The 55,497-nt window shown below is 74.1% G+C and carries 51 protein-coding genes (2 of these 51 only partly in view); 17 read left to right on the top strand and 34 right to left on the bottom strand.

The features are described from left to right. Both AB0C17_RS13155 and AB0C17_RS13150 read left to right on the top strand, forming a co-directional pair. Positions 1-1,913 carry the 3' portion of an FtsK/SpoIIIE domain-containing protein gene (locus AB0C17_RS13155; protein WP_357478499.1) on the top strand. The gene continues 760 nt to the left of window position 1, outside the view, so the window shows 1,913 of its 2,673 coding nt (coding positions 761-2,673); its start codon lies beyond the left edge, outside the window; the stop codon is at positions 1,911-1,913. Next, the gene (locus AB0C17_RS13150; RefSeq protein ID WP_357478496.1) at positions 1,910-2,581 is read left to right on the top strand and encodes a hypothetical protein; all 672 of its coding nucleotides are present in this window, start codon (positions 1,910-1,912) and stop codon (positions 2,579-2,581) included. Before AB0C17_RS13155 ends, AB0C17_RS13150 begins: the two co-directional genes overlap by 4 nt. A gap of 86 nt (positions 2,582-2,667) precedes the next feature. Here the strand turns inward: AB0C17_RS13150 and AB0C17_RS13145 are convergent, their stop codons facing one another. Beyond that, positions 2,668-3,945: a cupin domain-containing protein gene (locus AB0C17_RS13145; protein ID WP_357478493.1), complete on the bottom strand. Its 1,278-nt coding sequence runs from the start codon at positions 3,943-3,945 to the stop codon at positions 2,668-2,670. A 3-nt stretch (positions 3,946-3,948) separates the two neighbouring features. Next, positions 3,949-4,251 carry a hypothetical protein gene (locus AB0C17_RS13140; RefSeq protein ID WP_026268594.1) on the bottom strand — a complete coding sequence of 101 codons (303 nt, stop codon included), beginning with the start codon at positions 4,249-4,251 and terminating at the stop codon, positions 3,949-3,951. 187 nt (positions 4,252-4,438) lie between these two features. On the opposite strand from AB0C17_RS13140, the gene AB0C17_RS13135 reads away from it, so the two are divergent. After that, complete coding sequence (locus AB0C17_RS13135; protein WP_357478490.1) at positions 4,439-5,182, top strand: PIG-L deacetylase family protein; 744 nt, start codon at positions 4,439-4,441, stop codon at positions 5,180-5,182. A gap of 104 nt (positions 5,183-5,286) precedes the next feature. On the opposite strand, the gene AB0C17_RS13130 is transcribed toward AB0C17_RS13135, so the two are convergent. The 10 genes from AB0C17_RS13130 to AB0C17_RS13085 form a co-directional block, all read right to left on the bottom strand. Next, positions 5,287-5,715 carry a DUF2267 domain-containing protein gene (locus AB0C17_RS13130; protein ID WP_357384206.1) on the bottom strand — a complete coding sequence of 143 codons (429 nt, stop codon included), beginning with the start codon at positions 5,713-5,715 and terminating at the stop codon, positions 5,287-5,289. A gap of 5 nt (positions 5,716-5,720) precedes the next feature. After that, positions 5,721-5,903 carry a hypothetical protein gene (locus AB0C17_RS13125; protein WP_357384204.1) on the bottom strand — a complete coding sequence of 61 codons (183 nt, stop codon included), beginning with the start codon at positions 5,901-5,903 and terminating at the stop codon, positions 5,721-5,723. 94 nt (positions 5,904-5,997) lie between these two features. Beyond that, positions 5,998-6,867 carry a DUF72 domain-containing protein gene (locus AB0C17_RS13120; protein ID WP_357384202.1) on the bottom strand — a complete coding sequence of 290 codons (870 nt, stop codon included), beginning with the start codon at positions 6,865-6,867 and terminating at the stop codon, positions 5,998-6,000. Between the two features lie 48 nt (positions 6,868-6,915). Then, positions 6,916-7,314: a TraR/DksA C4-type zinc finger protein gene (locus AB0C17_RS13115; RefSeq protein ID WP_269706492.1), complete on the bottom strand. Its 399-nt coding sequence runs from the start codon at positions 7,312-7,314 to the stop codon at positions 6,916-6,918. 182 nt (positions 7,315-7,496) lie between these two features. Beyond that, entirely contained in the window at positions 7,497-8,126 is a 630-nt protein-coding gene (locus AB0C17_RS13110; RefSeq protein ID WP_357478487.1) for a uridine kinase, read from the bottom strand. A gap of 98 nt (positions 8,127-8,224) precedes the next feature. Continuing rightward, entirely contained in the window at positions 8,225-8,833 is a 609-nt protein-coding gene (locus tag AB0C17_RS13105) for a winged helix-turn-helix domain-containing protein (protein ID WP_357384197.1), read from the bottom strand. Between the two features lie 292 nt (positions 8,834-9,125). Then, entirely contained in the window at positions 9,126-9,686 is a 561-nt protein-coding gene (locus AB0C17_RS13100) for a winged helix-turn-helix domain-containing protein (protein WP_357384195.1), read from the bottom strand. Positions 9,687-9,738: 52 nt separating this feature from the next. Next, on the bottom strand, positions 9,739-10,230 hold the full coding sequence (locus AB0C17_RS13095; RefSeq protein WP_357384193.1) for a rhodanese-like domain-containing protein: 492 nt from the start codon (positions 10,228-10,230) through the stop codon (positions 9,739-9,741). 34 nt (positions 10,231-10,264) lie between these two features. Beyond that, positions 10,265-10,717, bottom strand: coding sequence for a cysteine dioxygenase family protein (locus AB0C17_RS13090; protein ID WP_357384191.1), 453 nt, complete (start codon positions 10,715-10,717; stop codon positions 10,265-10,267). 104 nt (positions 10,718-10,821) lie between these two features. Then, positions 10,822-11,199: a hypothetical protein gene (locus tag AB0C17_RS13085; RefSeq protein ID WP_013476996.1), complete on the bottom strand. Its 378-nt coding sequence runs from the start codon at positions 11,197-11,199 to the stop codon at positions 10,822-10,824. A gap of 70 nt (positions 11,200-11,269) precedes the next feature. Between AB0C17_RS13085 and AB0C17_RS13080 the strand changes: the two genes are divergently transcribed. Beyond that, complete coding sequence (locus AB0C17_RS13080) at positions 11,270-11,662, top strand: ankyrin repeat domain-containing protein (RefSeq protein WP_357384188.1); 393 nt, start codon at positions 11,270-11,272, stop codon at positions 11,660-11,662. A gap of 23 nt (positions 11,663-11,685) precedes the next feature. Next, on the top strand, positions 11,686-12,651 hold the full coding sequence (locus AB0C17_RS13075) for a DUF3500 domain-containing protein (RefSeq protein WP_357478485.1): 966 nt from the start codon (positions 11,686-11,688) through the stop codon (positions 12,649-12,651). A gap of 73 nt (positions 12,652-12,724) precedes the next feature. On the opposite strand, the gene AB0C17_RS13070 is transcribed toward AB0C17_RS13075, so the two are convergent. The 5 genes from AB0C17_RS13070 to AB0C17_RS13050 all read right to left on the bottom strand — a co-directional run bounded on the left by AB0C17_RS13070 (position 12,725) and on the right by AB0C17_RS13050 (position 18,772). Continuing rightward, positions 12,725-13,228, bottom strand: a complete 504-nt coding sequence (locus AB0C17_RS13070; protein ID WP_357384184.1) for a DUF2231 domain-containing protein — start codon at positions 13,226-13,228, stop codon at positions 12,725-12,727. A gap of 76 nt (positions 13,229-13,304) precedes the next feature. Next, the gene (locus AB0C17_RS13065) at positions 13,305-14,045 is read right to left on the bottom strand and encodes a GAF and ANTAR domain-containing protein (RefSeq protein WP_357478482.1); all 741 of its coding nucleotides are present in this window, start codon (positions 14,043-14,045) and stop codon (positions 13,305-13,307) included. Positions 14,046-14,212: 167 nt separating this feature from the next. Beyond that, positions 14,213-16,507: an accessory Sec system translocase SecA2 gene (secA2, locus tag AB0C17_RS13060; protein WP_357478479.1), complete on the bottom strand. Its 2,295-nt coding sequence runs from the start codon at positions 16,505-16,507 to the stop codon at positions 14,213-14,215. Between the two features lie 161 nt (positions 16,508-16,668). Then, positions 16,669-17,757, bottom strand: coding sequence for a zinc-binding dehydrogenase (locus AB0C17_RS13055; RefSeq protein ID WP_357384177.1), 1,089 nt, complete (start codon positions 17,755-17,757; stop codon positions 16,669-16,671). Next, entirely contained in the window at positions 17,750-18,772 is a 1,023-nt protein-coding gene (locus tag AB0C17_RS13050; protein ID WP_357384175.1) for a Gfo/Idh/MocA family oxidoreductase, read from the bottom strand. The genes AB0C17_RS13055 and AB0C17_RS13050 overlap by 8 nt, the downstream gene beginning before the upstream one ends. 213 nt (positions 18,773-18,985) lie before the next feature. Here AB0C17_RS13050 and AB0C17_RS13045 point away from each other — a divergent pair, with 213 nt between their 5' ends. The 5 genes from AB0C17_RS13045 (at position 18,986) to ctaD (ending at position 24,729) form a co-directional block, all read left to right on the top strand. Next, entirely contained in the window at positions 18,986-19,999 is a 1,014-nt protein-coding gene (locus AB0C17_RS13045) for a glucosyl-3-phosphoglycerate synthase (protein ID WP_357384173.1), read from the top strand. Positions 20,000-20,027: 28 nt separating this feature from the next. Then, positions 20,028-21,182 carry a glycosyltransferase gene (locus AB0C17_RS13040; protein WP_357384171.1) on the top strand — a complete coding sequence of 385 codons (1,155 nt, stop codon included), beginning with the start codon at positions 20,028-20,030 and terminating at the stop codon, positions 21,180-21,182. Between the two features lie 115 nt (positions 21,183-21,297). Continuing rightward, positions 21,298-21,750, top strand: coding sequence for a DUF4383 domain-containing protein (locus AB0C17_RS13035; protein ID WP_357384289.1), 453 nt, complete (start codon positions 21,298-21,300; stop codon positions 21,748-21,750). Positions 21,751-21,905: 155 nt separating this feature from the next. Next, entirely contained in the window at positions 21,906-22,637 is a 732-nt protein-coding gene (locus AB0C17_RS13030; protein ID WP_357384169.1) for an ATP-binding protein, read from the top strand. An 88-nt stretch (positions 22,638-22,725) separates the two neighbouring features. After that, positions 22,726-24,729, top strand: coding sequence for a cytochrome c oxidase subunit I (gene ctaD, locus AB0C17_RS13025; RefSeq protein WP_357384167.1), 2,004 nt, complete (start codon positions 22,726-22,728; stop codon positions 24,727-24,729). 105 nt (positions 24,730-24,834) lie between these two features. Here the strand turns inward: ctaD and AB0C17_RS13020 are convergent, their stop codons facing one another. Together AB0C17_RS13020 and AB0C17_RS13015 are read right to left on the bottom strand one after the other, a co-directional pair. Beyond that, positions 24,835-25,968 carry a SigB/SigF/SigG family RNA polymerase sigma factor gene (locus tag AB0C17_RS13020; protein WP_357384165.1) on the bottom strand — a complete coding sequence of 378 codons (1,134 nt, stop codon included), beginning with the start codon at positions 25,966-25,968 and terminating at the stop codon, positions 24,835-24,837. A gap of 244 nt (positions 25,969-26,212) precedes the next feature. Further along, the gene (locus tag AB0C17_RS13015; RefSeq protein ID WP_357478476.1) at positions 26,213-27,622 is read right to left on the bottom strand and encodes a hypothetical protein; all 1,410 of its coding nucleotides are present in this window, start codon (positions 27,620-27,622) and stop codon (positions 26,213-26,215) included. A gap of 188 nt (positions 27,623-27,810) precedes the next feature. Here AB0C17_RS13015 and AB0C17_RS13010 point away from each other — a divergent pair, with 188 nt between their 5' ends. Further along, positions 27,811-28,035: a CDGSH iron-sulfur domain-containing protein gene (locus tag AB0C17_RS13010; protein ID WP_357473894.1), complete on the top strand. Its 225-nt coding sequence runs from the start codon at positions 27,811-27,813 to the stop codon at positions 28,033-28,035. Between the two features lie 84 nt (positions 28,036-28,119). Here AB0C17_RS13010 and AB0C17_RS13005 read toward each other — a convergent pair whose 3' ends face one another. From AB0C17_RS13005 to AB0C17_RS12995, 3 genes are read right to left on the bottom strand one after another with little or no spacing between them, the layout of a single operon-like run. Continuing rightward, positions 28,120-29,166 (bottom strand): iron-containing redox enzyme family protein, encoded by a 1,047-nt coding sequence (locus tag AB0C17_RS13005; protein ID WP_357384159.1) that lies wholly within the window; start codon positions 29,164-29,166, stop codon positions 28,120-28,122. Between the two features lie 51 nt (positions 29,167-29,217). After that, on the bottom strand, positions 29,218-30,966 hold the full coding sequence (locus tag AB0C17_RS13000; protein ID WP_357478473.1) for a thiamine pyrophosphate-binding protein: 1,749 nt from the start codon (positions 30,964-30,966) through the stop codon (positions 29,218-29,220). Beyond that, positions 30,959-32,083 (bottom strand): Vms1/Ankzf1 family peptidyl-tRNA hydrolase, encoded by a 1,125-nt coding sequence (locus AB0C17_RS12995; protein ID WP_357478470.1) that lies wholly within the window; start codon positions 32,081-32,083, stop codon positions 30,959-30,961. Before AB0C17_RS12995 ends, AB0C17_RS13000 begins: the two co-directional genes overlap by 8 nt. Before the next feature lie 142 nt (positions 32,084-32,225). Here AB0C17_RS12995 and AB0C17_RS12990 point away from each other — a divergent pair, with 142 nt between their 5' ends. Then, positions 32,226-32,774, top strand: a complete 549-nt coding sequence (locus tag AB0C17_RS12990) for a hypothetical protein (protein ID WP_357384287.1) — start codon at positions 32,226-32,228, stop codon at positions 32,772-32,774. Positions 32,775-32,871: 97 nt separating this feature from the next. Here AB0C17_RS12990 and AB0C17_RS12985 read toward each other — a convergent pair whose 3' ends face one another. Continuing rightward, on the bottom strand, positions 32,872-33,213 hold the full coding sequence (locus tag AB0C17_RS12985; RefSeq protein WP_357384153.1) for a DUF3817 domain-containing protein: 342 nt from the start codon (positions 33,211-33,213) through the stop codon (positions 32,872-32,874). Positions 33,214-33,398: 185 nt separating this feature from the next. Here AB0C17_RS12985 and AB0C17_RS12980 point away from each other — a divergent pair, with 185 nt between their 5' ends. Then, entirely contained in the window at positions 33,399-34,877 is a 1,479-nt protein-coding gene (locus AB0C17_RS12980) for a glutamate--cysteine ligase (protein ID WP_357384151.1), read from the top strand. A gap of 12 nt (positions 34,878-34,889) precedes the next feature. Here the strand turns inward: AB0C17_RS12980 and bla are convergent, their stop codons facing one another. The 4 genes from bla to AB0C17_RS12960 all read right to left on the bottom strand — a co-directional run bounded on the left by bla (position 34,890) and on the right by AB0C17_RS12960 (position 37,403). Next, entirely contained in the window at positions 34,890-35,810 is a 921-nt protein-coding gene (gene bla / locus AB0C17_RS12975) for a class A beta-lactamase (RefSeq protein ID WP_357473909.1), read from the bottom strand. Between the two features lie 76 nt (positions 35,811-35,886). Then, positions 35,887-36,444: a dihydrofolate reductase family protein gene (locus AB0C17_RS12970; protein ID WP_357384147.1), complete on the bottom strand. Its 558-nt coding sequence runs from the start codon at positions 36,442-36,444 to the stop codon at positions 35,887-35,889. A gap of 15 nt (positions 36,445-36,459) precedes the next feature. Further along, a complete protein-coding gene (locus tag AB0C17_RS12965) occupies positions 36,460-37,065 on the bottom strand; it encodes a DUF6518 family protein (RefSeq protein ID WP_357384145.1) in 606 nt (201 codons plus the stop codon). 47 nt (positions 37,066-37,112) lie between these two features. Beyond that, positions 37,113-37,403: a helix-turn-helix transcriptional regulator gene (locus AB0C17_RS12960; protein WP_357384143.1), complete on the bottom strand. Its 291-nt coding sequence runs from the start codon at positions 37,401-37,403 to the stop codon at positions 37,113-37,115. A 66-nt stretch (positions 37,404-37,469) separates the two neighbouring features. On the opposite strand from AB0C17_RS12960, the gene map reads away from it, so the two are divergent. Further along, on the top strand, positions 37,470-38,243 hold the full coding sequence (map, locus tag AB0C17_RS12955; protein ID WP_357473912.1) for a type I methionyl aminopeptidase: 774 nt from the start codon (positions 37,470-37,472) through the stop codon (positions 38,241-38,243). 138 nt (positions 38,244-38,381) lie between these two features. Here the strand turns inward: map and AB0C17_RS12950 are convergent, their stop codons facing one another. After that, positions 38,382-39,029, bottom strand: a complete 648-nt coding sequence (locus tag AB0C17_RS12950; protein ID WP_357384139.1) for a maleylpyruvate isomerase family mycothiol-dependent enzyme — start codon at positions 39,027-39,029, stop codon at positions 38,382-38,384. A gap of 147 nt (positions 39,030-39,176) precedes the next feature. On the opposite strand from AB0C17_RS12950, the gene AB0C17_RS12945 reads away from it, so the two are divergent. Continuing rightward, on the top strand, positions 39,177-39,797 hold the full coding sequence (locus AB0C17_RS12945) for a hemolysin (RefSeq protein WP_357384137.1): 621 nt from the start codon (positions 39,177-39,179) through the stop codon (positions 39,795-39,797). Positions 39,798-39,920: 123 nt separating this feature from the next. Beyond that, the gene (locus AB0C17_RS12940; RefSeq protein ID WP_357478466.1) at positions 39,921-42,746 is read left to right on the top strand and encodes a BTAD domain-containing putative transcriptional regulator; all 2,826 of its coding nucleotides are present in this window, start codon (positions 39,921-39,923) and stop codon (positions 42,744-42,746) included. Positions 42,747-42,750: 4 nt separating this feature from the next. Here AB0C17_RS12940 and treZ read toward each other — a convergent pair whose 3' ends face one another. Genes treZ through glgX form a run of 3 tightly spaced genes read right to left on the bottom strand, consistent with a single transcriptional unit; the run spans position 42,751 to position 48,905 of the window. Further along, a complete protein-coding gene (treZ, locus tag AB0C17_RS12935; protein WP_357384133.1) occupies positions 42,751-44,484 on the bottom strand; it encodes a malto-oligosyltrehalose trehalohydrolase in 1,734 nt (577 codons plus the stop codon). Beyond that, complete coding sequence (treY, locus tag AB0C17_RS12930) at positions 44,481-46,781, bottom strand: malto-oligosyltrehalose synthase (protein ID WP_357473918.1); 2,301 nt, start codon at positions 46,779-46,781, stop codon at positions 44,481-44,483. Before treY ends, treZ begins: the two co-directional genes overlap by 4 nt. A gap of 3 nt (positions 46,782-46,784) precedes the next feature. Continuing rightward, entirely contained in the window at positions 46,785-48,905 is a 2,121-nt protein-coding gene (gene glgX, locus AB0C17_RS12925; RefSeq protein WP_357384129.1) for a glycogen debranching protein GlgX, read from the bottom strand. A 315-nt stretch (positions 48,906-49,220) separates the two neighbouring features. On the opposite strand from glgX, the gene AB0C17_RS12920 reads away from it, so the two are divergent. Then, entirely contained in the window at positions 49,221-50,618 is a 1,398-nt protein-coding gene (locus AB0C17_RS12920) for a glycosyltransferase family 4 protein (protein WP_357473921.1), read from the top strand. A 175-nt stretch (positions 50,619-50,793) separates the two neighbouring features. Here the strand turns inward: AB0C17_RS12920 and AB0C17_RS12915 are convergent, their stop codons facing one another. From AB0C17_RS12915 to AB0C17_RS12905, 3 genes are all read right to left on the bottom strand, one after another. Further along, a complete protein-coding gene (locus AB0C17_RS12915) occupies positions 50,794-52,077 on the bottom strand; it encodes a citrate synthase (RefSeq protein WP_357384125.1) in 1,284 nt (427 codons plus the stop codon). A 176-nt stretch (positions 52,078-52,253) separates the two neighbouring features. Continuing rightward, positions 52,254-54,317, bottom strand: coding sequence for a sulfatase-like hydrolase/transferase (locus AB0C17_RS12910; protein ID WP_357478463.1), 2,064 nt, complete (start codon positions 54,315-54,317; stop codon positions 52,254-52,256). After that, positions 54,310-55,497, bottom strand: the 3' portion of a protein-coding gene (locus AB0C17_RS12905; RefSeq protein ID WP_357478460.1) for a methyltransferase domain-containing protein. 228 nt of this gene lie beyond the right edge of the window; only the last 1,188 of its 1,416 coding nucleotides appear in the window; the start codon falls outside the window, past its right edge; its stop codon occupies positions 54,310-54,312. Before AB0C17_RS12905 ends, AB0C17_RS12910 begins: the two co-directional genes overlap by 8 nt.

The following is a 55,497-nucleotide window of genomic DNA, read 5'->3' as shown; positions in this document are numbered from 1 at the left end:
TGTCCCGGCACGAGCGCGGCCAGCTCGACCGGGTGGTACGCACCGGCGCGGCGTGCGGCGTGCACCTGGTGGTCCGCGGCATCGAACTGCCCGGCGACCCGACGGTCACCCGGATCACGGTGGAGCCGGACGACGCCCGTATCGGCGGGCTGCCGGTGGTGCTCGACGCGCCGCCGCCGCCCGCCCTGGTCACCGAGACGTGCCGCACCGTGGCGTCCCGGGTGGCCGCCGGCCCGCCGCCGACACCGTTCACCGACCTGCTCCCGCCGCCGGAGGAGTACTGGCGGGAGGACTCGGCGCACGGGCTCACCGCGCCGGTCGGCGAGGGCCCGCACGGGCGGCAGGTGCTGCTCACCCTCGGCGACTACCCGCCGCACGCGTTGATCGGCGGCCCGTCGGGCACCGGCAAGACCAACCTGATCTTCGCCTGGATCGGCGCGCTCGCCGCCCGCTACTCCCCCGCCGAGCTGGAGTTCTATCTGCTGGACTTCAAGGAGGGCGTGTCTTTCGCCCGGTTCGCGCAGGGCCGGCGGGATCCGAGCTGGCTGCCGCACATGCGGCTGGTCGGCATCAACGTCAACACCGACCGGGAGTTCGGCCTGGCGCTGCTGCGCTTCCTCGCCGAGGAGCTGCGCCGCCGCGCCGACGCGGCGAAGAAGCACGAGGTCACCAAGCTGGCCGAGTTGCGCGCGGTGGACCCGGACGGGCACTGGCCGCGCATCGTGGCGGTGGTCGACGAGTTCCAGGCGCTGCTGGCCGGCCGGGACGTGGTCGCCCGGGAGGCCGCCGACCTGCTGGAGGACCTGGCCCGGCGAGGCCGGTCGCAGGGCATCCACCTGGTGCTCGCGTCGCAGGACGTGCGCGGCATCGAGGCGCTGTGGGGACGGCCCGCGCTCGTCGCCCAGTTCACGCTGCGGATCGCGCTGCCCAAGGCGCTGCGCATCCTGGCCGAGCGCAACGACGCCGCGCAGTCGCTGCCCCGCCACCACGCGGTGATCAACGCCGAGTCGGGCCTGGCCGAGGGGAACGAGGTGGCCCGGATCCCGTCGGCCAGCGACTGGGAGACGTGGAGCGAGCTTCAGCACCGGCTGTGGCGGATGCGCCCGCAGGACGCGGCGCCGGCCCGGCTGTTCGACGGCGACGCGATCCCGAAGCTCGCCGACGCGCCGGACTTCCGCGCGCTGACCGCGCCGGAGCAGGGCGTGCCGCGCAGCCCGGTGGCGCTGCTCGGCGAGATCATCGACGTGCAGTCCCGCTCGGCGGCGCTGCGCCTGCCTCGCGCGCCGGGCCGCAACCTGGCCGTGCTGGGCACCCGGGTGGACGAGGCGTGCGCGGTGCTCGACGCCGCCGCCCGCTCACTGGCCCGGCAATACCGGCCCGGCACCGCCCGGTTCTCCATCGCCTGCCTGGACCCGGACGCCGACCCGGCCGCCCGTGCCCTGTACGAGGACCTGGAAGGCGACGCCTCCTGGTACGACGAGGAGACCGTGCCGGAGCTGATGGCCGAGGTGGGCGACGGACTGGGCGCGCCGGGTGCGGCGCGTACCCCGCACTTCCTGCTGCTGTACGCGGTGGACGCGGCGGCCGCGGCGCTGGCCGGCAAGGCCGGTACGCGCACCGGGCTGGAGCAGCTGCGCCGGATCCTGCACGACGGGCCGGAACGGCGTACGCACGTGCTGGCGTGGTGGCGTGGCGTGGCCCGGATGCGCGTCGACCTGGGCGGCGCGGGCGCGCGCACGGACCAGATCGGCGCCTGGGTGGCGCTGGACGTGCAGGGCGGCGAGCTGGGCTCCTCGCTCTATCCGGGCAGCGGCGGCCCGGACTGGTATCCCCGGCCGTGGCGCGGTCTCTACTTCGACCGGGCGGTGCACCGCACCGGACAGGTGATCATCCCTTATGGTCCCTCCCGATGAACGAACCGGTTGCCAGTGAGACGTACAGCGCGCAGATCCGCCGGCTCGCCGAGCTGACCGCCCGGGTGACCGCACAGCGGGCCGAGGCGCACACCTGGTTCGCCCAGCAGGTGGCCGCCGCCGACCTGGCGGTGGCGCGGGCCGACGAGCAGGTCCGGCAGGCCGAGGAGGAGGTGGCCGAGGCGGCCCGGCTGGTGGAGCGCGTCGACGGCGAGGTCGCTCACCTGTGGACGCAGCTGCGGGCCCGGCTCGGCGTGAGCGCCCGGCGGCTGGGTGACCCGCCCGGCCCGGTCCGCGGCGCCGCCGGTGATCCGGTGCCGCTGCTGCGCGCGGTCCGGGAGTTGCTGGAGCGCACCGGGGCGCCGGGCGAACTGCCCGGCTCGGTGAACCCGCTGCTGATCGCGTGCGGGATCGGCGGCGCGCTGGTGGCGTACGCGCTGGGGGTGGGTGCGCGGGCGCTGGGCGCCGGGTCCAGCGGCGACCTGGCGGTGGGCCTGCCGGTGCTGGCGCTGGTGGTGACGCTGCTCGGCCCGGTGATCGGGCTGGCGCCGGCCCGGCTGCTGGCCGACCGGCGGCACGCGGTGCTGACCCCGCGCCCGATGATCCTGGTGGCCGCCTCGGGTCTGGTGACGACCCTGCTCCTGCTGACGGCGACATACGCCCGCTGACCCCCGGCCGGCTCCGCCGCGTCGATCATGAGGTTGGCGGCGCGACACGCCCGTCGCGCCGCCGGTCAACCTCATGATCGCGCCCGTCAGGCGGGGACCAGGACCGCTTCCTTGAGCAGGCGGCGGGCCAGCACCAGGCGATCGGCGTCGTCGTCCAGGCCGGGCAGGTCGCCGACCCGCGTCACCTCGCCGGTGAGCAGCGCGCGCAGCGCCGCCTCGCAGGTGCCGGGCAGGGTGAGCGTCCGGTCCGGCACCCGCAGCGTGATCCGGCCGTCGGCGGCCGGGGCGAGCTGCCAGCGCAGGCCGCCGCGCGCCGTGACCTCGCTGTCCGGCGTCAGCCGGGCCAGCGCCCGCGCCTGCGCCAGCGGCCGGATCGGCGCCGGTCGGGACGCCGGCCAGACCCGGGCCCGCAGCCGGCCGGCCACCGCCGCCGGGTCGGCCCGCAGCAGCCAGTCGCGCAGCGCCTCGACGGTCTCGGTCAGCTCCGGCTCGACCGCGTCCGGGTCGGCCAGGTCGAGCCCGAACGGCAGGCTCGCGCGCAGCCGCGCGTCCTCGGCGGCGAGCGCGAGCAGTTCCTCGACCACCGCGTACCGGGTCAGCGCCCTGATGCCCACTGTCAGGTGCAGCGAGCTGGACTCCTGCGCCTGGGCGCTGTGCAGCCAGCCGCGCGGCAGGTAGAGCGCGTCGCCCGGCTCGAGCACCACGTCCAGCTCGGGGCGTCCTTCGGCGGTGGCGGAGACCTCGTCGGCCCGGCCGCCCCAGGGCTGACGCTCCAGCGGGTCGGCCAGCACCGGGGGGTGGATCCGCCAGTGCTTGCGCCCGTCCACCTGGAGCACGAACACGTCGTGGGTGTCGTAGTGGGTGGCGAAGCCCTGACTGCCGGCCGGGGTCAGGTAGGCGTTCACCTGCAACGGCTGGGCCAGCGCGGTGCCCAGGTCGCGGGTGAAGTCGACGATCGCCGGCCAGGTGCGGTGCAGGCCCTGCAGCACCAGCGTCGCGCCGTCGGCGTACAGCGCCAGCACCTTCTCGTCGAGGACCTGGTCGCCGATCTCGGCGCCCGCGCCACCGCCGCCGGTGAACCGCGCCGCCGGCACGAGCTGGCCGTCCTTGGCGACCCGCAGGAACGGGGTACGCAGGCCGCGGCGGCTGAGCAGCTCGTCGGCGTCGGCGGGGCTGAGCAGGTCGGCGAAGCCGTGCGGGTTGGGCAGGTCGGCGGCGCGGGACAGCAGCGGGCTGCGCCCCCAGTGGTCGGCGGCGAACTTCGCCGGATCCACCGCCACGCACCGGGCCAGCGCCTCGGACGCGGAGAACGCAACCGCCGGGCGGCCGTGGCCACCCGGCGGGTCGGCGTGCGTGGTGCTCATGTGTCAGGCGCTGCCGTCGGCGCCGCCGTCGTGCTGACCGGGGGTCGCTCCACCGTCGGCCGGGCCCTCGGCGCTGCCGTCCGCGCCACCGTCGTGCTGACCCGGCGTCGCGCCACCGTCAGCGGGGCCCTCGGCGCCACCGTCCGCGCCACCGTCGTGCTGACCCGGCGTCGCGCCACCGTCAGCGGGGCCCTCCGCGCCGCCGTCCGCGCCACCGTCGTGCTGACCCGGGGTCGCACCGCCGTCGGCCGGGCCCTCCAGGCCGCTGCCGCCGCTGCTCTGGATGTCGTCGTCGTTCAATGCCATGGGTGCTCCCTCGGTGTGCCGCCCCGCGTCGTGCCGGGGTCCGTGTGCAGCGGGTGGTACCCCACGCCCGATCTTCTCTAACCACACCGTAGACGCCCGGACGCCGTCGTACGGACGGTTCGCGGGGCAAGCGGCCGGGAGGGCCGGATGCCAGGATGGCGGGAGGACGACAGGCGAGGAGACGCACGTGACGCAGCCGGAACCGCTCACCCCGCTGACCGAGGACTGGCAGCGGGCGCTGGCAGTGGTGGCCCACCCCGACGACCTGGAGTTCGGCGCCGCAGCCGCTGTGGCGCGCTGGACCGGGCAGGGCAAGGAGGTCGTGTACTGCCTGCTCACCAGCGGTGAGGCGGGCATCGACGGGATGACGCCGGAGCGCGCCCGGGTGGTGCGCGAGGAGGAGCAGCGCGCCTCCGCCGCGGTGGTCGGGGTGCCCGTCGTCGAGTTCCTCGGCCTGCCCGACGGGCTGCTGGAGTACGGCGTGCCGCTGCGCCGGGCCATCGCCGCCGTGGTGCGCCGGCACCGGCCGGACGTGGTGCTGACGAACAACTTCCGGGAGACCTGGGACGGGGCGTACGCGCTGAACCAGGCCGACCACATCGCCTGCGGCCGGGCCACGCTGGACGCGGTCCGCGACGCCGGCAACCGGTGGATCTTCCCGGAGCAGCTCACCGACGGCGTCCAGCCGTGGTCGCGGGTCCGCGAGGTGTGGGCGGCCGGGTCGCCGGTGGCCCGGCACGGGGTGGACGTGACCGACACGTTCGACAAGGGTGTCGCCTCGCTGCGGGCGCACGGGGCGTACCTGAGCGGGCTCGGCGACGGCGGCTTCGACGCCGAGGAGTTCCTGGAGGGCATGGCCCGGCCGGCCGGCAGCCGGCTCGGCGCGCGGTTCGGCGCCACGTTCGAGGTCTTCCCGATCAACCTCCAGTAGAGCGCGGTGATCGTCGACGCTGTCGCATTCGCCGGGCTGCCGGTCTCGCGCACGCCGGCGGCCCGCCCCGCCGAGGGGGCGGGACGGGCCGGTCCGGGTGCCGGTCAGGGAATGAGCTGACGCAGGTCCTGCGGCAGGGTGGCCTTCACGTCCTGCCACTCCCCCTGCGTGACGTGCCGGCGCAACGTGTCCAGCACGACCTGCGCCACCCGCTGCGCGCCGCCCTCGACGTCGTACGGGAAGCCCTGGCGCACCTCGTACAGGAAGTCGTCGCGGTTGAGCTTGATCGGCACGTTCTCCGGCTGCCAGCCGTCGAAGTAGATCCCGCGCACCAGCACCGGCAACTGCTGGGCGAACTCGGCGCTCTCCCGCACCGGCAGCCGGTCGCGCAGCAGGTGCAGCACGGTACGCAACGCGGCGTAGGACTGGTTGCGCCGTTCCTTCGGCCAGCCGTACGCGGACTCGATCTCCTTGAGGATCACGTTCGTCTTGTCCAGCGAGGACTCGAACGCGGACAACAACTGCTCGGCCATCGGGCTCACCCCCGTGCGTCGGTCTCCCAGCGTCGGTCGTCGGCGCGGCGCGGCGGGCCGCTGGGGCCCCGCCACAGCCGGGTCGGACTGAACCGGCCGGGCCGCTCGCCCCGCCGGGGTGCCTCGGAGCCGCCGATCACGTGCAGTACGCCACCGCGGCGCCGGTCCGCCACCACCCGTACCGTCATGACCCACCTCCTCGTCGCGGCGCCTTTGGCGGCGCCACTGTCCATGCTGCGGCGGGGGCGGGTGAGCGGGCCTCACCCGGATCGGGTGAGACGCTCAGGCGTCCAGCAGGCCGGCGAGCGTGGCGGCGTTGCGCTGCGCGTAGTCCCGGTAGCAGTTGTTCATCAGGACGTGCGTCTGCTCGGCGTCACCGGCCAGCTCGCGCAGTTTCGGCGCCCAGTCGCGCAGTTCCCGCTTCGAGTAGTCGTAGCCGAACTTCTCGTGGATGTCCTTGCTGGTCCACTTGTCGCTGTGGCCGTGGAAGCGGACCACCGCGAGGTCGGCGGTGGCCGCGAGCACCGGCGGGACGGACGACTTGTGTCCCTGCGGCATGTCCACGCAGACGAACGGCAGGTCGTGCTCGCGCAGGAAACCGAGCGTCTCCTCGGCGTTGTCGCCGTCGAACCAGGAGGCGTGGCGGAACTCGAAGACCGGGCGCAGCGGCGCGCACCGCCGGGCCACCTCCAGCAGGTACTGCTTGTTGTCCCGCTTGATGGTGAACCAGGGCGGGAACTGGAACAGCAGCGCGCCCAGCTTGCCCGCGTCGACCAGCGGGTCGAGGGCGGACAGGAACCGGGTCCAGACCTCCTCGTACGCCTGCGCGGGCAGGTCGCCGGGGTAGACGTTGCGCTTGCCGGTCTCCGGGCGCAGGTCCTTGTAGAGCGCGGAGACGCGGGTGGGGTGGCCGGTCAGCAGGCTGAACGCCTTGACGTTGAAGGTGAACCCGGCCGGTGTGCGTTCGGCCCACAGCCGGGCGGTCCGCTCGGCGGGCGGCGAGTAGTAGGTGGCGTCCACCTCGACCAGCGGGAACTGCCGGGCGTAGTAGGCCAGTCGTTTCTCCGGCGTGTCGGCGCTCGCCGGGTACCAGCCGGAGTCGAGCAGTGTCCGGTCGGTCCACGAGGCGGTGCCCACCCTGATCTCACCCATGGCAGGAGCTCACCGCCCAGCAGGACCGACCGGCAACCGGAACGGCGTTCAGGCCGCCCGCCGCTCCCGGGTCTGCTTGCAGGCCACGCAGGAGGTGGCGGACGGGAAGATCTCCAGCCGTTCCACCGGGATCGGGGCGGTGCAGCCCTCGCAGAAGCCGTAGGTGCCCTCGTCCAGGCGGGTCAGCGCGTGCTCGAACTGGGCCCGCCGGTCCAGGATGGTGCGCAGCAGCGACTGCGCGGTGTCCCGCTCGGCGGTCTTGGTGCCGCTGTCGGCCTGGTCGTCGCCGGCGGTGTCGCCGACCTCCACCAGCCGCAGCACCTGGCTCTGCGCCATGGTGTGCTCGTACTCGGCGGTCAGCTCGTCGTACCGCGACCGCAGGGACTGCCGGATCTGGTCGACCTCCGCCTGGGAGCGGCCGGTGGCTGTCGTGTCGTGGACGAGCATCGCTGCCTGCCTTTCCTACGTCCTCATACCGGACCGGGGCGGCCAGCGCCCCGGATCCGGTCCGACTGTGGATGCGCGGGCGACGAGATCACCCGTGCTCTGTGAGCCGGGCGATTACCCGTCCCCTCAGCGCACCAAACCGCCTGTTTCCTGAGTGTTTCCCGTGAGTCGGTAGGGGCTGGTCAGGCGGGTTCGACCAGGGCCGGGCGGCGCGGGTCGTCGGCCCGGACCACCACGTCGGCGAAGGACGCCGGGTCGACCTCGCCGGCGTAGCGGGCGAACGCGGGCAGGGTCCAGCGCAGCGCGGCGTCGGTACGCCGTTCCAGCGCCGCCGGGGAGAGCACGAGGTGGACGGTGAGGTCGAACGGCAGCGTGCCGCCGAGCAGCAGCGCGCCGCTGACCAGGACCACCCCGCCGGGCGGCAGTTCGACGTACGCGGCCCGGCTGGCCCGGTCGGCGGCGGTGTCCCACAGCGACGGCAGCAGCCGGCCCGAGCCGTCCGGGCCGGCCGGGTCGAGCACCTCGCGGCGCAGTCCCGGTTCGTCGAGCCAGCTCTCGTAGTACGCGTCCGGGTTGGTGCGGCCGTGTTCCAGGCGTACCGAGGCCGGGCGCAGGAAGTCGCCGGCGCGGACGTGCAGCACCGGCCGGCCGGCGGCGCGCAGCGGGTCGACGAGCGCCCTGGCGAGCGCGTCCGGGCCGGCGGCGGGCGGGCCGTCCACGGCGACCCGCAGCCGGCCGGGCGTCCCGGTGCGGGCGAGACGCTCGGCCAGCTCGCTGACGAGCCGGTCGGGGCTGATCGGGCGGACGCGCATCGGACCATCGTGCCGCGCGGGCGGGCGGGTCACCACATGATCTGCTCCGGGCGGTCGGGGCTCCGTCCGGCGGCGATCGGCGGGTGGTGTCCCCGGTGTCAGCCGGTGCGGTCGATGGTGACGCGGGCGTCGTCGGCGAGCCGGTAGCCGACGCCGTAGACGGTGGTGACGAGCGGGACGTCCACACCGACCTTGCCGCGCAGCCGGCGCACGTGCACGTCGACGGTGCGGACGCCGGCGTGCTCGTACCCCCAGACCGCGTTGAGGAGTTGCAGCCGGGTGAACACCCGGCGCGGGTGGGCGACCAGGTGCAGCAGCAGGTCGAACTCCAGGCGGGTAAGCGGCAGCGGCTCGCCGTCGCGCAGCACCGACCGGGACGACGCGAGGATGTGCAGGGCCGGGATGGTCGGGGCGAGCGGACGCGCGGGGGCGCGGCCGGCCGGGACGCCGTCGGGCCGGCGCTCGGCCGGAACCGTGGCCGCGCTGACCACCGCGTCACCGTGTTCGAGCATCTCGCGGGCGGCGTCGAGCAGCCGGCGGGCGGCTGGGGTCAGCGACTCCTCGCACGCCAGGGGGATGGAGAGGGTGACAGTGAGCATGGGCGCGGCGGTGTTCGCGGGACGACGCTGGCCGCCGGGGGGCCGACCGGGGACCGCGGGTTGGGACGTATGCCATCCGGCGCGCGACGAGGCGGGGCTGACCGACATGGTCCTCCTTGGGCTGGTCCGGGTATCTCCCCACGGCCCGGGACGCCGCTGCATCGATGCTTCCCGGCGTCTCCGCGAGGGTCAAGGGGCGGCTGCGTTGCGTGAATGTGACATTTGACGAACACATCGGAGCCGCGTGCTCGCTCTGCGTGCGAGGCCCGTTGATTACAGCAGAGCGCCGGATCGCCTCTGGTAGGGGGGTCTGCCCCAGGGTTCACAATGCCGGATGCGTCGGCGAGGTCAACGCGGCGCACCCGGGATCCGGGTGCGCCGCGTGCCGGCCGGGCCGGGCTCAGGCGTCGCGGTCCACCGTGATCGCGGCGTCGTCGGCGAGGCGGTAGCCCACGCCGTACACGGTGGTCACCAACGGCGTGTCCGGCCCGAACTTGGCCCGCAGCCGGCGGACGTGCACGTCCACCGTGCGCGCCACCGCGTGCTCGTAGCCCCAGACGTTGGCGAGGAGTTGCAGGCGGGTGAACACCCGGCGCGGGTGTTCGGCGAGGAACAGCAACAGGTCGTACTCGATGCGGGTGAGCATGACCTCGGTGCCACCGTGCCGGACCCGCCGGGTGCCGGTGAGGATGCGCACGCCGCCGGGGGCGAGCGCCGGCGCCTCGCCGCGGCGCAGGTCGAGCACGGTACGGCCGGCCGGGCCGTCGGGCTGGGCCAGTCCCTCGCCGGTGGCGGCGAGTTCGTCGAGCAGGTCGACCAGGCGCGCGAGGCCCGGCGTCAGCGGCCCGGCGCCGAGGTCGAGCGTGATGGTGAGCGTCGGTGCGGTACGCGGCCGGGGCGGCCCGGCCCGGTCGGGGCGGCCCGAGCGGGCCGGACGGGTGGTGAGGGCGACGACGGACATGGGAGCCTCCTGTGCGGGCGGTCGCCCCGCCCCGCCGGTCGTGGCGGGACGGTCAGCGGAGCGCCCCGCCGGCGGTGACCGGGGGCGCGGCGGACGAGGGTCGGGTCGGCGGGGTGGGACCGAGGGTGGGCAGGCCGGCGATCTGCCAGGCGGCGAAGCCGCCGACGACGTCGGTGGCCCGGCACAGGCCGATGTCCTGGAGCGCGGCGGCGGCCAGCGACGAGGTGTAGCCCTCCTGGCAGAGCACGATCACCGGGACGTCGTAGCCGGTCGCCTGCGGCAGCCGGGCCGCGCAGCGCGGGTCGAAGCGCCACTCCAGCACGTTGCGTTCGACGACGAGCGCGCCGGGCACGGTGCCCTGCGCGGCACGCTGGGCGGCGGGGCGGATGTCCACCAGCAGCGCGCCGCCCCGGCACGCCAGGTGGGCCCGCTCCGGGTCGAGGCGGCGCAGGCGGGCACGGGCGGCGGCGAGGATCTCGTCGATGCCGCGCGAGCCGGGCGGTGGGACCGGACAGCGCTCGGTGCGGGTGGGGGTCTGCGCCATCGGGGCGTCCTTCCGTTCGTCGGGTTGCGGGGTGTCACCAGGCCACGCCGGCGTGGGCCACCTCGGCGACCCGGAGCCGGCCGGCGACGAGGTGGTAGCGGGTCATCCGGGTCAGCGCCGGCCGGTACACGTGCACGCTGACGGCGGGCGCGTCGCCGTGATTGGTGACCTGGTGCACGTGCCGTACGCCGAAGCGCCGGCCGGCTCCGGCGGCGAGCCGGTGCGGGCGCAGCCGGCCGCCGCTGACCGTCTCCTCGGTGAGCACGCCGGCCACGACCAGGAACGCGCCCGCGCAGCCGCCGTGGTCGTGCAGGTCGGTGCCCTGCCCGGGCAGCCAGCTCAACGCCCACACCTCGTGCTCGTCGTCGGCGTCCAGCCGGGCATACCAGCGGTCGGAAGCCTCGAACCGCAGCGGCACCGGCCAGGCGTGCGGGTCGGCCCAGCGGGCGGCGACGGCGAGCAGGTCGGCGGGAGCGGTGCTGGTCATCGGCGGTGCGTCCTCACGGTGCGGAGCGGATGTACCCGCACAGCTTAGACGGTAAAGCCTATCGGTTTAGTAGGTAATACCAGATGCTGGGACGCCGGTCGCGCTCAGCGGAGGACCGGCGGATCCACCTTGTAGCCCGGCACCGACGGCCAGCGGACGGTGAGCACCGTGGACTCCCGCTCGGCGTACCAGGAGTGGTCCACGCCCCGCCCCCACACCACGTAGTCACCGGGCGCGCGCAGCACCACCGTCCGGTCCGGCAACTCGATCCGGAACGCGCCGCTGATCAGCACCAGCAGGGCGGTACGCCGCTCACCGGTGGCCCACCGGGACCGGGTCTCCCCCGCCGGGTGCACGCCCCACTTCACCTCGACGTCGGTGCTGTGCCGCACGTCCCCGGCCGGCTTGAAGTGGCCCAGCAGCCAGCCCGCGTCGGTCGCGCCGTCCACCGCCGCGTTGCCCACGTACACCCGATCGTCCATGCGCGCGCCTCCCGTGCCCGGCTGGCGAAGCTACCAGGCGCGTCCGGCCGCGACGCCATAGCCTGGGCGGATGCCCGACGAACTCGACGACGAGACCATCGCCTTCGCCCACCGGATGTTCGACCTGGCCCGGGCCGGCGCCACCGAGGAGCTGGCCGCCAACGTGGACGCCGGGCTGCCGGTCAACCTCACCAACGCCAAGGGCGACACGCTGCTGATCCTCGCCGCGTACCACGCCCACCCGGAGACGGTGGCCGCGCTGCTGGCCCGGGGCGCCGACCCGGCCCGGGTCAACGACAGGGGACAGACCGCGCTCGCCGCGGCCGTGTTCCGGCGCCAGGAGGCGGCGGTCCGCGCGCTGCTCGACGCCGGCGCCGACCCGGACCACGGCGGCCCGTCCGCTGTCGAGACCGCGCGGTTCTTCGAACTGCCCGACATGCTGGCGCTGCTCGGCCGCGCGTGACCGGCGAGCGGTATACAGGGACCGTGGACGATCCCGTACCCGAGCAGATGCGCACCGCCGCGACGGCGTTCCTGGCCGCGCTGGACGAACCGGCCCGCCACGCCGCCCGGCACGCCCTCGACGACGAGCCGGCCCGCCGGTGGCTGGAGTACCGGCCCCGGCCACGGCCCGGCGTCACGCTCGCCGGCCTGGACGTCACCGCCCGCAAGGCGGCGCACCGGCTGCTCGCCACCGCGCTCAGCCCGGCCGCGTACGCGCAGGCCATGAGCGTGATGGCCCTCGAAGAGGTGCTGGACCGGGCGGAGGACTGGCGGCGCGGCCGGCACAGCGGCGACTACTGGGTGGCCGTCTTCGGCGACCCGGCCCGCGACGACAGCTGGGGCTGGCGGTTCGAGGGACACCACCTGTCGGTGAGCATGACGGTCGCCGACGACCGCGTCTCCCCCGCGCCGATCTTCCTCGGCGCCAACCCGGCCACCGTCCGGCACGCCGGCCGCCCGGTCACCCGGCCGCTGGGCCCGGAGGAGGACCTGGCCCGCGAGCTGCTCGACGCGCTCGGTCCCGGCGGCCGGTCCGCCGCGATCATCGCCGCGGAGGCGCCCGCCGACATCATCAGCGCCACCCGGGCCACCGCACCGGACCGGCTCGACCCGCTCGGCGTACCCCGGGGGCGGCTGCGGCCGACCGGCCGGGCGCTGCTCGACCGGCTGGTCGCGCTCTACCTGGACCGGCTGCCGCCCGAGCTGGCGGCCCGGGAGGCCGACCGGCTCGGCGGCGGCGAGCTGCACTTCGCCTGGGCCGGCCCGGTCGAGCCGGGCCGGCGGCACTACTACCGGGTGCAGGGCGAGGACCTGCTGATCGAGTACGACAACACCACAGACGACGGCAACCACGCGCACACCGTCCTGCGCCGCCCGGCCGGTGACTTCGGCGCCGACGTGCTGGCCGCGCACCACGCCGTGGCCCACCGGCCCGGCGGGCCTCGATGAGGGAGACGCGACGAACGCTCCCCCGGCGCTGATCCGCCCGTCCGGGCGACGCAGCTCGTCGGTGCCGGCCGGGTCAGAACGGGCGCGGGCGGGCGATCTCGACGGTGGACCCGGCCGGCACGTCGCCGAACGTCTCGAAGCCGCTCGGCTCGGTGACCCGCTCGAACTGCTGCATCAACCGCGCGCCCAGGGCCACGCCGACCGCGCCGACGGCGAGCGCGACGAGTTCGGCGGCGAGCAGGGCGCCGTTCGCGCCCCGCTGCGGCGCGTTCGCCCGGATCAGGCAGGAGAGCAGGAACAGCGCCGCCATGACGGCGTTCACCAGGTTGAACGTCAGCACGTTCCGGCTGGTCCGCCCGGCGCGGACGTCCCACAGGTCGACCAGGCCGGCGACGGTGGCGAAGCCGGCGGCGACGAGCGCGGCCACGGCGGTCCAGTAGCCCACCTCACCGAGGAACGCCGGACCACCGGCCACATCCGCCAGGTCGAAGACCACGGCGCAGACGAACAGGCCGAACGGGAACGTGACAAGCATCGGTTGGATGGGATGCCCCTGCACCCGCAGCCGGCTCTGCATCGCTTCCTCCCCAGGTCGGCGCAGCTCACCAGTCCAGAGTGCTACCCGAGGCGCCGCGAGGTGAAACGACTGTCGCTCAGTTGTCCCGGGGCCGGGAGACGGTGAGCACGAGCCGCTCGGCCACCTCGCGTAGCGGGATGTCCAGCGAGGACGCGGCGCTGCGCAGCACCTGAAGGGCCTCCGGTGCCGGACAGCCCCGCTGCGTCATGATCACGCCCACGGCCTGCCCGACCACCCCCTCGGCCAGCAGCGCGTCGTCGAGCTGGCCGGCCCGGGTGGCGGCCCGCTCGCGGTCCCGCGCGGCGGCGAGCAGCAGCCCGGCGTGCTCGGCGAGCAGCATGGCGGTGAGCTGATGCCGGGGGGTGAGCGCGCCGGGCGACTCGGCGTACAGGTTGATCGCGCCGATCACCTGCTCGTCCACGTCGACCGGGGCGGAGATCACCCCGTGCACCCCGAGCGCCCGGGCCCGCTCGCTCCAGGCCGGCCAGCGCGTCTCGCCGGGCGGCCCGGCCGAGATGATCATCTCCCGGCGGCGGATCGCGGCCATCGCCGGCGTGTCCGGACCGTGCCGCAGGTCGTCCAGCTCGGCGCGGTCCGGGTCGGAGGCGGCCACCCCGGCCGGCTGACCGGCGCGCAGCACGGTGAAGCCACAGCAGTCCACGCCCGGCACGGCGTCGCGGGCGATCCGGACCAGGCGGTCCAGCGCCTCGTCGAACCCGGCCGCACCGATCAGGCCGGCCGTCAGCTCACGCAGCAGCGCGGCCGTCTCCAGCACGTTGAGGTTGTCGATCATGGGTTGGCGCGTGTCGAGGTTCATCGGGGTGTGGCACCCACCGTCCACGCGGTCTCCCCGTTCGGCACCGTTGCCTGTCCCATGTCCGTCCCTCCTGTGGCCGGGCCCCGGCCTACTACCCTCGCAGACCGCGCGCGAAACCGCGCAAAAAGGGCCCCTTCCCGGGACCGGGAAGGGGCCCTTCGCGACGGTCAGCGCGACCCGGAGATGAGCCGGCGGCCCACCGAGGCGATCAGCCGGTCCAGCTCCGAGCCGAACGGGTTGTCGTGCACGAGGTACGTCCAGGTGGCGCTCGGCCGTACCAGCTTCGACGAGTCCGGCTCCCAGCCCTCGTCGAACTCGGTCTCCTCGAACGTGGCCACGGTCCGCGTCTCGATCTCGGGCACCAGCGCGTTGAACGCCGGCACCGCGCTGCGGTGGAACTCGTCGAGCGGGTCGAGCCGGCCCAGCGCCCGCAGGTGCACGCCCTCGCGTACCTCGGACAGCTCGGCCAGGTGGTCGGCCCAGAGCCGGTCCAGGTGGTAGAGGGCGATCTTGCGGGCCACGTCGGCGAGCAGGTCCTCGTCCATCTCGCCGGCCTTCTCCGGCACCCGCTCCAGCAGCATCAGCGCGGCGATGTCGCTGGTCAGGAGCCGCTCGCGGCGCTCGGCGAGCGCCTTGCGCTGCTGCTCGATCACCTGGCTGTAGCGCCACGTGTTGCGGTGGATCTCGTGGTTGACGCCCTCGGCGACCCGCTGGGCGTGCTCGACCGCGTAGTCGACCTGCGGGTCGGTGACCAGGCCGTCGGCGTTCATCCGGGGTGAGGGCGGCACGGTGTCGCCGGCGTGCCGGACCACCAGGTCGTCCTCCAGGCTGACGAAGAACACCGACCCGCCCGGGTCGCCCTGCCGGCCGGCCCGGCCGCGGAGCTGGTCGTCGACCCGGCGGCTGTCGTGCCGGCCGCTGCCGATCACGTAGAGGCCGCCCAGCTCCGCCACCCGGTCCCGGTCGGCCTGGTCGCTGCCGCCCAGCCGGATGTCCACGCCCCGGCCGGCCATCTGGGTGGAGACCGTCACCGCGCCGTACGCGCCGGCCTCGGCGATGATGCCGGCCTCCTCGTCGTCGTTCTTCGCGTTCAGCACCACGCAGGACACCCCCGCGGCCTCGATCGCGGCGGCCAGCCCCTCGGACTCCTTGACGTCGAGCGTGCCGACCAGCACCGGCCGCCCCGCCTGGTGGCAGCGCGTGATCTCGTCGACCAGCGCCTCCTCCTTCTCGGCGCGGGTGGCGTAGATCCGGTCCGGCTCGTCCTCGCGGACGCAGGGGGTGTTCGGCGGGATCACCGCGACCTCGAGGCCGAAGAACTCGCGGAGCTGGTCACCGACGAGCACAGCGGTGGCGGTCATGCCGCAGACAGTGGGGTAGAGCGCGATGTACGCCTGCACGGTGATCGTGCCCAGCACCTCGCCCTCGGCGGTGGCGTCCAGGCCCTCCTTCGCCTCGACCGCGGCCTGGAGCCCGTCCGGCCAGCGGCGGCGCTGGGCGACCCGGCCGCGCATCTCGTCGATCAGCTCGACCGAGTCGTCCCGGACGATGTAGTCCACGTCGCGGTGCAGCAGGGCGTGCGCGTGCAGCGCCACGTTCACCGCGGAGAGCTGCCCGACGTGCTCCTCGTCGTACAGGTCGATGCCGCCGAGCTTGGCCTCGACGGTGGCGAGGCCGACCGAGGTGAAGGCGACGCTGCGGCCGTCGTCGGCGACCGTGTAGTGCTTGCCCTTGCGCAGCCCGCGCACCAGCGCGGCGGCGGCGTGCACCGGGTCCTGCTCGCCGCCGACGGCGCCCGCGAGCACCATCGGCACCCGGGCCTCGTCGATCAGGATCGAGTCGGCCTCGTCCACGATCGCGGTCTTCAGCGGCGGCTGCACCCGGTCGGCCAGGTCGGTGACGAGCTGGTCGCGCAGGAAGTCGAAGCCGGCCTCGCTGACCGAGACGTAGGTGACGTCGCAGGCGTACGCGGCACGCCGCTCGTCGGGCGTGGACGCCTCGTTCACCCAGCCGACGGTGAGCCCGAGCAGGTCGTAGACGGGAGTCATCCACTCGGCGTCCCGGCGGGCCAGGTAGTCGTTGACGGTGAGCACGTGCACCGGGCCGTTGCCCAGCCGCACGTGCCCGTACGCGGCGACGGTGGCGGTTAGCGTCTTGCCCTCACCGGTGGCCATCTCGGCGACCTTGCCGGACAGCAGCGCCATCGCGCCGAGCAGCTGCACGTCGTAGGGGCGCTGGTCGAGCCCGCGCCGGGCCGCCTCGCGGCCGATCGCGCAGATCTCCTCGTAACCCGACGCCTGGCCGGCGGCCTCGGTCAGCTCGGCGTCGGACAGCTGCTCCAGGTCCGCCTCGCGCGCCTCGATCGCCGGCAGCAGCTTCTCCAGCGGAGCCAGGTCGACTGTCGTCCCCGGGCGCTGGAGGAATCGACGGAACCTGGTCTTCAACCGTTGCGACACACCCATGAGCCGCAACGGTACGCGAACCGGAGCCGATTGTGACCCCCGCCCGCCGCGCGCCGGGTCCACCCCTTCCGGTCCGCTTCCGTCGATCATGAGGTTGACGGCGTTTCGTGTCCGTTTTGTCGCCGCCAACCTCATGATCGACGCGCTCGGGCGAGGGCCCGTCAGGGGGTGAGGATCACCTGGAGTTCGGTGCGGCGGCGTTCGGCCAGGTCGGTCAGCAGGGCCGGGGCCTCGTCCAGCGGGACCACGGCCGAGATCAGGTGCTTGCGGATCACGTCGCCGTACTGGCGCAGCAGCTCCACCGTCTCCGCGGACAGCCGCTCCCGGTCCCAGGTGGGGGCCAGCCCGCGCGGCACCCGGCCGATCTGCGCGCAGCGCAGCGACAGCCCGTTGTGGTGGAACTCCTCGCCGAGCCGCACCGCGTCCGCGCCCGCCTGGTAGAACGCCAGGTCGATCACCGTGCCCTGCGGGCGCAGCAGGCGCAGCGCGAGCTGCAACGCCCAGTCCTGGCCACGGCACTGGAAGACCACGTCGGCGCCCCGGTCCCCGGCGGCGTGGTTCCACCGTGTCTTGAGCACCACTGCCGGGTCGTCGGCGTCCGGGTCGAGCGTGTCCAGGCCGAGCGCCTCGGCGACCTGCCGCCGGGCCGGCGTCGGGTCGACCACCACCACCGAGGCTGCGCCGTGCCGGCGGGCGAACAGCGCGGTCAGCAGCGCGACCACGCCGCCCCCGACCACAGCGACCCGGCGGCCGCGTACGCCGTCGCCGAGCGTGCGCACGTCCGTGCCGCACAGGTCGGCGGCGGCGTGCAGCAGCCCGTTGGCGCAGATCGGGCCCATGTGCGCCACGTACACGCCGAGCAGCGGGTCCAGGTCGTCGGGCAGCGGCACGAACCGCTCGGCGAGCGGGTCGGCGACCCAGCCGCTGCGGTGCCCGTACGTCATGGCGCCGACCTCGCCCACCGCGACGGCCGGGGTCCGGCTCTCCACCACGCGCCCCACCTGCATGTAGCCGAGCCGGGTCACCGGGTACGGCGTGGCCGCCTCCCCGGGCCGGAACAGCCCGAGCGCGGCGTCCCAGGTGACGTGCAGGTAGGGGTTGGTGCCCTTGACGAAGCTCAGTTCGGTGCCGGCGGACACGCCGCTGTAGAGCGTCTCCACCCGGAACGTGCCGTCGCGCAGCTCCGGGGCGTCCAGTTCGGCCAGCTCGACCCGGCCGGGGCCGGGGACCACCACCACCCGGTCACGCATCGACGCTCACCCCCGCGTCCGCGACCGCCGCGGTGAGCCGGGCCGCCGGGCCGGTCGGCAGCGCCACCGGCCGCCCGGTACGCGCCGACTCGGCCACCGCGAGCGCGAGCCGGTGGGTGCGCAGCGCCTCGGCGTACGGCACCCGGACGTCGTCGCCGAGGCCGCACACGGCGTCGACGAACGCCCGGTCGACTGCCACCCGCGCGGCGTCCGGATCGGCGGGCAGGTGCCGTTCGCCGTCGCCGTCGCGCACTGTCAGGCCGTCCTCGGACAGCCACAGCGCCAGCCCGTCGGCGAGGACCTCCACGCCGGCCCGGTGCTTCCAGCCGAGCACGCAGGACGCGGCGAGCGTGCCGACCGCGCCGGAACCGAGGCGCAGCGTGGCAGCGGTCACCGAGTCGATGTCGGCGCCGTCGACCGGCGGCGGGGCGCCGTCGCCGTACGCGCTCACCTCGACCGCCTCGCCGGCCAGCAGCCGGATCAGGTCCAGCACGTGCGCGGCCTGCTCGACCACCGGGCCGCCGGAGCGGTCCCGCCGCGCCCACCAGGCCACCGGAGGCACCTTGTCCAGCCAGGCGCCGTTCACCATCCGGACCGGACGGCCGGCGAGCAGCCGCCGGGCCTCCTCGACCACGTGCAGGTAGCGCCAGTGGTGCCCGACGCCGGTGAGCAGTCCCCGCTGCTCCACCAGGGCCGCGATCCGCTCGGCGGTGTCCAGGTCGAGCGCCACCGGCTTCTCCACGAACATCGGCACCCCGGCGGCGACCACCGCCTCCTCGGCCGGTCCGTGCGCGAACGGCGGCACGCACACGTACACCGCGTCCGGGCCGGCCGCGAGCAGCTCGTCCACGTCGCGGAACACCCGGCCGCCGTACGTGCCGGCGAGCGACCGCGCCGCGTCCGGCGCGACGTCGGTCACGCCGAGCAGTTCCACGTCCTCGAAGCCGGTGAGCACCCGGGCGTGGCGTTGCGCCACCCCGCCGGCTCCGACAAGTCCCACCCGGCAGGCACGCATCGACCACAACCTCTCGCCACGACTCCAGAGACTGGGGTCACCACTCCCCCCGACGGCGTCGCGCCAAACGCCGCCGGGGGCGCAACGTAACGTTCATCCGCCCGGAACCTCCCGGTACGCGCCAGGTGATCAGGTTGTTGGGCAAGATCCGGTTAGCGCGGATGCGGGATTGGGAAAACCAGGTCAGCGATTCCACCATCGATGGGGGTGCCCGTGCGGGAGTCAGATTCGACCGTCTCACCAGTGGTGGAGGCGTGGGCCACGTACCGCACCAGCACCGCCGCCGACTGGCCGGCGCAACTACTGGTGCGGGCCAAGGGGAACAGCCGGGTCAGCGTCGTGCTGCCCGCACGCAACGAGGAGGCGACGGTCGGCGCGATCGTGTCGACGGTCCGGGAACACCTGATGGACCGCGTACCGCTTGTCGACGAGCTGATCGTGGTCGACTCCCGGTCCACGGACCGGACCGCCCGGGTCGCGCGCGCGGCCGGCGCCGAGGTGGTCAGCCAGGACGCGATGACCAGCGGGCTGCCCCGGCTGACCGGCAAGGGCGACGCGCTCTGGGCCGGCCTGGCCGCGGCCGAGGGGGACGTGGTCGCGTTCGTCGACGCCGACCTGCGCGAGTTCCGGCCGCACTTCGTGACCGGGCTGCTCGGCCCGCTGCTCACCGACCCGAGCGTGGAGTTCGTGAAGGGCTTCTACCACCGGCCGCTGGTCGGCGCGACGAGCGTGGAGCCCGACGGCGGCGGGCGGGTGACGGAGCTGATGGCCCGGCCGCTGCTGAACCTGTTCTGGCCGGAGCTGGCCGGTTTCGTGCAGCCGCTGGCGGGTGAGTACGCCGGCCGCCGGGAGGTGCTGGAGCGGGTGCCGTTCGTCACCGGCTACGGCGTCGAGACGGCCATGCTGATCGACCTGCTGGAACTGGTCGGGCTCGACGCGCTGGCCCAGGTCGACCTGGGTGAGCGCAAGCACCGGCACCAGGACACCGCCGCGCTGGGCCGGATGTCGGCGCAGATCATGCTGACCGCCTGGTCCCGGCTGCAACGACGCGGGTGGGCCGCGCCCGGGACGGCGCCGACCGCGCTGCTGACCCAGTTCCGCCGGGGCGGCTCGGAGGCGCTGCCCAACCTGGACCGCGAGATCGTGGTGAACGACGTGTCAGTGCAGGAACGCCCGCCGCTGGCGCAGTTGCGGCACCGTCTCCCCCGTCGCCGGGTCGCCGCGTGAGCGGGACGAGCCCGGGAGAGGAAAGCACATGACGCTCACCGTGCTGATGAACGCCGGGCCGTGGCTGTCCGTGCCGCCACCCGGCTACGGCGGCATCGAGAACGTGATCGCCACCCTGGTGCCGGAGTTGCGCAGGCTGGGCGTACGGGTGGTGCTGGCCTCGGTGGAGAGCAGCACGCTGCCGGTCGACGAGAAGATCGCCGTCTTCCCGGACGGCCAGTTCCACGCCTTGCAGCGGCCGTACAACCAGGTCTGCGGCGTCTCCCAGGCGCACCTGTCCGGCGTGGTGCGCACGCTGCACGCCCGCGACGACATCGACCTAGTGCACGACCACGTGGAGGCGGTCGGGCTGGCCACCCTCGCCGCGATGGGCCCGGACGCCCCGCCGGTGCTGCACACGCTGCACTGGGACCTCGCCAAGCACCCCGAGCTGTACGGCAACCTCGACGGCGGCGACCGGGTACGGGTGAACGGCGTCTCCGCGTCGCAGCTGGCGCGCGCCCCCGAGGCCCTGCGCGCGCACTCGGTGGGGCACGTGCACCTGTCCACCCCCCTCGCCGTGGACGCGGACCGGCAGCCGCCGGCGCCCAAGGGCGACCACGTGGTCATCCTCGGCCGGATCAACCCCGGCAAGGGGCAGGACCTGGGCGCCCGGCTGGCCCACGAGGCGGGCTTCCGGCTGGTGCTGGCCGGGCCGGTCGGCCCGTACCACCGGCCGGAGGATCTGGCCGCGGCCGGCGACGAGGCGCGGCAGAACCCGGACGTGCGCTTCTTCTACGACCACGTCGCGCCGCACGTCGACGGCGACCGGGTGCGCTGGGTCGGCACGGTGGCCGGGCGGGAGCGCGACGACCTGGTCGCCTCCGCGCGCGCGTCGCTGTTCCCGCTGCGCTGGGAGGAACCGGGCGGCACCGCCGTGGTCGAGTCGCTGTCGCTCGGCACGCCGGTGGTCGCCACCGCCCGCGGCTGCCTGCCCGAGCTGATCGAGCACAGCCGTACCGGCCTGCTCACCGGCGACGAGCAGGAGCTGGGTGACCTGGTGCTCGCCGCCGCCGGGCTGGATCCGGCCGAGTGCCGGCGAGAGGCGGCCCGGCGGTTCACCCCGGCCCGGATGGCGCAGCGGTACGTGGAGCTGTACGACCGGGTCCGGGCGGGCGTGGCGCTGCCGTTGCAGCCCGCCTGACCCGGTCGACCACGTCCACCGGCCCGCCCCGCGTGGCCGGGCCGGCGTTTGCCCCCGCCGGGCGCGGGAAACCGGCGCATCCCGCGGTGGCGAGGAGGCCGGCGTGACGAACTCGATGGCGCACTCCCGGGCGCGGCGCAACCCGGCCGACGGGCGGGCGCCGGTACGCCGGATCGCCTCCGGGTTCGCCGTGCTCCTGCTGCTGCTCGGCGCGCTGGGCTTCGTGCCGGGCATCACCGGCGACTTCGCGGATCTGCGCTTCGCCGGGCCGGGTTCCGGCGCCCGGCTGTTCGGGGTGTTCCAGGTCTCGGCCGTGCACAACCTGGTGCACCTGGTGCTCGGCGCGGCCGGGCTGGTGCTGGCCCGCACGGTGGCCGGGGCCCGCGCGTTCCTGGTCGGCGCCGGGGCGGTCTATCTGGCGCTGTGGCTCTACGGGCTGGCCGTCGACCGCCGCGACGCGGCGAACGCGCTCGCGGTCAACCGCGCCGACTCGTGGCTGCACCTGCTGCTGGGCGCCGCCATGCTGGCGCTGGGGCTGTTCGCGGCACGCCGTGGGGACCGTCACTGACCTGCCCACCGGCGGCCCCGGACGCCCGGTTTCGCCGGTCCGGGGCCCGGGTACGTCGGTAGTCCTCCGGCTGCGGGACGGCGGCGACCGACCCCGACCGGGCGGCCCTCCCCGGCGAGGGCGACCCTCCCCGACGAGATGGAAACGAGGCGGCGATGGTGACCCGGATCAGGTGCGAGGTCCGCGACGAGTCGCCGGTCACTGTCGTACGGCTGGCCGGAGCGCTCGACCTGACCACGATGCGCGCGGTCCACGAGGTGCTGGACCGCTGCCTCGCGGCGCAGCCGGACGCCCTCGTGGTCGACCTGGAGGAGATCGAGGTCGGCGAACCGCTGGCGCTGTCCGTCTTCGCCGCCGCGGCGCGGCGGGCCGCGGACTGGCCGGCGGTGCCGATGGTGCTCGCCGCTCCCTGCGCCGAGACGGCGGCCTGGCTGGCTGAGACCACCGCCTGCCGGGTCGTGCCGGTCCGCCGGGACTGCGCCGAGGCGACGGCGCTGGCCGGCGCGGCGGCGGCGCCCCGGCTGCGGGTCCGGCTGGAGCCGGTCACCGGCGCCTGCCGGCGGGCCCGGGAACTGGTCACCGAGGCGTGCGGCAGGTGGAACGTGCCCGAGCTGGCCGGTCCGGCCTCGCTGGTGCTCAGCGAGCTGGTCGGCAACGTGGTGCGACACGCCGGCACGCCGATGCAGGTGACGCTGACGCTGCGCCGGCCGTACCTGCGGGTCGCGGTGATGGACGGCAACCCCGCCGACGCCCGCGCGGCGACCAGCCGTGACCCGCGCGCCGAGGGGGGCCGCGGGCTGATGCTGGTGCGGGAGCTGACCCAGCGCTGGGGCAGCACTCCGGTCGGTGCCGGCAAGGTCGTCTGGGCGATGCTCCCGGCTAATTGACCGAATTCTCCGCTCTCGCCTGGTTACATGGGCAAAGGGCCGGGTACGCCCGCCCGTCCTGTCTGTCGTCACCACGGGGTGAGATGCCATGCCCAAGCGGGTAGTCACGGAACCGGCACGAGACCGAGGGCCCGCGATCCTGGCGCCGGCCCGGTTCGGGGGGTTCCCCGGACCGACGCGGGAGGCGGTGAAGGGCAACGCGCTGTGGCGTCTGCTGCGTACCACCGACGCCAAGCAGATCGGCATGCTCTACCTGATGACGTCGTTCGCCTACTTCATCGTCGGCGGCGTCCTGGCGTTGATCATCCGGGCGGAGCTGGCCCGGCCGGGGATGCAGATCGTCTCCCCCGAGCAGTACAACCAGATGTTCACCATGCACGGCACGGTGATGCTGCTGCTGTTCGCCACCCCGCTGTTCTTCGGGTTCGCCAACTACCTGGTGCCGCTGCAGATCGGCGCCGCCGACGTGGCGTTCCCCCGGCTGAACGCGTTCGCGTACTGGCTCTACTTCCTCGGCGCGCTGATGGTCGTGGGCGGGTTCGCCACCCCGGCCGGCGCGGCGGACTTCGGCTGGACCGCGTACACGCCGCTGAGCACCGCGCAGCACTCCCCCGGCGTCGGCGCCAACCTGTGGGTGGTCGGCCTGGCCGTGTCCGGTCTGGGCACGATCCTCGGCGCGGTCAACCTGATCACCACGATCGTGACGCTGCGCGCCCCCGGCATGACCATGTTCCGGATGCCGATCTTCACCTGGAACGCGCTGCTCACCAGCGTCCTGGTGATCTTCGTCTTCCCGCTGCTGGCCGCCGCGCTGATGGCGCTGGCCTCGGACCGGCTGCTGCACTCGCACGTGTTCGACTCGACGACCGGCGGGCCGATGCTCTGGCAGCACCTGTTCTGGTTCTTCGGCCACCCCGAGGTCTACATCATCGCGCTGCCGTTCTTCGGCATCATCACCGAGATCATCCCGGTGTTCTCCCGCAAGCCGATCTTCGGCTACACCGGCCTGGTGCTGGCGACCGTCGCCATCACCGTGCTGTCGATGACGGTCTGGGCGCACCACATGTTCGCCACCGGGCAGGTGCTGCTGCCGTTCTTCAGCATCCTGAGCTTCCTGATCGCGGTGCCCACGGGGGTGAAGTTCTTCAACTGGATCGGCACCATGTGGAAGGGCCAGATCACCTTCGAGACACCGATGCTGTTCGCCGTCGGCTTCCTGGTGACGTTCCTGCTCGGCGGCCTGACCGGGGTGCTGCTGGCCAGCCCGCCGGTGGACTGGCAGGTCACCGACAGCTACTTCGTGGTGGCGCACTTCCACTACGTGATGTTCGGGACCATCGTCTTCGCCGCGTTCGGTGGCCTCTATTTCTGGTTCCCGAAGATGACCGGGCGGCTGCTCGACGAGCGGCTGGGCAAGATGCACTTCTGGACCATGTTCATCGGCTTCCACGCCACCTTCCTGGTGCAGCACTGGCTGGGCAACGAGGGCATGCCCCGCCGCTACGCCGACTACCTGCCCGGCGACGGCTTCACCACGCTGAACACGATCTCCAGCATCGGCTCGTTCGTCCTCGGCGCGTCCACCCTGTTCGTGATCTGGAACATCTGGAAGTCGTGGCGGTACGGCGCGGTGGTCACCGTTGACGACCCGTGGGGCTTCGGCAACTCGCTGGAGTGGGCCACCAGCTGCCCGCCGCCGTTGCGCAACTTCGACCGGATGCCGCGCATCCGCTCCGAGCGGCCGGCGTTCGACCTCAAGTACGGCCCGCTCGTCTCCGACCTGGGCCGGGACCTGCCGCAGCGCACCACCAAGCCGCCGCAGACGTTCCGCGAGGAGCTGCACCACGAGCGGGACGTGCCGCAGGCGCCGTCGCTCGGCGGCGCGTACGGGGCGCCCGAGGCGGTGGACTACCAGCCGGCGCCGCAGTCCGGGGCCCGGCCGGTGGAGGTGCCGGAGCCGGAGGAGGTGCGCCGGCCCAGCTTCGAGGAGACCGACGAACCGGAGGGCAGCGCGCTCAACGCCGAACGCGGCGACCAGCCGGACGACAGGTGGCGGCACCCGCGCGGGCACGGGGACACGCCGGACAACTGAGGACACCGCCAGAGGGCCGGCGCCGCACGGCGCCGGCCCTCTGGTCGTACGCCTCGCGCCGGCTCCCCAAGGCGGGAAGCCGGCGCGGTACGTGCGTGCGGCGGGTCAGTCGGCGGGCGGCAGTCCGGCCGCGACCAGGGAGCGGCGCACCGCCGGCTGCACCCGGGTCAGCCGCAGCGGCACACCGGTACGCGCGGCGGCGTCCCGGCCGGCCATCAGCGCGGCGATTCCACCGGCGTCGAAGCCACCGGCCCCGACCAGGTCGACCACCACCTCGCGCGGCTGCCCGGTGACCGCCTGGAGCACGGCCCGGCGCAACTGGTCCGCGCCGGCCCGGTCCACCTCGCCGCCGACCTCGACGACCACCCGGTCGCCGTTCTGCCTCACCGAGATCCGGGCCTTCGCCGGTTCGGCCTCGGCCGTGCCGTTCTGCCAGGGCGGCGGCGCGTCGGCGAGCATCGCCTGGCGCAGCCAGGTCAGCGCCCGCGACAGCAGCCGGGACACGTGCATCTGCGAGATGCCGAACCGGGCGGCGATCTCCGCCTGGGTCTGGTTGCCGTAGAAGCGCATCGCCAGGATGCGGCGCTCCCGCCAGGGCAGCCGGTGCAGCAGGCCGCTGACGGTGACCCGGTCGTCCACCGACTCCAGCGCGTGGTCGGACTCGCCGACCAGGTCGCCGAACTCGGCCGAGCTCTCCCCGCCCACCGGCGCGTTCAGCGACGCCGGGCTGTAGCCGGCGGCCGACTCCAGCGCGGCCAGGATCTCCTCCTCCGGCGTCTCCAGCCGGGCGGACAGCTCGGCCACCGTGGGAGCGCGGGAAAGCTCGCTGGTCAGCGTCGCCGTCGCCTGTCCCACCTCGAGGATCAGGTCCCGCAGCCGGCGCGGCACGTGCACGCCCCAGGTGCGGTCGCGGAAGTGCCGTTTGATCTCGCCGACGATCGTGATGGCCGCGTACGCGGTGAACGAGCCGCGTTCCGGGTCGTACCTGTCGACGGCGTTGACGAGGCCGAGACGCGCCACCTGCTCCAGGTCCTCCAGCGGCTCGCCGCGTCCCCGGTAGCGGCGGGCGAGCCGGCCGGCGAACGGCAACGCGAACCGGACCAGGTCGTCCCGCGCCTCCTGCCGCCGCTCCGGTGGCAGCCCTTCGATCCGGGCCGCGTACGCGAGCGCCGCGGCGTCCAGGTCCTCCAGACCCCGGTCGGTGGTCGGTGGTGTGGGTGTGGTGGTCTGTCCGAACATCCGCGCCCCCTCGCCAAAGAGCCCCCGCCCGGTCGGAACCGGTCGTGCGCGTGGTCGGACCACGCTCCGGGTGAGGAAGTTGGGTTACGTGACGGATTACGTCGAGAGCGGGGGCTACCCGCCGCACGGCGTCGTGGGCCGTTTCGCGGCGAGCGGTCTTCCCGCTCCGTAGGTACTCAATCACGGACCGCAGGATCGCGAGGATGTTTCGCCAGGTTGGCCGGGCAGCCGTGCCCGGCGGCGGTCAGCAGACCAGCAGGCCCTGGTGGGCGCCCGCGTCACGCAGCGCGGTGAGCGCCTCGGCCATCCGCAGCGGCGGCGGGACGGGCAGGTCGCAGGGCTGGTTGCGCAACACCTCCGTGGCACGTCGGGTGGGTACCGAGGCGACCGGGTAGCCCCGGGCGGCACCCCGGTCCACTGCCCGCCGGCGCCGCCCGAAGCCGGCCACGGCCAGCCACTGGGGCAGTCCCGCGTACGCGGGCGAGCGCAGACCGGGCGGCTCGGGCAGCACGTCCACCGAGCTGAACGGCTCGCTGCCGGCCAGCCACCACTCGACGCCGGCGACCCGGCGCGCGGTGGCGTTCTCGCACCAGTAGGGCACCAGCCCGGCCCGCAGCACCTGCCCCGGGTCGAGCAGCCGGCCGCACTCCACCACCAGCCGGTCCCCGGTCTTGCCGGCCCGGCGCAGCCAGCGCCGGTACAGGTCGGCGGTCACCGCGCTGAGCGCGTCGGGCTGGGGCACGACCACCCGGTGCAGCGGATGCCCGTGCCGGTCGCCGAAGGAGCGGGCGTCGTGCTCGAAACCGGGCTCCACGCCGTGTTCGGCGAACGCGCCCGCCACCGTGACCTCCGGCGCGGTCCAGCGCGTCTCATCCCCGCCGGCCGCGCGCAGCACCGCGCCGAGGGCGTGGGCGTCCGGGTGGAAGTCGACCGGGTCCAGGCCGCCGGCCGGGCAGCCGGACTGGAAGCTGTGCCCGTCGCCGCCGTCACGGACCGGCCAGGTCCGGGCGTCGTGCAGCAGCAGCACCGGAGCGGCCGGTTCCAGCCGGTCGGCCAGGAAGCGCGCGTACGCCTTCGGCAGCGTGCGCCAGCGCACCGCGAACGTGACCGCCGCGCCGGCCGCCGCGCCCCGGCTGGCCGGGCAGTGCACCTGGCGGACGTGCACGCGCGGGTTGCCGTCGAGCAGCCGGGCGGCGAGCGTGGCCCCGTGCACGAGCGCGGCGTCCGGGCGGTCCACCGCCCCCCTGGTCCACTGCCCGGCCAGTTCGAATCCGGCCGGCAGCCAGGGCACGCCGAGCGCCACCGCGAGGTGGGCGGCGGCGCCGTGCGGCGAGCCGAGGACCACGCCGGGCCAGCGCCGGTCCGGGTACTGACCGGTGAACCACCCGGCCACCCGTTCGGCGTCCACAGCGGCGATCTGACCGGCGGTGAGCGCCGCCCGCCCGGCGGACCGGACGGCGGCGGCGCGGCGTACCGGCTCGGGCGCGCCGGTGAGGCGGGACAGCGCGCCCGGGTGGCCGAGGTCGGCGCAGTCGTCGCCACGCAGCGCCCGGACGGTCGCGGCGACCAGGATCCGGGCGGCGCTACCGGCGGCCACCACCCGCTCCGCGGGCAGGCCGGCGCCGCTGACCCGTTCGACTCGTTCGCTCACCACGCGGCCCGGCTTCCCGTCCCTCTGGGGTCTAAACGGGGCATCTCCCCACGGGTCAGGACCAAGGCCCGCCCGGTAACGGCAGCGCCCGCCACACCCAGGTACGCCGTCGCGCCGCGTGCCCGCCGTCGCGGGCGCAACGGCGCTCGGGTGCGGGTTTGGGCCGGACGGGGACGGGCACTGCACCGCGCATGCCCGACGACGAGAGCACCCCGGCGGCGACCATCACCCCGTACCGGGACGGACCGCTGCTGGTACGCGGCGACTTCGCGCTGGTCACGCCCGAGGGCACGCCGATCGAGACGCGCCGGGGCACCGTGGCGCTGTGCCGATGCGGTAAGAGCGCGATCAAGCCGTTCTGCGACGGCACGCACAAGGTGACCGGTTTCCGGGCGGGCAGCGACCGCGAGCCCTGACCCCCACCCTCGCCGATCTTGCGCTTCGGGCCCCGGCAAACCTCCCGAACCGGGCACTCAGAGGGCCCGAAGTGCAAGATCGCGTCAGGCGGCGGCCAGAGTGCGCTGGGGCGGGCGCAGGGACGACCCGCCGGCCGACCAGGCGGTCAGCAGGTGTGCCGCGAACAGGCCGTCCAGCGCCAGCGCGGCGGCGGCGCCGAACAGCACGTCGGACGCGAGCGCCGGCTCGGCCCGGACCAGCCCGCCGCACATGTCGTACGCGGCGATCTGCTCGTGCACGGCGTCGGCCTCGACGTGCTCGTCGTAGAAGCGCGTGGCGACCGCGTCGAAGCCGAGCCGGCGCAGTCCGTTGCCGTACCGGCGGTTCGGCAACGACGAGGTCATCTCGTACGCGGCCAGGTGCCCGAGCAGCGCCCCGCGCAGCCGCCGGTGCAGGCCGAACAACGACATCATGTTGTTCGTCGCCAGTGTCACCGCCGGTACCCGGTCCAGGTGGGCGGCGTAGCCGGTGTCCAGGCCGAGCCGGTCCATCGTGGTGCGGAACAGCTCGGCGTGCATCAGGTCCAGCCGGCCGTTGCCGTACTCGTCGGTCTGGATCTCCACCAGCGCCGCCTTCGCCGGCCCGCCGAGCCGGGGCAGCGCCCAGCTGTGCGGGTCGGCCTCGCGCAGGTGGTAGATCGAGCGGTGGACGACGAACTCGCGGAACCGGCCGAGGTCGGCCCGCCGTTGCAGCGTCGCGGCCAGCGGAGGCCCGTCGTCGGCGGCCACCAGGCCGGCCAGCGCGCCGGGCACGGCGGCCGGCAGCACCGCGGGCAGCGGGCCGGCCAGCTCGCGAAGCGCCGCCTCGAACGGCCGCTCGGCGCGGGCGCGCAGCGCCAGCAGCGACGGCTCCCACTCCCACTCCTCGTCGACGCCGCAGAGGCCCCGGTAGTGCAGTTCGTAGCAGAGGAACAGGGTGAGCTGGAGATCCTCGTCGGTCAGCGGCGCGGCCACCGCCTCGAACCCGGCACCCAGCCCGGCCGGCAGCTCCCCCGGCGCCCCGCGCAGCGCGGTCAGCAGCGCGGCGGAGACCGGCCCGCGCGCCGCGGGCAGCGGCGCGGGGCCGTATCGGCTGACGGCGGCGACTGACATGTGACCTCCCGGGACGGTTGCGCCCGGTCGCAGTGCCCCGCCCGGATGCCGCTAAACGACTTCGTCGGCCGCGATGGCCTCGGTCTGGATCACCCGCTCCCGTACCCGGCGGGCGGCGTCCCCGTCGGCCACCAGGCCGCGCAGGTCGGCCAGCGCCGGTTCGGGCGCGTCCAGCGGCACGGCCGGATCCACCACCGCCTCCAGGACGGCGGGCCGGTCGGCCGCCAGCACCTCGTCCCAGGCGGCGCCGACCAGGTCGGGCCGGTCCACCCGTACGCCGTGCAGCCCGAGCAGGCGGGCCCACCCGGCGTACGGCACCTCGGGTCGCCGCTCTCCCGTTGACCGGCCGCCACCGACGCCGGACCGGTCCCTGTTGTTCAGCACCAGCACGATCAGCCGGGGGTCGCGCCACTGCGGCCAGTGGTGCGCCACCGTGATCAGCTCGGCCAGGCCGTTGAGCTGCATCGCGCCGTCGCCGAGCAGGGCGAACACCGGCTCGTCCGGGCGGGCCAGCTTGGCCGCTACCGCGTACGGCAGCGCGCAGCCCATCGAGCCGAGCGTGCCGCACAGCCGGGCCTGCACCCCCGGTGGCAGTTCCAGGTGCCGGGCGTACCAGTAGACGACCGAGCCGACGTCGACCGCGACACCGGCGCGCCGGGGCAGCCGGGCGGACAGCTCGCGGAGCACGAGCCGCGGGTCGACCGGGTCGGCGGGCGAGGCGGCGCGTTCGGCGGCGGCTCCCCGCCACCGGTCCACCATCTTCTCCACCGTGCCGCGCCACTCGCGGCCGGGATGCTCCGGCACCCGGGCCAGCAGCGCCCGCAGCGTCTCGGCGGCGTCGCCGACCAGCGGCACGTCCACCGGGTAGCGGGTGCCGATGCGCCGGCCGTCGATGTCGATCTGGATGGTGCGTACCTGGCCGGGCATCGGGAACCAGTCGGTCCACGGATCGTTGGTGCCGATCATCAGCAGTGTGTCGCAGGCGCCCATGAGCTGCGCGGCGGCGGTGGTGCCGACCTCGCCCAGCACGCCGGTGTGGAACGGCAGCCGCTCGTCGAGCACCGGCTTGCCCAGCAGCGACGTGGCCACGCCCGCGCCGAGCCAATCGGCGAGCGCGACGATCTCCCCGGCCGCGCCGTGCGCGCCCTGCCCGACCAGCATCGCCACCCGCTGCCCGTTGCCGAGCAGCGAGGCGGCGGCGTCCAGGTCGGCGTCGTGCGGCATGACCCGGGCCAGCGGCTCGCCGGGCGTCGCGGTGACCACCCCGGCGGCCTGCGGCAGCAGGTCCGGCACGGCGGTGACCTGCAACGCCCGCGGCAGCACCACGCAGGTCGGGCTGCGGGTCGCCACTGCGGTACGGAACGCCTGGTCCAGCAGCGCCGGCACCTGTTCGGGCCGGCGGCCGTAGCGGACGAACTGGTTGCACACGTCACCGAAGAGCCGGCTCAGCCCGATCTCCTCGTGCGCGCCGCCGAGCGGACCGGTGACGTCCTCGCCGACGATCGCGACCACCGGCTTGCTGTCGAGCTTCGCGTCGTAGAGGCCGTTGAGCAGGTGCACCGCGCTGGGCCCCTGGGTGGCCAGGCAGACCCCGACGCCGCCGGTGAACTTCGCGTGCCCGGTGGCCATGTACGAGGCGGTCTCCTCGTGCCGGGCGGGGACGAACACCGGATCCCCGCCCGCGTCGTCGAGCGCGCCCACGAGCGGGGCGACCGCCGCGCCCGGACAGCCGAACACCCGCGGTACCCGCCAGGCCCGCAGGCGTTCGACCACCAGGTCGGCGACGATCCGCTCAGCCATTACCGCGCCCCGGCGTGCCCGCGTCGACGTAGCGCAGCACCGCGCCGACCCCGTCGGTCAGCTCCGGCGCCTCCTCCGGCGCGAGCACCGTGAGGTCCGCGTCGGTGCCGATCAGCGCGCGCAGCAGCGCCGCGTCGGCGCGTACCCGCTGGGGGTCGGCCACCGACATGTCGGCCAGCTGCGCCCGGTCGGTGGCGATCTCGGTGGGCTCGGGGCCCACCCACAGCTCGCCGGCGGCCGACGCGTCGTCCACGATGAGCATGGTGTCGACCTGGTTGCGTTGCAGCGCGGAGACCACGGCGTCCAGGCCGGCGCCGACGTCCTCCTGAACGCCGAAACGGTCCAGCGCGGCGGCGATCCGCCGGTCGGCGACCTCGGCGACGGTCTGCACCGTGATGTCGTCCATCAGCGTGTCGTCGGCGCCCCCGTCGCGGGCGCCGGCGTCGGTGCGGACCAGCACGTCCTGCCATCGCGCGGGCAGCTGGGCGGCGATCATGCCGGTGGCCCGGACGTCCCCGGCCACCACGACGACGTCGGCACCGACCCGCTCGGCCAGGTCGGCGGTGGCCGCGGCGGCGTCACCGGCGTTCTGGTGCCACGCCTCCATGGCGGCACGCTGGTAGCGGGACTGCGACCAGCCGCCCGGCTGCACCCGGCGCAGCTGGCGGCTCTGCCCGCCCCGCACCTGGGCCCGCCGGGGCACCCCGCCGGCGCTGACCGCCATCGCGTCCGCGCCGGTACGGTCGGCCAGCACCCGCACCCAGGCCACCTGCTCGCCGCGCTGGGCCACCAGCGGCATGGTGTGCGGCAGCGCCGACCAGCTGGCCAGGTCGCGCAGCGGTGGCGCGGACAGGTACTCGGTGAGCACCACGCGACCCCGGCTGGCGAACACGGCTATGCCGTAGTCGCCGGGCATCGGCTGGTGCCGGCGGACGACCTCCTCCACCGCCTCGACGGTGACCGGGTCGGCGCCCTGCCCCAGCAGGTCGCCCTTGAGGGCCCGCCAGCGCAGGTCGACCTGCGCTCGCGCGTCCTGGGTGTCGCGGGAGGCGTCCATGTAGACCGAGCACCACGGCCCGGGACGGTCGTAGAGCGGGCGCAGGAAGGACAGCTGCATGCTCGACCCCTTTCCGGCTCGGCCGCACGCATACCCGCGCCCCGGCGGAGTTCACCTGCCGGCGGCCCGGGCGTGACCGCTGTTCATTCACGTCGTTCAACCCGAAGGATCGATACCATCTGTGCACGCAACGGGACTCTCGGTGGTGAACATGGGCACGGAGCTGTACGACCGACGCGTCGTCCACCCGACGGAACGCGTCGTCACCGGGCGTCTGGTCCGGTTGCTGGAGGGCTATGCCCGGGAGGTCCGGGTCGGGCAGCCCGTGCTGGTCGCGGTACTCACCGCCGCGGGAGTGGTGGGGCTGCTGCTGAAGGTGGTGCGCGCGTTGCTCAGCAGTGGCGGCGGCGGGGCCCGGCGCAGCTTCAAGGACCTGAAGAAGGGGCCGGAGTTCCTGGTCACCCCGGTCCGGGTGCGTGACACCACCGGCCGGCTCGTCGAGGTCGAGCTGCACGGCCACCTGCCGCAGAGCGCGCTGCACCCGGGCGACCACGTCCAGCTCACGCTGCGGGGGCAGCGCGACGAGGACCTGCCGCCGCGGATCGAGCGGATCGTCAACCTGACCACCGGGCAACTGCTGACCCCGCGTACGGCCACGCTCTGGTCGCACCTGGGGCCGGCGCTGCTGCTGCAGGCGACGCTGGGTGCCGTGCTGCTGTTCGGCGTGGCCGCCTGCTCGGCGCTCACGTAGGGCGTGTCGCGGCACACGGTGATCCGCCCGGAGCTCGCCGCCTCCCTCACCGAGGAGCCTGTCGCGCGCAGCGACCGGCGCGGGTGAGCGGCCGCGCTCAGCGACCGGCGGGAGTGAGCGGCCGCTCGGCCGCGGCGGGCGTGTCGAGCAGACCCCGGCGCTGCGCCCAGCGCTCGAACAGCACTGTGGCGAACGGCGGCACGGCGGCGGCCAGGGCCAGCCCGGTCTGCACAAGGGTCCAGCGGCGCCGGCGGGCCACCAGGAGCGTCAGCAGCCCGTAGAGCACGAACAGCCCGCCGTGGATCGGCCCGAAGATCTTGACGCCGATCTCGTTTCCGGGCGGGCCGTACTTGACCGCCATGCCGGCCAGCAGCGCCGCCCAGGAGCACGCCTCGGCGAACGCCACCACCACGAACGCCCGGGTCCACCCGTCGCGCATCAGCCACTCCCCTTCGCCGTCGGCCGCCCATGCTAGCCGCCCGGACCGGTCCGTCCGGACGCAACCCGGGCCGCCGCGACGGGGGTCACCGGGGCCGACACGGGGTACAGAAAGGCCCCCGGGCCTTTCCTGACCCGCCGCTCCGTGCGAGGTTGGGAAGAACCAACTGTGACAGGGTGGTGACCATGGGCGAGGACGTCGGCGTGCGGACCTTCAGCCGGGAGGATCGGGCCCGCTACCGCGAGAAGGTCCGGCGGTGCCTGGACGTGTTCGCCGAGATGTTGCGCGAGTCCCGGTTCGACGTGGAGCGGCCGATGACCGGCGTGGAGATCGAGCTGAATCTGGTCGACGACGGCTTCGACCCGGCCATGCGCAACGCCGACGTGCTGGAGGCGATCGCCGACCCGGCGTTCCAGACCGAGCTGGGCCAGTTCAACGTGGAGATCAACGTCGAGCCGCGACGGCTGGCCGGCACCGGCACCGCCGCGTTCGAGGAGCACGTGCGGGCCAGCCTGAACGCCGCCGAGTCCAAGGCCCGCACGGTCGGCGCGCACATGGTGATGATCGGGATCCTGCCGACGTTGCGTCCCGAGCACCTGACCGCCGAGACGCTGTCGGCGAACCCCCGGTACGCGCTGCTCAACGAGCAGATCTTCGCCGCCCGCGGGGAGGACCTGCCGATCGCGATCAGCGGGGTCGAGCGGCTGGCCACCACCGCCGACACGATCACGCCGGAGGCGGCGTGCACCAGCACCCAGTTCCACCTCCAGGTCAGCCCGGCGCAGTTCGCCGACTACTGGAACTCGGCCCAGGCGATAGCCGGCATCCAGGTGGCGCTCGGCGCGAACTCCCCGCTGTTCTTCGGCCGGGAGCTGTGGCGCGAGACCCGGGTGCCGTTGTTCCAGCAGGCCACCGACACCCGGGCGGAGGAGATCAAGGCCCAGGGCGTACGCCCGCGGGTGTGGTTCGGCGAGCGCTGGATCACCTCGGTGTTCGACCTGTTCGAGGAGAACGTGCGCTACTTCCCGGCGCTGCTGCCGGTCTGCGACCCGGAGGACCCGGCGGCCACGCTGCACAGCGGCGGGGTGCCGAAGCTGGCCGAGCTGCGCCTGCACAACGGCACCGTCTACCGGTGGAACCGCCCGGTGTACGACGCGCCCAAGGGCCGGCCGCACCTGCGGGTGGAGAACCGCGTGCTGCCGGCCGGGCCGACCGTGCTGGACACGGTCGCCAACGGCGCGTTCTACTTCGGCCTGGTACGGGCGCTCGCCGAGGCCGACCGTCCGCTGTGGTCGCAGATGTCCTTCAGCGCGGCCGAGGAGAACTTCCACGCCTGCGCCCGGCACGGCATCGACGCGCAGGTGTTCTGGCCCGGGCTGGGCTACCTGCCGGTGACCGAGCTGGTGCTGCGCCGGCTGCTGCCGCTGGCCCATCTGGGACTGGACCGGTGGGGCCTGGACCCGGCGGAACGGGACCGGCTGCTCGGCATCGTCGAGCAGCGCTGCCTGACCGGCCGCAACGGCGCGACGTGGCAGGTGGAGACGCTGCACCGGCTGGAGTCGGCCGACCACATGGACCGGCCGGCGGCCCTGCGCGAGGTGGTCCGCCACTACGTCGACCTGATGCACAGCAACCGGCCGGTGCACGAGTGGCCGATCCCCTGACCGGGCGGGAGGTCAGCGCAGCGCCGTCACTGCCGCCTTCGCGGCCTCGGCGACCACTGCGTCGTCGGGCTTCGCGTCGCGGCCGTCCCGGCTCGACAGGACGGCCAGCACGATCGGCGCCCGGCCGGGCGGCCAGATCACGGCGATGTCGTTGCGGGTGCCGTACCCGCCGGTGCCGGACTTGTCCGCCACCTGCCAGCCGTCCGGCACGCCGGCCCGGACCAGGCCACTCCCGGTGGTGCTGGCCCGCATCCAGCCCAGCAGCAGGTCGCGGTCCGCGGGCCGCAGGGCGTCACCCAGCGTGTACGCGCGCAGCGAACCGGCCAGCGCGCGGGGCGTGCTGGTGTCGCGCTCGTCGCCCGGTGTGGCCGCGTTCAGCTCCGGCTCGGTGCGGGCGGGCCGGGTGACCCGGTCGCCCACGTCGCGGAGCGCCCGCGCGAAGCCGTCCGGACCGCCGAGCGCGTCGAACAGCAGGTTGCCGGCGGTGTTGTCGCTGTACCGCACCGCCGCCTCGGCGGCGTCCCGCAGCGTGATCCCGGTGTCCACGTGCCGTTCGGTCACCGGCGAGTGCGCCACCAGGTCGGCGCGCCGGTAGCGGACCACCCGGTCCCGCTCGGCGTCGGACGTGGCGGCGAGCATCGCACCCGCCGCGAGCGCCTTGCAGGTCGACGCGTACGCGAACCGCTCGTCGGCGCGGTGCGCCAGGGTGCGGCCGGTGCCGGTGTCGACGGCGTAGACGCCGATCCGGGCGCCGGAGCGCCGTTCCAGGGCCGCCAGTTCCGGCGGCGCGGGCACCGGCGAGGGGCTCTGCGTCGCCGAGGTGGTCGATGCGGCCGACGCGGTGGTCCGGGGCGCGGGGGCGGGCCGGTCCGTCGTGCAGCCGGCCGCCAGAGCCGTCGTGAGCACCGCCGCGATCGCCTGCCGTCGCCTCATCGGCCTCTCCCCCGGCCGGGCGTCGTCGTCACCGGTCGCGGCCGATGGCGAACTGACGGCGACGGACTCCGGTGGGTCAGCACGCGCGGCGGTAGTGCATGGCCACCACGCCGCTGCGGAACGGCTGCGCCGAGAGCAGTTCGAGCCGGCGTGTGCCGGGCAGCCCGTCCTCGTACAGCGTCGGGCCGTGACCGGCGATCCGGGGATGGATGAGCAGCCTGTACTCGTCGATCAGGTCCAGCCGGTCGAGCTCGGCCGCGAGCCCGCCGCTTCCGAGAAGGACGCCGGCCGGGGTCGCGTCCTTCAGCTTCCGCACCCCTTCGCGCAGGTCGCCGGCGATGTGGTGGCTGTTGGCCCACGGGAAGTCCGTGCGCGTCGCCGACACCACGACTTTGGGTTTGGCCTCCAGCTTGGCCGCCCACTCACGCATCGCCGGCGCCGCCTCCCGGTCGCCGCGGGCGACGGCCGGCCAGTAGGCCTCCATCAACTCGTAGGTGACGCGACCCCACAGCACCGCCCCGCACTCGTCCATGAGGCGGGTGAAATAGGCGTGCGACTCGTCGTCGACGACCCCCTCCCGGTGGTCGACGCAACCGTCCAGTGTGAGGTTGAGGCTGAAGACGAGCGATCCCATGGCCTGCGAGTCTAGTCAGCCGGCGACGACGGTGAACGTGAGCGCGCCGAGCGCGGCCAGCGGGAGCGCCGTGGCGGCGGCCAGCAGCCGCACCCGGGCGGACCGGCCGATCAGCACCACCAGCAACGCGGCGAGTCCGAGGTCGATCGCCACGTTCCACCAGGCTCCGGGATAGGACCCGGACTTCAGCGCGAACCGCAGCGCCTCCTCGACGAACACGGCCACCGGCAGCGCGACCCCCACGACGCGCCGCCACCCGTCGGTCCGCGCCCAGATCCCGGCGACACCGAACACCACGCCCGCCACCACGCCGAAAGCCATCCAGACGAACGAGGTGAGCGCCCAGATCATCGCGAGGTCGTCGCCCTGGAGCAGCGTCGCCGCCAGGTAGTAGCTGGGCACCGCGACGATCAGCAGGATGCTGGCGGCGACGGCGGCGCGTACCGCGCCCGACCGGATCCACCAGCCCAGCGCGAACGCGGCCACGGCCCAGGTGGCTGTGGAGTTGCCGAGTTCGGCGAACGGGTACGGCACCCACTTGATCCAGACGAAGTCCAGGAAGCCGAGCAGGAATCCGGCGACGGGGACGACGAGGGTGACGGCGCGACGCGAGGGTGGCATGCCGGGAGCATACATACTCGGTATGCTCCCCCGTCGACGGGGCGGCCCTACGAGGCCAGCCGCCGCTCGGACGGCGCGAGACGCACCGCGGCGTCGGATCGGTTGATCTCGGACCACACCTCGTCGAGGGAGAGACCGAGGACGTCGGCGATGGCCGCGATGGTGGGGAACGCGGGCGTGGCGACCCGGCCGGACTCGATCTTCCGGAGCGTCTCCGGCGACACGCCGGCGTCGAGCGCGGTGAGCAGCATCGAGCGCTCCCCACGGGCACGGCGCAGGAGCGCGCCCAGACGCTGCCCGCGCTCGACCTCGGCGGGGGTGAGGGGCAACCGGACCATGCCAGGATTCTAATACCGGGATAACATGACCGGGATACTTATTGGTCGCGCGAGGAAGGCGCCCGCATGATCGAGATCCTGAGCCCCACCGACGTACGGCGGGCGCGGGACACCGGCGCCCTGGTCGCCCACATCCTGCGGACGCTGCGCAGCCGCACCACCGTCGGCACGAACCTGCTCGACATCGACAGGCAGGCACAGCGCATGATCACCGAGGCCGGGGCGCAGTCCTGCTACGTCGACTACGAGCCGTCGTTCGGGCGCGGACCGTTCGGCCACTACATCTGCACCTCGGTGAACGACGCGGTGCTGCACGGGCTGCCGCACGACTACGCGCTCGCCGACGGCGACCTGCTCAGCCTCGACCTGGCCGTCTCGCTGGGCGGGGTGGTGGCCGACTCCGCGATCAGCTTCCTCGTCGGCGAGGCCCGGCCCGCGGAGAGCGTCGCGCTGATCGACGCCACCGAGCGGGCGCTGCGCGCCGGGATCGCCGCGGCCCGTCCCGGCGCGCGCGTCGGCGACCTCTCGTACGCCATCGGCTCGGTCCTCACCGAAGCCGGCTACTCGGTCAACACCGAGTTCGGCGGTCACGGTGTCGGCTCGACCATGCACCAGGACCCGCACGTGTCGAACACCGGCCGGCCCGGGCGCGGCTACCCGCTGCGCCCCGGGCTGCTGCTGGCGCTGGAACCGTGGGTGATGGCGGACACCGCCACGCTGGTCACCGACGCCGACGGGTGGACGCTGCGCAGCGCGACCGGCTGCCGCACCGCGCACAGCGAGCACACCATCGCCATCACCGACGACGGCGCGGAGATCCTGACACTGCCGAGGTCGTGACCCGGGCCGCCGACGCCCTGGCACCCTGCCCGCGCCGATCGGTCTCGCCCGCGGTGATCGGGATCCGCCGCGCCGACCGGACCCGCCGCAAGCACCCGACCGGCGGCTCTCCCGCGTTCCCGACGCCGCCGGCCGTCGTCAGGCAGGCGTGCAGCGTTCCCGCAGCGTCTGCACGCCCGGCCCGGTGAGGTCGTCGCAATAGGCGGCCCGCCCGGCCATCGCCATCGTCAGCGCGAGGGTGGTGCCGCTGACCAACGGACCGGTGCCGGCGGTGAACGGCCCGTCGGTCGCCTCCACCCGCAGGCCGTCGATGGCGCTGCGACCGTTCACTGTGAAGTCCCGCCCGGCGTAGAACCGGGCGACCGGCGTGACCGCCTCGACCGAGGGCGTCCCTGCCAGGCCGAGCGGACGCCGGATGTCCTGGGCGTGCACGACCACCTCACCGAGCCACGCCTCGGTCGGGCCGAACGTCGACGTGGTGCTGCCGATGATCCGGCGGAACCGGTCGAGCGTCTCCCCCGGGCCGGCGCCCCGGTGCTCGGCCAGCCGGCGGTCGTTGTGCAGGTCGAAGTCGAACCGGGCGCCGACCACGCTGGCGACCCAGCGGGCGCGGCCGACGCTCGCCGCCGCGGTCAGGTGCGCGACCACCTCCTGCACCGTCCACCGGCCGCACAGCGAGCGCCGCGCCCACTGAGCCGCGTCGAGTCCGGCGAGGTCGTCGGCGAGTGCGGCGCGCTCGGCGTGCGCGAGCGCCCACAGCTCACGGCGGGTCAGCGTGTCGGACATGAAGCCTCCAGGGTCGGGTCGTCAGAGATGGAACCACGCCCCCCGGACGAACTCACCGCTCCCCGCCCCGGTTGCACGTTTGCTGCACGTCCGCTGAACGCTCGCCGGTGACGCTTCTCGTACACAACAACCGCAAGGAGAAGCGTCATGTCACACAATCACCTCTTCACCCCGCGTACCGTCGCTTCGGTGATCGGGGCGCTCGGCCTGGCCGCCGCGGGCCTGGCCGGCGGCGCCACCCCGGCGTCGGCGGCCTATGTGGTCCCCGCCGACTGCGGCCCGTACTCCGGGGCGCCCGTGCCGGCCGGGTACACCACGGTGTACGTCGTCGCCGGAGGGCGCTACGTCAGCCCCAACACCAACGGCCCGGAGTTCATCATCGGCACGACCCTTCGCGACGTCATCGTCGGAAGCGTCTACGACGACATCATCTGCGGCCTCGCCGGCAACGACGACATAAAGGCCAACACCGGCGACGACATCGTCTACGGCGGGCTGAACGGCGACGACATCTGGGGCGACCTGGGTGACGACAACCTCCACGGCGACGGCGGCGCCGACACCATCCACGGGGACCGGTTCATCGGGCCCAGCGCCCTGGACGGCAACGACCGCGTGGACGGCGGCAGCAACGACGACCACCTCTTCGGCGACAAGGGCGGGGACACCCTGGTCGGCGGTCCCGGCGTGGACGACGGTGACGGCGGCCCGGACGTGGTGTTCGACGACTGCCGGCCCAGTGTGGAAATCGTGGTCAACTGCCCGTGATCCCGTCGGCACGGCGGTGCGCGGGGCTCGGAGAACGGGCCCCGCGCACCGTCGCGCCCCCGCCTGTCGGATCGTCGTCAAGCCCGGTCCGACCATGACCGCACGCGGCTACCGTGACAGCCCGTGGCGGTGGAGTTCCGGGTGCTCGGCGACCTGGACGTCCGGGTCGACGGCCGGACGGTCCGGATCGGTCACGCCCGTCAGCAGTGCGTCCTCGCCGCTCTTCTGGTCGAGCCCAACCGTGTCGTCCCGACCGGACAGCTCATCAACCGGGTCTGGGGCGACGAGGTGCCGGACGGGGCCGCCGCCACGCTGCGTGGTTACCTGTCCCGGCTGCGGCAGGCGCTGGCCGGCGCCGACGAGGTCCGTATCGTCCGGCGCCATCCCGGCTACCTGCTCGCCGTCGATCCGGACCGCGTCGATCTGCACCGCTTCCGCGCGCTGACCGAGCGGGCCCGGCGCGCCGCGGACGACGCGACGGCGATCGGCTGCCTGGAGCGGGCGCTGGGGCTCTGGCGCGGCGACGCGTTCGACGGGCTGACCACGCCGTGGCTGACGGCCTACCGGCAGACCCTCGACCGGCAGCGGCTCGCGGCCGCGCTGGACCGCAACGACATCGCGCTGCGCCGGGGCGCGCACGCCCGCCTTCTCCCCGACCTGCTGGATCTGAGCGGCCGGCACCCGTGGGACGAGCGCCTCGCGGCGCAGGCGATGCTCGCGTTGTACCGGTGCGGGCGGCAGGCGGACGCCCTCGAACACTTCCACCGGCTGCGCCGCCGGCTGGCCGCCGAGATCGGCGCCGACCCCAGCCCGCCGCTGGCACAGCTCTACCAGCAGATCCTCACCGCCGACACGGCGGTCGCACCGCCGGAGCCGGCGGGCGGCGAAGAACCGAGCGCGACGGCCACCGGCCCGACCGGCACGGCACGGGGTGGGGGCACCGTGCCCCGGCAGCTACCCGCGTCACCAGGCGTCTTCGCCGGCCGGACCGCCCAGCTCGCACGCCTCGACGAACAACTCGGCGACGCGGGACGCCCGGACGGCGCCGGGTCCCCGGTGGTGATCTCGTCCATCGGTGGCGGCGGTGGTGTCGGCAAGACCTGGCTCGCCCTGCGGTGGGCGCACGCCAACGCCGATCGCTTCCCCGACGGGCAGCTCTACGTCAACCTGCGCGGCTTCGACCCGACCTCGGACCCGGTGGGGTGGCCGGTCGCGGTGCGCGGCTTCCTCGAGGCGCTCGGCGTCGAGCCGGCGCGTGTCCCGGCCGATCCGGAGGCCCAGGCGTCGCTGTACCGCACGCTCGTCGCCGGCCGCCGGCTGCTGGTGGTCCTCGACGACGCCCGCGACGCCGCCACGGTGATCCCGCTGCTGCCCGGCACCCCCACGAGCGCGGTCCTGGTGACCAGCCGACGGCAGCTGGCCGGTCTCGTCACCACCCACGGCGCGCGACCGCTGCCGCTGGACGTGCTGCCCGACGACGAGGCCCGCGAGCTGATCGTCCGGCAGGTGGGCGCCACGCGGGTGGCGGGACAGCCGGACGCCGTCGCGGACATCCTGCGGTTCTGCGGGGGTCTGCCCCTGGCGCTCGGGATCGTGGCGGCCCGCGCCGCACTCAACCCCGAACTGGCCCTGTCGTCCGTCGCGGCCGAGCTGACCACAGCGGTCAGCCCGCTGGACGTGCTGGCCGGCGACGAGGTGACGACGAACCTGCGGGTGGTGCTGTCCCGATCGCTGGCGGCGCTCACCCCGGCTGCGGCCGAGGTGTTCGCGCTGCTCGGCCTCGCCCCGGGCCCGGACATCGGCCGGGCCGCGGCGGCCAGCCTGACCGCCCGTACGCCCGACGAGCTGCGCCGGCCGCTGCGCGAACTGCTCGACGCGCACCTGGTGCAGGAACACGTCGCCGGCCGGTACCGCATGCACGACCTGGTCCGGAGCTTCGCGGTCGAGCGGGCGAGAGGCGACCCGGCCGGTTCCCGGTCCGCGTTGCGCCGGCTGGTCGACCACCACCTGCACACCGCGCACGCGGCCGCGCTGTTGCTGTCCCCGCAGCGCGATCCGCTGACCCTGGCCCCCGCCGCGCCGGGGGTGACCGCCGAACGGCTCGACGACCTGGCGGCGGCGCTGGCCTGGTTCACCGGCGAACATCAGGTGCTCCTCGCGACCATCGAGTACGCCGCCGGCGCCGGCCTCGACGTCGCCACCGGTCAGCTCTCGTGGACCCTGGCGACCTACTTCGACAGGCAGGGCCACTGGCACGACTGGGCCGCGGTGGCCCGCCGGGCGGTCGAGTCGACCCGGCGGTCCGGCGACCGCCCGGCCCAGGCCCAGGCGCTCCGGCTCCTGGCCGGGGCCTGCTCCAACCTCGGCCGGTACGCCGAGGCGCAGCGCAACCTGCTCGCCGCGCTGGATCTGTTCGCCGCGCTGGGCGACGACGAGGGGCGGGCGCACACCCACTTCGACCTCAGCATGCTGCACGACCGGCAGCGGCAGCCCCGGGAGGCCCTGCCGCACGCGCGGCGAAGTCTCGCCCTCTACGAACGGGTCGGCAGCCCGCTCAAGCAGGCGGTCGCGCTCAACGCGATCGGCTGGTACCACTCGCAGCTCGGCGAGCACCACGACGCGATCACCTTCTGCCGCCGCGCGCTCGCCCTGTCCGAGCAGGCAGGGAGCGCGTACGGGCAGGCGAACACGTGGGACAGCATCGGCTTCGCCCACCACCACCTGGGCGAGTACGAGCACGCCGTGGACTGCTACCAGCAGGCCCTCGCCCTGTTCGCCGGGATCGGTGACCGGCACGCCGAAGGCATCGTGCTGGACCACCTCGGCGACACATGGGCCGCGGCCGGGCGGGCGGACGCGGCCCGGGACGCCTGGCGGCGGTCACTCGCGCTGTACGAGGAGCTCGGTCACGCCGACGCCGAGGCGGTACGGCGCAAACTTCACCGGTGAGCGGTCAGAGCGCCGCGATGGCTGCCGACTCGGGCGGCAGCTCGATGCCGTCGCGCATCACCGTGACGCCCTCGGAGGTGGTGAGCAGCACGCGGCGTACCACACCGGGCAGGTTGATCCGCTGCGCCCGGTCGGCCAGGTTCGCCACCACGAGCGTGTCGCCGCGCCGCATCACCAGGAACCGGTCGCCGTGACGGACGTCGACCCGGTCCAGCCGGGGGTCGGACAGGTCGGCCCGGGAGCGGCGCAGCGCGATCAGCCGCCGGTAGAGGTCGTACGTCTCGCGGTGTTCGGGCTTGTCCAGCTCGGCCCAGTCCAGCCGGGACCGCAGGAACGTCTGCGGGTCCTGCGGGTCGGGCACGTCGTCGGTGGCCCAGCCGTGGTCGGCGAACTCCCGCCGGCGGCCGGTGGCGACCGCCGCGGCCAGTTCCGGCTCGGGATGGCTGGTGAAGAACTGCCACGGCGTGGCGGCGGCCCACTCCTCCCCCATGAACAGCATCGGCGTGAACGGCGCGGTCATCAGTAGCGTCGCGCCGACGCGCAGCAGGCCGGGCGAGAGCGTGGCGGAGATCCGGTCGCCGGTGGCCCGGTTGCCGATCTGGTCGTGGTTCTGCAGGTACGCCACGAAGCGGTGGCCGGGCGTGCGCTGCCTGTCGACCGGGCGGCCGTGACTGCGGCCCCGGAAGCTGGACCAGGTGCCGGCGTGGAAGAACCCGCCGGTCAGCACGTCGGTGAGGCATTCCAGGGAGCCGAAGTCGCCGTAGTAGCCCTGCCGCTCGCCGGTGAGCAGCGTGTGCAGCGCGTGGTGGGCGTCGTCGTTCCACTGGGCGTGCAGGCCGTACCCGCCCGCCTCGCGGGGCGTGATCAGGCGCGGGTCGTTGAGGTCGCTCTCGGCGATCAGCGACAGCGGCCGGCCCAGGTGCGCCGACAGCGCCTCGACCTCGGCGGCGACCTCCTCCAGCCAGTGCACGGCCCGGCCGTCCGGCATGGCGTGCACGGCGTCCAGCCGCAGCCCGTCGACGTGGTAGTCGCGCAGCCAGCCCAGCACGCTGTCGGCGATGTAGCGGCGTACCCCGTCGGAGTGCGGGCCGTCCAGGTTGACGGTGCGTCCCCAGGTGTTGCTCTGCTCGGTGAGGTACGGCGCGAATCGCGGCGCGTAGGCCCCGGAGGGCCCGAAATGGTTGTAGACGACGTCGAGGATCACCCCCAGGCCCTTGGCGTGGGCGGCGTCGACGAACCGTTTCAGGCCGTCCGGTCCGCCGTACGGCTCGTGCGGGGCGTACCAGCAGACGCCGTCGTAACCCCAGTTGTACTCGCCGTTGAACGCGTTGACGGGCAGCAGCTCGACCATGTCCACGCCGAGGTCGACCAGGTGGTCGAGCTTCGCGATCGCCCCGTCGAACGTGCCCTGGAGGGTGAACGTGCCGATGTGCAGCTCGTACAGCACGCTGCCGGGCAGTTGCCGGCCGGTCCAGCCGGCGTCGGTCCAGGCGAACGCGGCGTGGTCGTAGAGCCGGCTGGGCCCGTGCACCCCGGCCGGCTGCCAGGCCGAGCGGGGGTCGGGCAGGGCCTGCTCGTCGTCGTCGAGCAGGAACGCGTAGTCGGTGCCCGGCCCGGCGTCGGGCACCTCGGCCCGCCACCAGCCGTCCGGCCCCTGACGCATCTCGTGGTCGGCGACGCCGGGCAGGCGCAGCCGCATCCGGGTGGCCTCGGGCGCCCATACCGTGAACTCGGTCATGCGGCGGCCTCCACAGAGTCGGTGGGTGCGAGGAGGGCGACGGGGTAGGTGCTCAGCAGATCATCCAGGAGCAGCTCAGAACCACTGTAGACCCGTCCGGTGAACAAGTCGGTGCACTCGTGAACGGGAAGTGACACCGCCGTGTCCCGCCAGCCGCCGGAGCGGGCCAGCCGCAGCGGCAGCCGGGTCGCCACCGCCACCGCGCCGCCCCTGTCGAAGGCCACCGCGTGCGCGGCGGCCGGGCCGCGCGCCGGCACCGGCCGGTAGCCGCCGAACAGGTCCGGGCGGTCTCGGCGCAACCGCAGCGTCCGGGACACCACGAGCAGCTTGGCCGCGCCGTCGGCGGCCACCGCGGGCCGCCAGCCGGCGTCGAGCCGGGCCAGCAGGTCCCGGCGTACGGCGAAGTCGACCGGCCGCCTGTTGTCCGGATCGACGAGCGAGTTCTCCCACAGTTCGGTGCCCTGGTAGACGTCCGGCACGCCGGGCATGGCGAGCTGCACCAGCTTCTGCCCGAGCGCGTTCGACCAGCCGGGCGGGGTGATCTCGGCGGCGAACGCGGTGATCTGCGCGTGCAGTTCCGGGTCGTCGTACATCCGGTCGACCAGGGCGTGCAGCTCGTGCTCGAAGGTCGGGTCCGGATCGGCCCAGCTCGTGGCGACCGACGCCTCCCGGGCGGCCTTCTCGGCGTACCCGTGCAGCCGGTCCCGTTCGATCGGCCACGCCCCGACGGCGGTCTGCCAGAGCAGGTGGGCCAGCGCGGGGTCGGCCAGCGGCGCCCGGGACATCCAGTCGGCGACCCGCTCGGCCCAGCGGCCGGGCAGCTCGGACAGCACCGCGAGGCGGGCGCGGACGTCCTCGCCGCGTTTGGTGTCGTGGGTGGAGAGCGCGGTCATGCTCGCCGGCCAGCGCACGTGCCGGGCGGCGGCGAAGCGGTGCAGCTCGGCCGCTGGCACGCCGAAGTGGGCCGGGCTGCCGCCGACCTCGTTGAGGGCGACGAACCGGCTCCACCTGTAGTAGGCGGTGTCCTCCACGCCCTTGGCCATCACCGCGCCGGTGAGCTGCGGGAACCGGGCGGCCAGCTCGTGTCCGGGGTCGCGTAGCCGGGCGGTGACCGCGTCCAGCACGCCGGTCAGGTCGGGACGGCGGCGGCCTGCCTCGCTGCGGGCGGCGGCCAGGTGCCGGGCGCCGGAGGGCGGGTAGCCGCGGTAGACCGGGAAGCACGCGGCCAGTTCGGCCAGGGCGGCGCGGACCTGCTCGCCGGGCACCTCGGGCACGAGCGCGGCCAGCCGGGTCAGCTCGGCGGCGAGCAGCCGGGTGGCGGCCTCCAGCTTGGTGGCGTGCGTCAGGTCCTCCCACGAGGTGTGCCGCCCGGTGAGGCGGCCGTCCAGCGCGGTGAAGTCGGCCTCGGCGTCCGGGTCGACGAACAACCCGGACACGGCGGCCAGCGCGTCGTAGCCGGTGGTGCCGTCGACCGGCCAGTCCGGGAGGTCCTCGCCGTACTCCAGGATCTTCTCCACCACCAGCCAGCTCCCGGGCGCGGCGGCGCGCAACCGGGCGAAGTAGCCGGCCGGGTCGCGCAGCCCGTCCGGGTGGTCGACGCGGATGCCGTCGACCTCCCCGGCGTCGACCCAGCGCAGGATCTCCGCGTGGGTGGCGTCGAACACCTCCGGGTCCTCCACCCGCAGGCCGGCCAGGTCGGACACGGCGAAGAACCGGCGGTACGTCAGTTCGGCGTCGCCGCGCCGCCAGTTCACCAGCTCGTAGTGCTGCCGGTCGTGCACCTGGCGGGGCGTGCCGTCGCCGGTGCCGTCGGCGACCGGGAAGCGGTGCTCGTGGTAGCGCAGCTCCCCGCCGACGAGTTTGAGGTCGTCGAGCGCGTCGGCGGTGTCGGCGAGCACCGGCAGCAGCAGCCGCCCGCGGTCCCAGTCGATGTCGAACCAGCGCGCGTACGCCGAGTCGCGTCCCCGCCGCAGCACGTCCCACCAGGCCGGGTTGGCCTCCGGCCGGGCCACCCCGGCGTGGTTGGGCACGATGTCCACGACCAGGCCCAGCCCGGCCGCGCGCAGCGCCCGGACCAGCCGCGCCCGCGCGGCCTCGCCGCCCAGCTGCGGGTTGACCGCGCGGTGGTCGACCACGTCGTAGCCGTGCGTGGAGCCAGGGGTGGCGGTGAGCAGGGGCGCGGTGTAGAGGTGGGTGACGCCGAGCGCGGCGAGGTAGCCCGTCAGCTCGGCGGTGGTGTCCAGGTCGAAGCCGGGCCGCACCTGGACCCGGTAGGTCGAGCGAGGGGTGTCGGGCATCGGTCAGGCCGTCCTCTCCAGGACCAGCAGCGAGCGGTCCGGCACGCAGACCGTGCCGCCCGCCTCGACGAGCGTCGTCTTCTCCGGGTCGGGTTCCGCGGTGCTGATCACCAGTTCCCACCCGCTGCCGAACTCCTCGCCCGGCAGCGTGAAGTCCAGCGGCGCGTCGTGCGCGTTGAACAGCAGCAGGAACGAGTCGTCCCGGTGGCGCTGGCCGTACTGACCGCGCTCGCCGATGCCGTCGCCGTTGACGAACAGGGCCACCGAACGCCCGAAGTCGTTGCCCCAGTCCTCGCCGGTCATCTCCCGGCCGTCCGGGGTGTACCAGGCCAGGTCCGGCAGCCCGGAACCGGTGGCCCGGCCGCCCACCGGCAGGCCGGTGAAGAACCGGCGGCGGCGAAACACCTGGTGCCGGTTGCGGAAGTCGGTGAGCCGGCGGACGAAGTCCAGCAGCTCGTCGTCGGCCCGGTCCCAGTCGACCCAGGCGATCTCGCTGTCCTGGCAGTAGGCGTTGTTGTTGCCGCGCTGGGTGCGGCCCAGCTCGTCGCCGTGGCCGAGCATCGGCACGCCCTGGGACAGCATCAGCGTGGCCAGGAAGTTGCGCCGCTGCCGGGCACGCAGCGCGCGTACGCCCGGGTCGTCGGTCTCCCCCTCGACGCCGCAGTTCCAGGACCGGTTGTGGCTCTCGCCGTCCCGGTTGTCCTCGCCGTTGGCCTCGTTGTGCTTGTCGTTGTAGGAGACCAGGTCGGTGAGCGTGAACCCGTCGTGGCAGGTGACGAAGTTGATGCTGTGGAACGGGCGTCGGCCGTCGTCCTGGTAGAGGTCGGCCGAGCCGGAGATGCGGGAGGCGAACTCGGCGAGCGTGGCCGGCTCGCCGCGCCAGAAGTCACGGACCGTGTCGCGGTATTTTCCGTTCCACTCGGTCCACTGCGGCGGGAAGTTGCCGACCTGGTAGCCGCCGGGGCCGACGTCCCACGGCTCGGCGATGAGCTTGACCCGGCCGACCACCGGGTCCTGCTGCACCACCTCGAAGAACGTGGACAGCCGGTCCACCTCGTAGAACTCGCGGGCCAGCGTGGCCGCCAGGTCGAACCGGAAGCCGTCGACGTGCATCTCGGTCACCCAGTAGCGCAGCGAATCCATGATCAGTTGCAGCGAGTGCGGGCTGCGCACGTTGAGGCTGTTGCCGGTGCCGGTGTAGTCGACGAAGTAGCGCCGGTCGGACTCGGAGAGCCGGTAGTAGCTGGGTGTGTCGATGCCCTTGAAGCTCAGCGACGGCCCGAGGTGGTTGCCCTCGGCGGTGTGGTTGTAGACCACGTCGAGGATGACCTCGATGCCGGCGGCGTGCAGCGCCTTGACCATGCCCCGGAACTCCTGCACCTGCTGGCCGAGGCGGCCCAGCGCGGAGTAGCCGTGGTGCGGGGCGAAGAAGCCGATGGTGTTGTAGCCCCAGTAGTTGCGCAGCCCCAGGTCGGCCAGGCGGTGGTCGTGCACGAACTCGTGCACCGGCATCAGCTCCACAGCCGTCACGCCGAGCCGCTTGAAGTGCTCGATCATCACCGGTGAGGCGATCGCCGCGTACGTGCCGCGCAGCTCCTCCGGGATGCCCGGGTGGCGCATGGTCAGCCCGCGCACGTGCGCCTCGTAGATCACCGAGTGGTGGTACGGGGTGCGCGGCGGCCGGTCGTTGCCCCAGTCGAAGTACGGGTTCACCACCACCGACTTCGGCATGTACGGCGCCGAGTCGACGGTGTTCATCCGGTCCGGGTCGCCGCCGACCTCGTAGTCGTAGACCGACGGGTGCCAGGTGACCTCCCCGTCGACCGCCTTCGCGTACGGGTCGAGCAGCAGCTTGTGCGGGTTGCAGCGCAGCCCTTCGGCCGGGTTCCACGGCCCGTGCACGCGGTAGCCGTAGCGCTGGCCGGGCTCGACGCCGGGGATGTAGGCGTGCCAGACGTACGCGTCGACCTCGCGCAGCTCCACCCGGCGCTCGGTGCCGATGTCCCACTCGTCGAACAGGCAGAGCTCGATCTTCTCCGCCACCTCGGAGAAGATCGCGAAGTTGGTGCCCATCCCGTCGTACGTGGCGCCGAGGGGGTAGCTCTCGCCCGGCCAGACCTGCATGTCGCTCCTTCGGCCCATGATCGTGAGCGCACCGGACAGGGGAGACCGCCGATGCGCACGCCGGTGATGCCCAGTCGTCGCCACGACCAATCCATCCGTTCGGACCGTAACCGAATCCACCCTCCTGAGAACGGATAGACGTTCGGGTGTCATCCGTCACGATCGCCCCTTTCGAGATGCGCGCCGGCCGCGGATGGACTTTCCTGGATCCGGACCTGCGCCCGCGGGCCCGCCCGGCCGTTCGGCCACCCCTCACCATCGCTCGACGCCGCCACCGAAGCCGGCGTGCCTCACCATGCATGGACGGAGATCCACGTGACCACTCTGCGGGTCGGCGCGCAGCCCGCCACCGCGACGGACCGGCTCCACCGGCCCACCCTCACCTCCCGCCCGGCGCCCCCGTCGCCGGTCGGGTCCGCGCCCCGGTCCCGGCGCATCCTGATGCTGTCGTGGGAGTACCCGCCGGTGCTCGTCGGCGGGCTCGGCCGCCACGTGCACGCGCTGTCAGTGGCGCTGGCCGCCGCCGGGCACGAGGTCACAGTCGTCACCCGCCACGCCGAGGGCGCTCCCCTGGAGGAGTACGCCGACGGCGTACGCGTCGTCCGCGCCGCCGAGGACCCGGTCCGGTTCCCGCTCGCCACAGGCTCGCTGCTGGCCTGGACCATGGCCTTCAACCACACGCTCACCCGGGCCGCCCTGCGTGCCACCGAGTCCGGCTCGTACGACGTCATCCACGCCCACGACTGGCTCGTCGCGCACACCGCGATGACGCTGCGCGAGCACCTGGACGTGCCGCTGGTCAGCACCATCCACGCCACCGAGGCGGGCCGGCACCAGGGCTGGCTGCCGGAGGAGATGAACCGCACCATCCACGGTGTCGAGCACTGGCTGGCCGGCGAGTCCGGCCGGGTGATCGTCTGCTCCGGCTACATGCGCGACGAGGTGGGCGCGCTGTTCGGGGTGGACGCGGCCCGGGTGGACGTGGTGCCCAACGGCGTCGAGCCGCACCGCTGGCGGGTGCCCGCCTCGGCGGTCGCCGCCGCGCGGGCGCGGTTCGCCGCCGACGGCCCGCTTGTGACGTTCGCCGGCCGCCTGGTGTACGAGAAGGGCGTGCAGCACCTGCTGGCCGGGCTGCCCCGGCTGCGCGACCGGCACCCCGGCCTGCGCGCGGTGATCGTCGGCGACGGGCCGTACAAGGCCGACCTGGAGCGCGAGGTGCACCGCCTCGGGCTCGGCGGCACTGTGAGCATGCCCGGGTTCCTCGGCGGCACCGAGCTGCCCGCCGTGATGGCCGCCTCGGACTGCTTCGCGGTGCCGAGCATCTACGAGCCGTTCGGCATGGTCGCGCTGGAGGGGGCCGCCGCGGGCGCGCCGCTCGCCGTCGCCCGTACCGGCGGGCTGGCCGAGATCGTCGAGCCGGGCGTCACCGGGATGACGTTCGCCCCGCACGACCCGGACGGGCTGGCCGAGGCGGTACACACGCTGCTGTCCGACCGGGACCACGCCCGCGCGCTCGCCCGTCGGGCCCGCGCCATGGTGCACGAGCAGTACGGCTGGGCGGCCATCGCGTCCCGCACGGCCGCCGCGTACGCCGCCGCCATCGCCGGCGACCCGGCGTTCACCGCCGCCCGCGCCCAGCACCGCATGGCCCACGGCCACCCAGTGCCGGCCCTCCCCGAGGGCAACCTCCTCACCGCCGCCGGCCTGCGGTAAGGAAGGGCCCCCTCTTAACGCCCCGGGTAGAGGAAGGGCACCTTGTTAACGCCCCGCACCCCGGTGCACAGGACGAAGGCCGCCGACCCGAGCAGGGTCGGCGGCCTTCGTCGTCCGCGTGTTAAAAGGGCCCCTCCTCTACCGGAGGCGTTAAGAAGGGGCCCTTCCTTGCACCTCAGCGCTGGGCGGCGGGGACGTAGTCCCGCTCGGCGGCGCCGGTGTAGATCTGCCGCGGGCGGCCGATCTTCGTCTCCGGGTCGTTGATCATCTCGCGCCACTGCGCGATCCAGCCGGGCAGCCGGCCGAGCGCGAACAGCACGGTGAACATCTTCGTCGGGAAGCCCATGGCCTTGTAGATCAGGCCGGTGTAGAAGTCCACGTTCGGGTAGAGCCGCCGGGACACGAAGAAGTCGTCGGCGAGCGCGATCTCCTCCAGCTGCACCGCGAGGTCCAGCAGTGGGTCCGGCTTGGCCATCCGGCCGAGCACGTCCTGGGCGGCCTTCTTCACGATGGCGGCGCGCGGGTCGTAGTTCTTGTAGACCCGGTGCCCGAAGCCCATCAGCTTCACGCCGTCCTGCTTGTCCTTCACCTTCTGCACGAAGGAGCGGACGTCGCCGCCGTCGGCCTGGATCTTCTGGAGCATCTCCAGCACGGCCTGGTTGGCGCCGCCGTGCAGCGGCCCGAACAGCGCGTTCACGCCGGCCGAGACCGAGGCGAACAGGTTGGCGTTGCTGGAGCCGACCAGCCGCACGGTCGAGGTGGAGCAGTTCTGCTCGTGGTCGGCGTGCAGGATGAACAGCATGTCCAGCACCCGGGCGACCACCGGGTCGACCTCGTACGGCTCGGCCGGTACGCCGAACGTCATGCGCAGGAAGTTCTCGACGTAGCCCAGCGAGTTGTCCGGGTACAGCAGCGGCTGCCCGATCGACTTCTTGTACGCGTACGAGGCGATGGTGGGAACCTTCGCCATCAGGCGCACCGTGGACATCTCCACGTGCTCGGAGTCGAACGGGTCCAGGCTGTCCTGGTAGAAGGTGGAGATGGCGCTGACGGCCGAGGAGAGCACGGCCATCGGGTGCGCGTCGCGGGGGAAGCCGTCGAAGAAGCGGCGCATCTCCTCGTGCAGCAGCGAGTGCCGCCGGATCCGCTCGCTGAAGTCGGTGAGCTGCGTCTGGGACGGCAGCTCGCCGTAGATCAGCAGGTAGGAGACCTCCAGGAAGGAGGACTTCTCGGCCAGCTGGTCGATCGGGTAACCCCGGTACCGCAGGATGCCGGCATCACCGTCGATGTAGGTGATGGCGGACGAGCAGGACGCGGTGTTCACGAAACCGGGGTCGTACGTGGTCATCCCGGTTTCCTTGAGCAGCTTGCTCACCCCGATCCCGGCGGGGCCCTCAACCGCGGACTGCACCGGCATCGACAGCTGCCCACCGGGGTGGTCGAGCTTGACTTCCGTCATCTGTTCCTCGCTTCGCCGGCAAGATCTTCGTTGAATTGCCTTCGCTTCTACCGTAATCACGGCGCGGAGAACACCGCTCGTCATGGTTTGAGGGTGAGGTGTGCGTCACCTGTTTCCCGGCCAGCCGGTTCGGAAACCGGTTGGGAGCGCGGCCATGGGCACGTTCGGGAGGTCCGTCACGACAGCGTGAGCCGCCGCAGCGTCCCGCCGTCACCGACCCGGTAGAGGTCGAGCCGGTTGGCTCCGGCGGCGAAGAGACGGTCGTCGGCGAGCAGTGCCGCGAACCGCCGCCCACCGGCGTCCGGCGGCACCACGGGCACCACCGCGCCGACCGTCCCGTTGACCGCCACGGCGAGCCGGGTGCCGTCGGGTACGCCGTCCGGCACGGTGCCCCAGACCAGCGCGGGCAGCCCGCCACGGGCCGGGTCGACAGCGTCGAATGCGTCCCGGTTCGCGACCGTGGCGGTCCCGCCGACCGGTACGTCACCGACCCGGGTGCCGACGAGCGGGTCGACGGGAAGCGGCGGGAGCGGGGCGGGCACACCGCCGGTGACGGTGACCGGCTGGCCGGGGCGGTCGTAGAAGCGTTTGTCGGCCCGCTCGCGCGGGGCCGCCTTGGCCGACCGGCCGTCCATCCGCCAGGGCACCCGCATGTGCGTCTCGTCGGCGATGGTGGGCAGCAGGTCGACGTGCTCCCAGTTGCGGTCGTCCACGCGTCCGGCGCGCTGGCCGGGCTCCTTGACGAACATCGGCACCCAGGCCACCTCGTTCGCCGCGTGGTCGATGGCGTCCATCCCCCGCCCCTGCCAGTCGCGGCGGAAGCTCACCCCGTGGTCGGCGGTGACCACCACCAGCGCCTTGTCGTAGAGGCCGGAGGCGCGCAGCGTCCGCAGCGTCTCGCCGATCAGCCGGTCGGTGTAGCCGAGCTGGGCCAGGTGCCGGGCACGGGCCAGGTCGACCCAGCCGGCGCCGTCGTTCGGCAGGTCCTCCGGCGCCGTGTAGTGCGCCCCGGACGGCAGGTACGCCCACGGCGAGTGCGGCATCAGCAGGTGCAGGAAGTGCAGCGTGGGCCGGCTGTCGGGGCGCAGCCCGGCCAGGAACGAGGTGAACCGGGCCGGCTGGTTGTCGTCGAGCGTGTCCCAGCGGAACTTCGGGTCGTCCGGCACCGGCTCGGCGGCGTCCAGCCCGGCCTCGGCGGCGGTCCGCTCGCGGTAGGAGTCCTCCGGGTCGACGCGGCTGTCCACCGGCGCGGCGATCCGGCCCAGCAGCCTGCCGCTCTCCCGGACCAGCACGCCGAGCCCCTGTTCCGGGGTGGTGGCCTGCTCGCAGCGGCTCGGCGGGCAGAGCCGGGTGATGCTCTCCTCGGCCTTGATCCGGTAGAGGCCGCCCAGCGCGGTGAACAGGTTGTCCGGGTACTGCGAGTAGTGCGGCGCCACGCCCCGCTCCGGGTAGCGTCCGGTGAGCATCGCGGGCAGCGCGTAGGGCGTCCAGCCGCTGACGCCGGTGGCGTTGCGGTACCACGTCGACCCGCCGGCCAGCGCCGCGAAGTTCGGGTAGCGGGCGGCGTCGATCCGTCCGTCCGGGCCGAGCAGGGACACCAGCGGCAGCTCGTCCAGCACGATCATGACCACCGGCGGGTGCGCGCCCGCGCCGGCCACACCGGCCGCGCCGCCCTCGCCGCGCGGCAGCACCACCGCCGAGGCGGGCGAGGCGAACAGGAACAACCCGACGAACACCAGCGGCCCGGCGGCGGCCACCCGCAGCACCCGCCGGAGGGCCCGCCACCGCCGGTGCGCGGCCACCCCGGCGGCACCGGCCACACCGGCGACGACGAGCAGGGGTACGCCCCGCAGCGGCGTGACGTGCCGGCCGACCTGGACCGCCAGCGCGGCGAGCAGCAGGCCCACGAACGCGGAGTGCACGGCGGCCCGGATGAGACGCCCGGCGGGCAGCGCGAGCGTGCCGAGCAGCGCCAGCGCGCCCAGCAGCGCGAGCACCATCGTCGGCGCGAGCGTGATCAGGGCGACAAGCAGCAGCACGTCGGTCCGGGAGGCGCGGTGGAACAGGAAGAAGTCGGGGCTGCGGCCGAGCACGTCGAGCAGCGGCTGGGTGACCACCAGCCCGGCCAGCGCCACCACCTCGGCCAGCCGGGCCGCCTCGGCCCGCCACCACTGCCGGCGTTCCCGCCGGACCGGGACGGCGGCGTGGTCCCGGGGTGGTGCGAGGGTGTCCTCAGCCACCCACCACCACCTGGTAGAGCGTGCGGGTGCCGGAGGGCAGCTCGGTGCGGGCGACCACCCGGCCCCGGCGGGCGAGCAGCGTCTCGAAGGCGTCGCGCCGGTAGTCCGGGAACAGGCCGTCGGGCTTGTTGGCCAGCAGCCGGCGGGCCATCGGGTCGTCCGGGTGGACGAACTCCACCACCAGGCTGCCGCCGGTGGCGGTGAGCGCGGTGAGCTGGTCGAGCACCTCGGGCAGCGGCACGTTGCGCCCGATCGCGAGGTGGTGCACGACGGCCAGGGCCAGGACGGTGTCCGCGCGGGCCCGGTCGGCGAACGCGGCCCGCTCGACGCCGCGCCAGCCGCCGCCCGGCGACGGGTCGGCCAGGTCCATCACCAGCGGCAGGATCCGTGTCTCGCCCTCGTCGCGCAGCGCGCGGTAGAGCGTGTCGACGACCGCGGGGTCCTGCTCGACGGCGACGACGTGCGCGGCGTGCCGGGCGGCGATACGGGCGTACCGGCCGTCGTTGGCGCCCAGATCCAGCGCCGAGCCGCCACCGACGGCGGCCAGCGCCCGGTCGACGAACTCCTCCTTGGCCTGGCGGTCCGGCACCGAGTACGCGCAGGTGCGCTGGTAGTCCGACCAGTGGCTGCCGCCGGGCCGGTGGTCGAGGCGGCGGACCAGCTTCGTCAGTCCGCGTACCGTGGTCAGGGCCAGCTCGCGGGAGAACCCGGCGGCGCGCAGCTGGGCGCGGACGTCGGTGGTGCTCGCGGCGGAGTTGCGGGCCTGCATGGCGCCGTGCAGGTGCACGTGGGTGGGAACGCCGGCCCGCCAGCGCCGGGCGCCGCCGAACAGCCGGCGCATCTGGTCCGGTTCGACGCCGTCGACGCGGGCGCGCAGGAACGGCTGGAAGTCCAGCCCGAGGTGGGCCTGGATGAGCAGCGGGTAGAGCAGCGTCTGGCAGAACTGCCGGTAGCCGGCCCAGGGTTCGCCGTCACGCAGCGCCTCGAACGAGCCGACGTCGATGAAGACCGGCCGGGCGCCGCGCCACTGCACGTTGTAGGCGGAACCGTCCTTCGTGGTGAAGCCGGCTTCCAGGGCGGCCCGCAGCACGTCCAGGTGCAGCAGCGCGGCGTCGCGCAGCATCGCTGACGACCACTCGTACGGGTGCGAGACGAACGGGATCCGCTCGTGCCGCAGCAC

The organism is Micromonospora sp. NPDC048887, assembly GCF_040649715.1.
GTDB lineage: Bacteria > Actinomycetota > Actinomycetes > Mycobacteriales > Micromonosporaceae > Micromonospora.
The sequence above is the reverse complement of the archived record's forward strand: the minus strand, read 5'-3'. Positions and strand labels throughout refer to the sequence as shown.

What these genes read in the sequence shown, in the direction of transcription:
- AB0C17_RS13150 (WP_357478496.1), top strand. Translation starts at nt 1,910, where the DNA reads ATGAACGAACCGGTTGCCAGTGAGACGTACAGCGCGCAGATCCGCCGG.
- AB0C17_RS13145 (WP_357478493.1), bottom strand. Translation starts at nt 3,945, where the DNA reads ATGAGCACCACGCACGCCGACCCGCCGGGTGGCCACGGCCGCCCGGCG.
- AB0C17_RS13140 (WP_026268594.1), bottom strand. Translation starts at nt 4,251, where the DNA reads ATGGCATTGAACGACGACGACATCCAGAGCAGCGGCGGCAGCGGCCTG.
- AB0C17_RS13130 (WP_357384206.1), bottom strand. Translation starts at nt 5,715, where the DNA reads ATGGCCGAGCAGTTGTTGTCCGCGTTCGAGTCCTCGCTGGACAAGACG.
- AB0C17_RS13125 (WP_357384204.1), bottom strand. Translation starts at nt 5,903, where the DNA reads ATGACGGTACGGGTGGTGGCGGACCGGCGCCGCGGTGGCGTACTGCAC.
- AB0C17_RS13120 (WP_357384202.1), bottom strand. Translation starts at nt 6,867, where the DNA reads ATGGGTGAGATCAGGGTGGGCACCGCCTCGTGGACCGACCGGACACTG.
- AB0C17_RS13115 (WP_269706492.1), bottom strand. Translation starts at nt 7,314, where the DNA reads ATGCTCGTCCACGACACGACAGCCACCGGCCGCTCCCAGGCGGAGGTC.
- AB0C17_RS13110 (WP_357478487.1), bottom strand. Translation starts at nt 8,126, where the DNA reads ATGCGCGTCCGCCCGATCAGCCCCGACCGGCTCGTCAGCGAGCTGGCC.
- AB0C17_RS13105 (WP_357384197.1), bottom strand. Translation starts at nt 8,833, where the DNA reads ATGTCGGTCAGCCCCGCCTCGTCGCGCGCCGGATGGCATACGTCCCAA.
- AB0C17_RS13100 (WP_357384195.1), bottom strand. Translation starts at nt 9,686, where the DNA reads ATGTCCGTCGTCGCCCTCACCACCCGTCCGGCCCGCTCGGGCCGCCCC.
- AB0C17_RS13095 (WP_357384193.1), bottom strand. Translation starts at nt 10,230, where the DNA reads ATGGCGCAGACCCCCACCCGCACCGAGCGCTGTCCGGTCCCACCGCCC.
- AB0C17_RS13090 (WP_357384191.1), bottom strand. Translation starts at nt 10,717, where the DNA reads ATGACCAGCACCGCTCCCGCCGACCTGCTCGCCGTCGCCGCCCGCTGG.
- AB0C17_RS13085 (WP_013476996.1), bottom strand. Translation starts at nt 11,199, where the DNA reads ATGGACGATCGGGTGTACGTGGGCAACGCGGCGGTGGACGGCGCGACC.
- AB0C17_RS13080 (WP_357384188.1), top strand. Translation starts at nt 11,270, where the DNA reads ATGCCCGACGAACTCGACGACGAGACCATCGCCTTCGCCCACCGGATG.
- AB0C17_RS13070 (WP_357384184.1), bottom strand. Translation starts at nt 13,228, where the DNA reads ATGCAGAGCCGGCTGCGGGTGCAGGGGCATCCCATCCAACCGATGCTT.
- AB0C17_RS13065 (WP_357478482.1), bottom strand. Translation starts at nt 14,045, where the DNA reads ATGAACCTCGACACGCGCCAACCCATGATCGACAACCTCAACGTGCTG.
- secA2 (WP_357478479.1), bottom strand. Translation starts at nt 16,507, where the DNA reads ATGGGTGTGTCGCAACGGTTGAAGACCAGGTTCCGTCGATTCCTCCAG.
- AB0C17_RS13055 (WP_357384177.1), bottom strand. Translation starts at nt 17,757, where the DNA reads ATGCGTGACCGGGTGGTGGTGGTCCCCGGCCCCGGCCGGGTCGAGCTG.
- AB0C17_RS13050 (WP_357384175.1), bottom strand. Translation starts at nt 18,772, where the DNA reads ATGCGTGCCTGCCGGGTGGGACTTGTCGGAGCCGGCGGGGTGGCGCAA.
- AB0C17_RS13040 (WP_357384171.1), top strand. Translation starts at nt 20,028, where the DNA reads ATGACGCTCACCGTGCTGATGAACGCCGGGCCGTGGCTGTCCGTGCCG.
- AB0C17_RS13035 (WP_357384289.1), top strand. Translation starts at nt 21,298, where the DNA reads ATGGCGCACTCCCGGGCGCGGCGCAACCCGGCCGACGGGCGGGCGCCG.
- AB0C17_RS13030 (WP_357384169.1), top strand. Translation starts at nt 21,906, where the DNA reads ATGGTGACCCGGATCAGGTGCGAGGTCCGCGACGAGTCGCCGGTCACT.
- ctaD (WP_357384167.1), top strand. Translation starts at nt 22,726, where the DNA reads ATGCCCAAGCGGGTAGTCACGGAACCGGCACGAGACCGAGGGCCCGCG.
- AB0C17_RS13020 (WP_357384165.1), bottom strand. Translation starts at nt 25,968, where the DNA reads ATGTTCGGACAGACCACCACACCCACACCACCGACCACCGACCGGGGT.
- AB0C17_RS13010 (WP_357473894.1), top strand. Translation starts at nt 27,811, where the DNA reads ATGCCCGACGACGAGAGCACCCCGGCGGCGACCATCACCCCGTACCGG.
- AB0C17_RS13005 (WP_357384159.1), bottom strand. Translation starts at nt 29,166, where the DNA reads ATGTCAGTCGCCGCCGTCAGCCGATACGGCCCCGCGCCGCTGCCCGCG.
- AB0C17_RS13000 (WP_357478473.1), bottom strand. Translation starts at nt 30,966, where the DNA reads ATGGCTGAGCGGATCGTCGCCGACCTGGTGGTCGAACGCCTGCGGGCC.
- AB0C17_RS12995 (WP_357478470.1), bottom strand. Translation starts at nt 32,083, where the DNA reads ATGCAGCTGTCCTTCCTGCGCCCGCTCTACGACCGTCCCGGGCCGTGG.
- AB0C17_RS12985 (WP_357384153.1), bottom strand. Translation starts at nt 33,213, where the DNA reads ATGCGCGACGGGTGGACCCGGGCGTTCGTGGTGGTGGCGTTCGCCGAG.
- AB0C17_RS12980 (WP_357384151.1), top strand. Translation starts at nt 33,399, where the DNA reads ATGGGCGAGGACGTCGGCGTGCGGACCTTCAGCCGGGAGGATCGGGCC.
- bla (WP_357473909.1), bottom strand. Translation starts at nt 35,810, where the DNA reads ATGAGGCGACGGCAGGCGATCGCGGCGGTGCTCACGACGGCTCTGGCG.
- AB0C17_RS12970 (WP_357384147.1), bottom strand. Translation starts at nt 36,444, where the DNA reads ATGGGATCGCTCGTCTTCAGCCTCAACCTCACACTGGACGGTTGCGTC.
- AB0C17_RS12965 (WP_357384145.1), bottom strand. Translation starts at nt 37,065, where the DNA reads ATGCCACCCTCGCGTCGCGCCGTCACCCTCGTCGTCCCCGTCGCCGGA.
- AB0C17_RS12960 (WP_357384143.1), bottom strand. Translation starts at nt 37,403, where the DNA reads ATGGTCCGGTTGCCCCTCACCCCCGCCGAGGTCGAGCGCGGGCAGCGT.
- map (WP_357473912.1), top strand. Translation starts at nt 37,470, where the DNA reads ATGATCGAGATCCTGAGCCCCACCGACGTACGGCGGGCGCGGGACACC.
- AB0C17_RS12950 (WP_357384139.1), bottom strand. Translation starts at nt 39,029, where the DNA reads ATGTCCGACACGCTGACCCGCCGTGAGCTGTGGGCGCTCGCGCACGCC.
- AB0C17_RS12945 (WP_357384137.1), top strand. Translation starts at nt 39,177, where the DNA reads ATGTCACACAATCACCTCTTCACCCCGCGTACCGTCGCTTCGGTGATC.
- treZ (WP_357384133.1), bottom strand. Translation starts at nt 44,484, where the DNA reads ATGACCGAGTTCACGGTATGGGCGCCCGAGGCCACCCGGATGCGGCTG.
- treY (WP_357473918.1), bottom strand. Translation starts at nt 46,781, where the DNA reads ATGCCCGACACCCCTCGCTCGACCTACCGGGTCCAGGTGCGGCCCGGC.
- glgX (WP_357384129.1), bottom strand. Translation starts at nt 48,905, where the DNA reads ATGCAGGTCTGGCCGGGCGAGAGCTACCCCCTCGGCGCCACGTACGAC.
- AB0C17_RS12915 (WP_357384125.1), bottom strand. Translation starts at nt 52,077, where the DNA reads ATGACGGAAGTCAAGCTCGACCACCCCGGTGGGCAGCTGTCGATGCCG.